The sequence below is a fragment of the Clostridium sp. 1001271B_151109_B4 genome, assembly GCF_015670405.1.
Lineage (GTDB): Bacteria > Bacillota > Clostridia > Clostridiales > Clostridiaceae > Clostridium.
Window position 1 is genome coordinate 1 of sequence record NZ_JADPBQ010000010.1, and the last position, 57,671, is coordinate 57,671.

Here is a 57,671-nt window from a genome sequence, read left to right on the forward strand (position 1 = left end):
GAGGTCTGTTATATCAAAATGTTGTTAACAACATTTTGATATAACAGACCTCTATACTAAGTTAATCATTATACTATTGACTAGATAGGCTATGGATTGTATAATAATGACTCGTCCCTATAAAATCTCACTTTTTAAAATAACATAATACAAATAAACTATTATTAAAGTAATAATAGTCAAATCTAAAAATTATCCACAGGTACGTAAAAACAATTCACAAAAAAGCATTTTTATATGTGAATTATTAACCTCTAATATTATCTCATTATATTTTTTAAAATTTATCCACACCAATGTTGTTTTTATCCACATATTTAATCCCATATTTGTTGATATTGTTCTTATTTTTGGAATTAATCCAAAATTTTGAATCATGTGTAGTTTAAATATATTCTTAGATAAAACATTTATAAATTAACATTATACAGATATAACCTTTGCTTTTATCCGATTCCATGATAAATATGTATTAACTTGTGCCTTTATATTAATAGAAGTATTAGTTCTTTTTATAAAAAAGCCCACTCTTTTATAATCTATATTGTTTTTATATTCAAAAGCTCTCCAACTCAAATAATGATCTAGATACTTACTTGCTACTCCATTAAATTTCTTAAACCACAACTTAGTTTTATTAGAATACATTTTATCTATATTAGTAATTTTACTTTTATTTAATTTCACCTTATTAATTTCATTAAATGCTTTGGCAAAAGTTTTAAGTCTACCATCTATATACCCTACCACATAAGCATTTCTATCTAAGTTTGGTATAATATTATTTCTTATTCCTTGAAATCCTAAGAAATACCTTGCTGCAATTATAGGAAGAATCTCTTTAGAATCATTGATGGCATTAACAACTATAATTTTATCCCGCTTTTCCCCATGATATTTTCTATCTCCCTTAAAATTTTCAAGGGTAACCATCTTTGTAAGTTCAACATATGAACTAATCTTTTCAATATAATTTCTCTCTTTCAAATCATTTAAAAATCTATGTCTCCAGAAAAAAGCTGTCACTAAAGTAATATTCATTTTTGCTGCACATTCTCTTAAAGTTGATCCTTTAATTAGAAGTCCAAAATACGCTTCCCAATTGTCTTTAAATTTTTTAGAACATCTAAATGGATTATTACTATCATTAATAAATGTTTTCCCACATTCTTCATTCTTACATTTATATCTTTGAATTCTATTGTAAAATCCAAATTTAATAACTTTATCACACTCGCAGTGAGGGCATTTATTATTTCTGCTTCTGTCATCTTCTACATTATTAAAGGCACAATTTTTATTATTTTTTATCTCTATGCTTTCTTTACTATTCATTAATATTTTATAGATATTGTTCATAATACATCACCAGTTGTGAGTATTAACATTTTTATATATGCTAAGCATTATTTTTATAATCTTTTTATATTTCACAAAATTTTTGTGATAAATCACAATTTTTTATAAATATATATAATTTACAGTTATATACTTATAGTCAATTTTCTTTATTATCTACTGAAAGTTAATAATATTAGCTTAAAGTATTATGAGTCTGTTATATCAAAATGTTGTTAACAACATTTTGATATAACAGACTCATATACAGCCAAATGCAATACTCCTAACACTTAACTTGAACTAATAAAAAATGCCTCTAGGACTAATCCAAATATCAGATTTTCCTTAGAGGCACTCTTACTATTATATACCTTGATATATTTATCTAATCTAATTCAGCTTTTCCTGTATATAATTGATAGTATCTTCCACCTTGTTCTAATAAAGAATCGTGATCTCCTCTTTCAATTATTTCACCACGTTCAAGAACCATGATTGCTTTAGAATTTTTAATAGTAGAAAGTCTATGCGCAATTACGAAAACAGTTCTTCCTTCCATAAGCTTATCCATACCCTCAGCGATAAGTTTTTCTGTTCTAGTGTCAATTGAACTTGTTGCTTCGTCCATTATTAAAACTGGAGGATTAGCAATTGCAGCTCTTGCAATTGCAAGTAATTGTCTTTGTCCTTGAGATAAACCTTCTCCATCACCAGTAATTACTGTATCATATCCATGTGGTAAATGCTTAATAAATGCATGAGCATTTGCAAGTTTAGCAGCTGCTTTAACTTCTTCGTCAGTTGCATGTAAATTACCATATCTGATATTATCAGCAATTGTTCCAGTAAATAAGTGAGTATCTTGAAGCACTATTCCAAGTGATCTTCTTAAATCATCTTTCTTAATATCCTTAACATCAATTCCATCATAAGTTATTGTTCCAGAATTGATTTCATAGAATCTATTAATTAGGTTAGTAATTGTTGTCTTACCAGCACCAGTTGAACCAACGAAAGCAATCTTTTGACCTGGTTTAGCAAATAAACTTATATCCTTTAATACAATTTTTTCTTCATTATATCCAAAGATTACATTCTTAAATCTAACATCACCAGTAAGCTCTCTTAATATAGGCTCATCAGTTAATTCTACTGCTGTTTCTAATCTTGAACTTGATATATTATCAATACTAGAAACTGTTGCAGCCATTTCTAATGTTGATTCAACATCTCCAATGTTATTCATTTTAGCAGCAACTTCAGCTGGAATTTTCCAAGCCCAGTGTCCTGTATATTTTTCAGTTTCAACTAAAGTTCCGTCTTCCTTAACTTCAACTCTAGCTAAAGTGACCTTACCGTCATCAACTTCAACTTCTTCATCTAAAGCTGTAAATATTCTTTCAGCACCAGCAAGAGCTGCTAATATCACATTTACTTGTTGAGATACTTGGGCTATTGGATTTGAAACTTGTTTTGTATATTGTAAATATGAAACTAATGAACCAATATCAAAAGCACCTGCAATTGTCATTAATCCACCAACACAACAAGTTACAGCATAATTCATATGAGAAAGGTTTCCTAACATTGGCATCATGTATCCACCAAATGTTTGAGCTCCAGTTGAAGCTACTCTTAACTCTTCATTATGCTTTTTAAAATCTTCAATTGCCTCTTCTTCATGACAGAATACTTTAATAACTTTTTGTCCTTCTATCATTTCTTCAACATAACCATTTAATTTACCAATATTCTTTTGTTGTAATCCAAAGTAATATTTACTCTTAGCACCAACCTTACTTATAACAAATATCATTACTGCTAAGAATGTTATTGTTATTAATATTAAGACTGGACTTAAAACAGCCATCATTACTATTGTTCCAATGAATGTAAGTCCTGAAGATAAAATATTTGTTAAACTGTTATTTAAAGCTTCACCAATATTATCTATATCATTAGTGTATAAACTCATTAAGTCACCATGAGTATTTCTATCAAAGTACTTAATTGGTAGTTCTTGCATCTTATTAAATAAATCTGTTCTTATATTACTAATAGTATTTTGAGCTACATGAACCATAATTCTTGAATATCCATAAGAAGCAATGGCACCAACTCCAAATATAGTTCCTAGTAATACTAACATCTTAGCTAGTCCAGAAAAATTACCTGGTAATATATAATTATTTACTAATGGTTTTAAGAAATATGATCCTGCAACCATTGCAAATGAATTTATTACTATTAATATCATAACTAAAGCTAGTAATGCTTTATATCTTCCAACATAATGCATTAAAGTTTTTATTGTTTTACCCATATTCTTAGGCTTTGGAGGTCCTGGTTTTTTGCCACCTTTTCCTGGAGCGCCTTGTGATGCTTGTGCTTGATTTACATCATTTTCTTGCTTAGACATTTCACTCTTATTCTTACTCACGTAAACCCACCCCTTCCTGTTGAGATTTGTATACATCTTTATAAATTTCACTATTTTCCATTAACTCTTCATGAGTTCCAATTGCACTTATCTTACCATCATCCATAACGATAATCTTATCAGCAGTAGCAACTGAATTAACTCTTTGGGCAATTATAATCTTTGTAGTATCTTTTAAGTCATTAGCAAATGCAGCTCTAATCTTAGCATCAGTAGCCGTATCAACAGCACTTGTACTATCATCTAATATTAATACCTTAGGTTGTTTTAATATTGCTCTAGCTATACAAAGTCTTTGCTTTTGTCCTCCAGATACATTAACCCCACCTTGTTCTATATGCATGTCATATTTTCCTGGAAGGATATTAATAAATTCATCAGCACATGCTGATGTTGCTGCAGCTTCGATCTCAGCATCTGTAGCATTTTCATTACCCCACATAAGGTTTTCTTTAATAGTTCCAGAGAATAATGTGTTCTTTTGAAGTACCATTGAAACTTCATTTCTTAAAGTTTCAATGTGATAATCTTTAACATTAACTCCTCCAACATAAACCTCACCTTCGCTTGCATCATAAAGTCTTGGAATAAGTTGAACTAAGCTTGACTTACCTGAACCTGTACTACCAATAATACCAACTGTTTCACCAGATTTAATCTTAATATTAATTCCTTCTAAGTTGTTTTCATCACTGTCATCTTCATACTTGAAGTTAACATTTCTGAATTCAATTTCTCCACTCTTAACTTCAGTTACAGGTGAAATTGGATCCTTAATATCTGACTCTTCTTCTAAAACTTCAATAATACGTGTTGCAGATGCAACTGCTCTTGAAAGCATCATAAGAACCATAGAAAGCATCATAAGAGACATTAATATTTGGAAAGAATAAGTCATGAAGCTTGTAAGCTTACCAACAGTTAATGTTCCTGCATAAACCATATTTCCACCAAACCAAAGAATACCTATAATACTAGCAAATACAACAGCTTGCATAATTGGCATATTTAAAACAACTATACCAAAAGCACCTTCAGAAGCTTGTAATAAATCATCATTGCTCTTCTTGAATTTTTCTTTTTCCTTGTTACGTCTTACAAAAGATTTAACAACTCTGATACCAATTAAGTTTTCTTGTACTGTAGTATTTAAGTTATCAATTTTCTTTTGCATAGCTTCAAATCTTGGCCTAACATTTTTGATAATTAATCCAATTGAAATTATAAGAACTGGCATAGATACTAAGAAAATCATTGCTAATTGTGGACTAATTGTAACAGATAAGATACATGCAACAATAAGCATCATAGGAGCTCTAACTAAAAGCTTAATCCCCATTGTTAATGAATTTTGTATCATTGTAATATCAGTAGTCAATCTTGTAATTAAAGATGCAGTACTGAATTTTTCAATATTCTTGAAAGAATAAGTTTGTATTTTTTCATACTCAGCTTGTCTAAGTTCTGCACCAAACCCTTGTCCTGCTATAGCTGAAAATCTTGATAATCCAAGACCAAAGCATAAAGAAATAGCTGCCATTGCAAGCATTAATAATCCCATTTTTATTGTATAACCTGTATCTCCAGCAGAAATCCCAACGTCTACTATTTGTGCCATTACTAGTGGGATTAATAATTCAAAAGTAGCTTCTAATGCTGCACATAAAACACCTAATATTAATGGTGTCTTATATTTTTTCATATAAGGAGCTAATTTTTTAATCATATATTTCACCTCTTTATAATAATTTTTTAATTTTTATATAAACACTATTTGCTGATTATGCATTAACTCTTTTATTGCACTAACTTAAAATCAGCATTGATGTTATTAACAATTGAAAATATAGCTATCCCTAAACATAATCAATAATTTAACAATGCATAGTTAGCTATATATATACTTAAAAATAAGAGGATTTTACTCCTCCATATTCTTTAATGCCCTATATAATAAATCTTTCAACATTTTTACTTCTTTATCTGTCATTCCTTTAACTAGTTGCTTTTCAATATTGTTTGCACCAAAATTAAAGCTTTTACATATAACTTCTTTCCCTTTTTCAGTTACATGAAGACATTTATATCTAGCATCCTGTTCACTTGGAACTCTTGCTATCATTTCTTTTTCCTCTAATCTTTTCACTATGCCTGTTACAGTTGGATTTGTTAATTTCAAACATCTTTCAATATCCTTTTGAAATACATCTCTTTGACTTTCATTTTTATTTATAAAACATATAATTTCATGTTGTACTCCTGTTAGATTGAAGTCCGCAAGGTTTTTATTAATTTTATTGATAATTCTTCCATTTAAAAATTTAATCATTAATCCAACATGCTCTTTAGGATCAAAGTTATGCATTTTTTTATCCTCCTCAATACATAGCATACTATGTATTTTATCACTACTACTTTTTATAGTCAATCTAATAAGGTGTATAAATATCACAAATAAGGGTGCCTATTACCAATGTAATTGATTACCGCTGTATTTCTTTTTAATTTTGAGATTAATACTTGAATTTATATCCCTATAAATCTCATAGTTAAAATATAACTAAACTATTTTATTTATTCTTATTCCCTCATCCCCAAAAATTTAAAGATCATTAGTTATTATTAAAAGTAATTGACCAAAATTTAAAGGCCTATAAAAAAATCCACTCTGTGGACTATGAGTTTTGCTACCCTCATAAGGTTATCTCCTGATTTTGATTTGTTATAATTTGCCAAAGCATAAAAAAAGACGGGCAAAATCTATAAACCTATAGACTTCCCCGCCTTTTCACATTTTAAAACTATCATTAATTTTAAAAATATATTCAATTAATAAAATTACTTTTCTACAACTTCTTTAGCTTTAACAGGTTGTACAATTTCCTTGTTGATTCCAACAAGTTTCATAATTTGTTCAGATCTTTCCTTAGTTGATCCCTTAATTACTGAATATTTAACATTTTCAGCATCTAAGAATCCTAAGATAGCCTTATCCACCATTTGTGCAACTTCTTCATCTTGCCATCTAACTCCATCTTTCTTATAACCAAACTCTCTTGGTACAAAGAAAATGTGATCATATTGTGGTAGATCTCTGATTGCTAAGCTATATAAATCATTTAAGATTTCAATTTCCTTCTTAGTTCTCGTCTTATCTCCAAGCATTAATCTTCCATATATATAAGGTACAAAAGTAGCATAGTCAGTTATTGCATAATCATGTGAATCTAAGCTCTTTTCTAAATGTAATTGACCTAAATAAATTCCATATTGCTCTGAAATTGATTCAATCATTCCCTTATCTCTTAAATAATCAGTACTATATTCTGTAGCAACTCCTACATTTATATCTCTGATTTTTAAATCTACATATAGTTGTTGAATTAATGTTGTTTTTCCACATCTTGGTCCACCTAGTATAGCAATTCTTACTGGCATCGGCAATTCCTCCAAATATTTATATAAAATTTCATTTTTTTATTCGTATCCTTGAGAAATTTAATTATACCATAACTATCATATTTTTCAACGACAATTTTTGCTATTTTATGATATACCTACATGTAGATTATACCATTCTATAATTTATATGTAGGCAAGTTTATAAATTACATTTTCTTTTGCTGATCTTATAAAATTTACATTGGGTAACTTTTAATTACCTCAACGTTTCCTTTTACAATATATTTTCCTAAAGTAGCTGGAATTAAGTAACTATCCCCCATTTTGATTTCTTCTGAGAATCCTTCACCTTCAATAGTCCCATTACCTTCAACACATGTTAAAATAAAGAACTTTTCTTCATTACTGCAATCAACCCATTCACTTTCAACATTTATTTTCTTCATTCCAAAATACTCATTTTCACAAAAATCAACCTTAGAGAATCCATCAAATTTAACAATTTCATTATTAGATAAATTTGCTGCTTCTAACTCAAAGTTAATTACATCAAGAGATTTTTCAACATGAATTTCCCTTGGTCTTCCATAATCATAAACTCTATATGTTACATCTGAATTTTGTTGAATTTCAGCAATTATTAATCCTTCACAAATAGCATGAACTAGTCCACTATTAATTAAGAAACAATCGCCCTTTTTAACATCAACAACATTTAAATAATCTTCACATTTCCCTTCTTCAATTGCCTTAGCAAATACAGCTTTATCACAGTTTTTTGTTCCAACAATTAATTTAGCTCCTGGCTTAGCTTCAACAACATACCAAGCTTCAGTTTTACCAAATTGATTTTCAACTCTCTTAGCATATTCATCACCAGGGTGTACTTGTACAGAAAGCTTTTCCCTTGAGTTAATTAATTTAACTAATAGCGGAAATTTTTTTGTGCTAACCTTAGTACCAACTAATAAATGTCCAAATTCTTCAATTATTTCAGTAAATGACTTTCCTTTTAATCCACCATTTGCAACTATTCCTGTTCCATTTGGATGGCAAGCAATATCCCAGCTTTCACCAATATCACCTTCTGGTAAATTTGCTCTAAATTCTTCTAAATCTCTTCCGCCCCATATTTTATCATAATAAAGGTTCTCAAATCTTATTGGATACATCACTTTACTCTCCTTTTATATCAAAATTCCATTGCAAACACTTTGTTTTCAATTCATTCCCATTCTATCCTATACTTACAATAAAAACAATTGCATTTATTTACTATTAAGTGACTATTTTTCAGGTTTTATTTAATATTTTTTAGATAAATAAAGTCAATTGCTAAATTTGCCCTTCTCCAAGCTTTCCTCTTATATCCAAGTATATTTATCACCTGTCCATCAAATAATATTAATATGGTTAGGAATATATTTTCTTAGGTTATCGAAAATATAAACTGAATTCTTAGCTTAAGGTGAAGCTTTAACTTAATCTTAAGTAGAGTTCGTTTATCTAGTGGCGTTCCCGTTGTTATCTTCCAGCCAAAAATTTTGGAGTATTACAACAGCTAGCCATCAGATAAACTAAACCTTATCCAAATAAAATTCGAGGAGGGATAATCTTGAAGGATAAGTCTAATGTTTATTTGCCACACGTAAGAAGCTACTATGATCCTGCCAGCGAATCATTAGTAAATAACTCGTCAATAAAATCAGATACAGATACCTCAAAATCTGAAGCTGATCCAATTGTAGTTAACAATATCGCTTATAGCGAATTTGACTATATTGGCGATATTTACGACGATTCTGATATCTAACTTAGAACTACTTGCCATTTAAGCTAGATATTAATTAAAAGGAGATATGTCATGGCTAAAACTAATGATAAGAAAAAAAGAGTTAGAGGGACTATACCTTCTAGCAATACCGAACTTCCTAATCCTCTAAATAGTTTTAACAGTCCTCTTGGAAGCTTGAATAATAAGAGCAAAGAAACTATTCAACAACAAAACGGCAAACAAAACTCTTTGTTTTAGTTAGCACCTCAAAGGAAAAGCAGATACAAAATAATCTTACTATTTTGTACCTGCTTCTTTAAGTGATATTCTAAATCTTTGATTTAGTTAGTAAAACTTGCTTGAAACTCCAAATTTATAATTTGGTTAGTTGAAAGGTATACTTTAGTGTACTCCTCGACTTTAGTAAATGGAGTTTCCTTTTTCATTAACTATAGGTTGATAGTATAAAAATAACAAAAAAACTTAGATACAAATTCATATATTTAATTTGCATCTAAGCTCATACTTACATTTTCAATCTATATTCATTATTGTAGTAGTCCTCTACTTTTATAAACAACTCATAAGCTATCCAACTTACTAAAGCTAAAATAGATATAATAATTCCCAACATCAAACCTGGTACCTTATACTTAAACTCTATAACATGCTCACCTTCGCTGAATTCTTCTGTATCAACATCTACACCAATTAATCCATCTAATATCCTTGCATACTCAACATTCTTACCATCAATTTTTACTGTCCATCCTTCATCATAAGGTATAGAAGTGTATAGCAAAGTCTTATCCTCAGTAACATTTATATTACCTTTAACATAACCATCCCTATAATCAGTATCACTAATAATATTTTCCTTTAAATTATTATAAACTTCTTCAAATTCATCAACATCACAAGAATAAATTTGCAATTCCTTTAAATATAGTTTATTTGTATTTAAATTAATCTCTATTCTTATATCTTCACCCTTATTAAATTCCCCGATATACTCCACATTATAATTTCTACTATCAAATGCAGTAAATTTTCTAACTCCATTAATAGAAACTCTTACTTGATTGCTACTAGCAGTTCCACTTTCATATGCATTAGATTTTAAAAACATATAAACTGGATTATTATCTTCCGCCTCAACTACAAATGTAATGCTTGCTTCCTTTTGATTATCCATTCTTTTATAACATACTTCGCCATCATTTATAGTTGAAATTAAATTTTCAGATGTTATTTCCTTTATGCTTAACGATTTATTAATAACCTTTTTCTCATTTACCATTGAACTTAAAATGCTATTATTCAATTCAAATGTATTAACTTCTGTAGTAGCTACATTCTTCAAACTATCATTAACCATGAATGCTATAGGTAAAGCAAGTGGATTTTCATAAACTATATAATCTCCCTCTTCTAAAAACTTCTTATAATATCTATTTTCTGTATAGTGATTATCAGAAAAGTTTTCAGATTTTTTTGATACTATTTGATATTTAACTCCTAATAATGAATCTATACTAATAAGACTTCCTCTATTATATTTCTCGAAAATACTACTTGTCTTAAACCCCATATTAGTCATAAACTTTCTTGTATTTCTATCATTTGCTGAACTTGAATGAGTAATACCATAATAATTTAATAGCATTGGATCATCATACGTATTAGCAAAAACTTCTTCCATTCTATAAAAGTTATCCATATTATCTTTTAATTCATCAACTATTGGTTGCATTTCATTAATATAATTATATATACGTACTCTTGATACATAGCTTTTCAACTTTAAACAGCTATATGCATTAATAATTAATTCTATAAAAACAATAGCCATAATTAATATATTTATGATTTGTCTTACTTTTCTTCTTTTTAAGTACCTTAGCCTTTTTCTATTATTATCAACTTTTCCACACTGACTATCACTTATAGATTTATTGATATACCTAACTTCACCTTCAGCACATCTATTAAATTTAACTATTTTATATAGCCATGGATATAATGATAGACTAAAATTCCACTTCTCATACTTATTAAGATTAATCCAATTAGCTAACTTAATCAAAATTATATAGACTACAAAAAATAAAAATGTTAATAATATGTTCCATTGAGATAACCCTTCATAATCACCATATAAAATATATCCTGTACATACCGTACCTAATAAAATTATTATAGCTATTTTTAACTTCGATATATTTTCACCACTTATAAACTCCTTATAAGCTAAAACAATTCCTAAAAACGATATTAAAAAGGAAAATCTATATGCAAATCCTACTGGATAATCAAACCCATGCCATATTAATACCAACATACTAATAAAAATACTTAATAAAAGTACAAACATAAATATTCCAGATAAAATTCTCTCCTTCCTACTTATGTTCTTATTTAAAAAATATAATATCCCTAATACAGTTATAATAACTCCACAATATATATTAGCGTAATTTCCCATTATTTGTCCCAAACTATAGTTTCCAATAAAAAGCTGGGCAATTACTTCATCTAAACTCATCATTAATTTAGGTGATTCTTGAAAAATCCTAAACTTTGCTTTTCCTGAACCTAATGATAATACCGTTGGAATAAGTATAAATGCTGATAATGCAACTGATAATACAGATGCACCTATAAAATTTCTTAGCTTTATTAAAGCAACCTTATCTAGCTTTATTAATTTAACCTTATTATTTAATATTAATTTATAGATAAAGTACAATCCTGAAAAAATACATATCATATATCCAATATAATAATTCGAAACTATTGCTATAAATAATGATATTACATATAGCTTATACTTATTTTCATTTATAAGCTTGTCTATTCCTAACATAACTAAAGGTAATAAAACAACTCCATCTAACCACATTATATTAAGTTGAAAGTTAATATTATATGCCATGAAAGAATAACATAAAGAAAACATAATTACATTTATATCTTTTTTCTTAAAGTTTTCAATTAAATATATTGTAAATGTTAATGAAGCCAAACCTATCTTTATTAATGTTATAACTACTATAGCCTCTGCAATATAAGCCTTTGGAAACAATCCTATAATTAAATTTAAAGGACTTGCCATATAATAAGCAAAAAGCCCTACAGTATTTCCCCCTAAACTCTTACTAAAACTATAAAATAGATTTGCCTCACCTTTTAATACATCTTTTATATGACCTAAAAATCCAACATATTGTGAGTACATATCACTATTTACTATAGTCTTATCTCCTACTGGGTATATACCTATTAGAACATAAATTACTACCATTAACATAATAGGAACAATAAATGAGAATATATAAATATAATTTTCTTTAAGCTTTAATTTTAACTTCTTCATCCACTTCAATTTCCTTGTTATCTAGTATTTTTTCTTCTTTTACTATATATAATGGCCTTTGCTTTGTTTCTAAATATACTTTTCCTAAATACTGTCCAAGTATTCCAAAAATAAATAACTGAACTCCGCTTATTAATACTGTAAATACTATTAAAATTAAACTTGTTGATATATTTACATCCATCATCAAGTACTTAATAATTAATGATACTCCTAACACTGTTCCTATTAAGCATAGCAACGCCCCTATTACTGTTAAAATAATTAAGGGAACAGTAGAAAATCCTATTATTCCATCTATTGAATAAGTAAATAATTTGAATAATGACCATTTACTTTTACCTGCAACTCTATTAACATTTTCATGTCCTATCCATTTAACATTAAATCCAACCCATTGAAATATTCCCTTTGTAAATCTACTTTTTTCTTCTATTGAAAGTACAGCTTCAAGGAATTTTCTATTCATCATTCTATAATCTTCCTCACCTTGCATAAAATCAAGTTCTGTAATCTTACTTGCAAGTTTAAAAAAGATTTTTGAAAAAAAATATCTTATTTTACTTTCACCTTTTCTATCTATCCTATAAGCTACTACACTATCATATCCTTCTTTTGTTATTCCATAATACATATCCTTTATTAATCTTGGTGGATGTTGTAAATCTGCATCTATTATAACTACATATTCACCACTTGCAGCTTTCAAGCCAGCATATATAGCTGCTTCCTTACCAAAATTCCTTGAAAATGATATATATTTCACTTTACTGTCCAATTTTGAATAACCTTTTATTATTTCTAATGTTTTGTCTTTTGACCCATCATCTATAAATATTATTTCAAACTTTACCTTTTTCATTTCAGAGGTAACTTTCGTAATCTCGATATAAAAGCTTTTTAATACATCTTCTTCGTTATAGCATGGCACTACAACAGTTATTGTATCCATGAGATTAATACCTCCTTTTACTTGCTTATTGCTTTATTTACTTCAGACCTTAGTTCATCTATACCTTTAAATATAAATACTTTACTAAAGATAAAATTAATTACTGCTACTAAAATTCCTATAATCAGTTTGCCTACAATATCATTCATTAAAAGTAAATCTACAAATAAAAATAGTAATAATATTTCTGCTAAACCTGAAGCTAATCTGCAGTTCATAAATCTTATGAATTCTTCTATTATTACATCCTTATTTATATCAGAACTATTGAATACAAAAAATTTATTAGTTATATATGCAAATACAACAGATATTATCCAAGCAATTGCGTTGCTTATAAGATAATTTATATTTATAATATTTGAAAATAAATAATATGCTATTAAATTAACTATTGTTGTTAGTATTCCGAATATTACATATAAAATTGTTTCTTTATTTATTAGCCTTTTTATATTATTCATTTTTCCTCCTTATCTATAATTGCTAAATAATTATATATCTATTTACAATTATTTACAATTAATCAATTAGTAGTACTACTTTTTATTAATTTTGAAATACTGATAAAGAAAAACTATTTATATTTACTTATGTAACCGTCATTAAGGTGTTTTTATATTATTATATTAGGGAGATTGTTTATTAGGGAGATTGTTCGCTTTGTTAATTTATAAGAAAGGTGTTTTCATAATGATAAGCTTATTTATTAATGACCATAAAGTAATATTGGATTATTTAAATAAGGCATTCACATTTAAAATAAATAATATACCTAATATATTTTTAATAAAAATTTGTTTATGTTAGTTAGCGCTTATTTAAATCTTATACTTTTTTACCATAAAATTTATATCATTTAATTACTATTTAGTATTACTAGTCGAAATCGATATCAATAATTCTTAGAATGATTTTTAACATTTAATGTAATTATTAATAGACTTTTACATTTCTTTAGAATATAATTTTAGTAGTAATTACTTTATATATGAAAAGGGTGATAAAATGAAGATTTCTATTTTATGTAGATATCCAGTGATCCATGAAGGTATTAAATCGATATTAAAAACTAAATATGAAGACATCACAAGCTTTACTTCTATAGAAGATTGCTTAAAAACATTAGATTCTACAGAAAATCAAAGCTTAATTAATACCGAAGATACAATCTTAATAGTTACATTATTTAAGGAAGATTTAAAAATAATAGATAACATTTTAGCTATTAAGGATAATTACTCCAAACTAAAACTATTAATTATAGATTTTACCGAAAGTAAGGACATGTTCTTTAAAGTATCAAAGTTAAATGTTGAAGGGTATATGTTGGGGACATTTGCTCAGGAAGACATCAATTATGCTTTACATAAGATTTCAACTGGAACTAAATTTTACGATCGTGAATTATTATATAGACTTGTTGAAGATGAGCCTGCTGCAACAATTACTAGCAGGAATAATTTAGGTTCTCCTCTTACAAGAAGAGAATTGGAAATACTTTCTCAACTATCAAACGGATTAAGTAATTTTGAGATAGCTAAAAATCTTACTATTAGTGAAAATACTGTTAAGAAGCATATAAGTAATATATTTATTAAGATTAATGTTAAAGATAGAACTCAAGCAATCATTTATGCTTATGAATCTGGTTTAATTGCTAAACCATTATTCTTATAAAAGACATTTGCTCTTAAGAACACAGATATAAATTAATAAAAGACTATTTAGGTGTTCTTAAACAAATTTAAAGGTATTTCCTTTAAACTTTAACTTAGCGTTTGCATATATTTATATAAATAAGTAGTGATAAGTCTTTCATGTAGTTTTATTACTGCTTATTTTTTATACTTGTTTGCATATTAAAAAGGACTTTGAAGCTATTATTATCGTATTAAAAGATAGTCCTTTATCCCCTATGACTTGTTTTTCAAGTGCATCATACATAATTTTGTTATCTCCTGATAAATTTCTTTATCATTTTAATTGCAGTATGTTTAAATGAAAATATCCGAAATTATGCTTAATATTATTTTCAGTAATATTAAAATACACCTTGAACCATCATGTTCATTCATAAAGCTTTTCTTCACAATACATTTTTACATCCAAAGAATCGATATTTTCTCAATATTATAAAATAAAGATACGCTATACCTATCCTTGAACTAATAGCTCAAAATCCTTCAAAGAGATAACACTATATAAAATTTTAAAAACAGTAGTGAGGCATAACAAACATATTATGATCAACTTCCATTTCAATATTTAATAAGCCCTTAGCATCACGCTTATTAAATATTAATAAATTTTATTCTTTGTTACCTCTTATTATTGTTTTATCCTTTTTAAACTTAATTTATTCATATTTTTTTAGAATTTTTCACAAAAAGTTAAAAGTTTTGTTTATGGTTGTATATCTTTTCTCTTCTAGGTAAGACTTCGTAAAGACTTAGCTAGGCCTAGAGTTAAGAATTTTATTTTATAGGAGTTACTAAATGTTAAAATATAATTTTAATTTAGAAAAGCTAAAAAAGTTATTTAAACTTAAAAGAAATGATAAAAAAGATGGGTTTACTTTAGTTGAACTTGTTGCTGTTATGGCTATTATTGCAATTCTTGCTGCTGCATTTATTCCAAAGTTCGGAAATTACCTTACTGAAGCTAAAAAGGTTGGTATTTTAAATGAAGCTAAATCCATCGTTACTGCTTACGAATCTGTTAAACACAAAGGTAAGTTTGACGAATCTTCTATTGGTTCATCATTTGAAGGTACCAATTTACCATTAGAAACCGGTACTTTAACAAAATTAAGCACTGCTACTGTAGAACAATGTAATCAAATTATAGATACTGAAACTTATGAATTTACTATAAATAATGATAATACTTTATCTATTTATAAAGATGGGGCAGTAATAGGTAAGCCTATATCCATTGGATCATCTAGTAATGATTCTAATGATTAATATTGTATTTATATCAAAATCATATTTATAACTTTTGAAATGCTTTAACCTAAGATAATATTATTCTAATTTAAGCTTATACAAATTTAAGCTTATGCAGACGCTTAAATTATTCATAATAGAAGAAATATCATTTATTTATAATACAACTACTTTCTTAATTAGATTTTTATTATTAGATTTAATTTTTGTAATATTTCACAACTCCTCAATAATTGTGTAAAATAACAAATTAATTTAATAAACAATTATTTAAAAACAATAATAACTTGTTCAACATATATTATAAAATCTAAACAGCAATTTATGTAATAATCATTAATGTAATATTATAATTTTAAATGGACTAATACATATATTAATTTATAGACTAATTTTTATAAAAATTTTTTTTGCAGAATATATATTTCTGCTATTTTCAAAAATTATTAATATTTCCTAAAGTGATCAATAACTTTTTAGAAAATTGTATTTTCTAAAGAATACAAAAGCTGTGTCTAATCTACTGCAACATTAATTTTTTTAATATGCATTGTAGCTTTGACACAGCTAACTTAAAATGTATTTATATCATAAATTATAAACTAAAGAATTCTGTAAATGCCTTAACAGTATAATAGTTATCCTTAACACTTGCTAACTCTCTTATTGAGTGCATTCCAAGTACCGGTGCTCCCATATCAATTACAGGAATAGTTAAGTTTGCAGCTGTTACAGGCCCTATTGTAGTTCCACCTCTAACATCTGATCTATTAACAAACTTTTGGAATGGAACTCCTGCAGCTTCACAAACACTCGCAAATACAGCTCCATTAAAACTATCAGTACTATAGCTTCCTGATGCAGCTATTTTTAATACTGGTCCACCCTCAAGAACTGGTCTATTTGTAGGATCATGTTTATCCCCTAAGTTAGGATGAACAGCATGTGCTAAATCTGCAGATATCATTATAGATTTAGCTAAAGTTCTATAGTATCCTTCTCTGTCTTTTCCTAATCCAAGTGTAATTCTTTCTAATATATTATTTAATAATGTAGAATCAGCACCTTCAGCTGTTAAACTTCCTATTTCTTCATTATCTATGCAAATCATAACCTTAGTTGCAGCATTTTCTCTGCTATTAATTAATGCCTTAACTCCAGCAAATACCATCCATAAATCATCAAATCTTCCTGAAGAGATAAGTTCTTCATTCATTCCTATTAATGATCCTTTTTCATATTCATATAATCCAAGTTCAAAGTTTAGTATATCCTCTTTATTAACTTGTAGTTCATTAGCAAGAATATTCATTAAGTAATCTTCTTTTTCTAATTTATCATTTATAAGTCCTAATAAAGGTAAAGTATCAACTTGCTTATTGATTTTATATCCTTCATTAACCTCTCTATTCATGTGAATTGCTAAGCTTGGAATTATTAATAATGGCTTATTAATGTTAACTAGTCTTATTTCTGGCTTTAATGGAGAAGCTCCCTTTAATGCCACCTTACCAGCTATTCCTAAAGGTCTATCATACCAAGTATGAAGTATTGGTCCTCCATAAACTTCAGTATTTAACTTAACATATTTACCTTCACTAATCATTTGTGGATTTGGTTTTATTCTAAATCCTGGTACATCTGTATGTGCTCCAATAAGTCTTAATCCAGTTTCTTCTATATCTCCAGTACCTACTTCAAAAGCAATTAATGCTGAATCATTTTTTACAACATAATATTTACCTTTTGGTTGTAAGTTCCATTTATCTTCTTCTTTTATTTCTACAAATCCATTTGTATCTAATATTTTTTGAGTAGCCTTAACTCCATGACAAGCACTTGGGCTATCATATAAGAAGTCTATTAATTCTAATGCTAGATTCTTTTCCATAGTCATTTGCTCCTTTACTTGTTGTATATGTTTTACTATACTTCATTTGCTATTTTTTCTCAACTCATTTAACTTAATATGAATCCTTTATTTAAAGAAAATTAATAACTCACTTTCATATATAAATCCATTTAACTAGATTAAAATTTTAAAATTTACTTAAAAGTAAACCACTATTTACTCACGTTAATTATAGTAATTTTATTGATTAAATTGATATTTGTATGTTCATTTAATATTACTCTGCTTCTGTTATACCAAAATGTTGTTAACAACATTTTGATATAACAGAAGTATATATTAATATTTTTAGTAATCTAAGATCCTATAATAAATTTTAAATATGCTAATTTATAATAATATTATTATTTTTCTATAACCAATTTACATACTTTTTACAACAATATTTTGGTATAACAAATCTTCATGCCTTTACCAACAACATTTTGATATAACAGTCCTCTATAGTACTATTTAATACTTTAATAAGGTAATCTTAATTCATAACTACCACTGATTGTCATCCTTCCAACATGTAATTTATTCCCCTCTAAACTTGTAATTATCCATAGTTGACTTTTATATTATATTAAATTAGCATAATATAATAAGGCGTATAAATGGAAATAATATGTTTTATAAAAATAAATATTTTATTATATAAATTTATAAAAATAACTATGGGAGGATTCTTATGTTATCAAATTTTTTAGTAAAAAGATTTGTTAAAAATTCTGAAAATGTATCAGATGTTAAAGTTAGAGAATCTTACGCTAATCTTGCTGGTATTATTGGAATACTAACCAACTCACTTCTTTTTTTAATTAAGTTATCTGTTGGTTTACTTTCTAACTCAGTTTCAATTTTAGCTGATGCATTTAATAACTTATCAGATGCAGCTTCTTCAATAATAACTATTGTAGGCTTTAAAATGGCAAATAAACCTGCAGATGCTGAGCATCCATTTGGCCATGGTCGTATCGAATATATAACTGCAATGATAGTTTCATTTATGGTTATGCTTGTAGGATTACAATTTGTAAAGAGCTCATTTCAAAAGATAATTAACCCTACTCCAGTAACCTTTGAAATGATACCATTTTTATTATTACTTATTTCAATTGGCTTTAAGTTCTGGCTATCTAAATTTAATAAATCTATAGGTAACAAAATAAATTCATCAACTTTAAAAGCAACTGCAACTGATGCTATGGGTGATGTTTTTACTTCAAGTACTGTTGTTATTTCTTTTTTAATATCAAAGTTTACAACACTTCCTATTGATGGATATATAGGTATAATTGTTGCTTTAGCTATAGTTTATTCAGGATTTTCGCTTATTAAAGAAACACTTAGTCCACTTTTAGGTGAACCACCAGATCCTGCTTTAGTAAGTAATATTACAGATATGGTTATGTCTTATGATAATATTACTGGAATCCATGATTTAATTGTTCATAATTATGGTCCTGGAAGAATTATGGCTTCAATTCATGCTGAAATTCCTAGTAATATTGATATTATGGAAATTCATCATATTATTGATACTGCTGAAAGAGAAATTTCTAAAAAGCTTAATATTTATTTAGTAATGCATATGGATCCTATTTGTGTTGATACTGAAGAAATAATTGAAGCTAGAGAAATGATTGAAAAAATACTTCACAAGTATGATGAAGTAAAGTCTTTTCATGATTTTAGGGTTGTAGGTGATCATGATAAAAAGAATCTTGTATTTGATATAGAAGTATGTCCAACAAAACTTACTCATTCAGAAGATCATACTAAATTATTATCTAAAATAGAAGCTGATGTTAAAGCTGAATCTCCTGAATATCGTTGCGTTATTACTATTGATTTAGCCCTATAACATGATAACTTGATATATAATTTGTATTTTTTGTATTTTATCACAATATAAAATCCTGTTATCGCATGTTATAATTTAATTATCTTTTGATGTTAGTTAAAATTTTTATTCATATACTGTTTGTAGTTATTTAATTACGACAGTCCCATTTTTGCTTATAATAAGAATGTACTAAAATACGATTTCGTTACATATACTTCATATAAGCATAAATTATTATAATTTACTCATATTGATTAAATTATAAATTCCTCAAAAATAGACGGAGAAATCTATTATTAGATTTCTCCGTTTATTTTTTATTTTTAAATGATAATACTTTAAAATTATATTACGAATTTAATACAAAATCATATATAATAAAACTCATATTCCAATTATATTAAATTTATAAGATCAAGTAAATTTTATTAAGAAGTTGAATCCTACTTTAAAACATAAAAAGTAGGATTAATTTTTACGTTATTTATCGCAATTTTCATCTCTATTCTAATTTTTATCGCCATTCTAATTTTTATCCCTATTATAATTTTTTATCTCTAATATTGCATTTTATCTATTTATATATTATTTTTTGTATTTTTATCCAATTTATTAATTGACTAAATATTGATATAATCAATATGTAAAGCATTTAATTTTTTGGCTCTTATTTCTCTGAGCTATAGATATATAAATGGAGAAGTCTAAAGCTGTCCTTCTCCATTTATTATTCTTAGCTAATAATCAATTTATAGTTATACTCTTAACTTTTCAAATTATAATATAATTTATCTTCAACTAATTGATGATATAACATCTCATCTTCTGGTTTTCTTTCTGAATACCATTTAATTAAGTCATTGATAACATCATATATTCCACTATTAATTAGTTTACTTAACTTTTTAAGAACCATTAATTCTTCTATTGTTACTATCTTACTCTCTTCATATTCCTTAAGCTTTTCCTTTAAAAATACATACTCACACTTACTAACTCCTAAAGCTTCCCCCTGCATTGCAATATTGAAAGATTCTTCATACTTCGGATTCTTATATAAATCATTTTTATATAAATAAAATGCTAGCTGTCCATAGCATTCTAGATTTCCAAGCTCTATTCCCTCCTGATATAAATTTATTATTTCATCACTACTCATTTCAATTAAATTATTCTCTGCTAAATAACCTCTAATAAAGTTTGCAACACCTTTATCTATTTCTTCGATTTCATTTATTAATTCATACCCTTTTTCCTTGTTTTCTTCAACGCCTATTCCTTTAAAGCAGTAATATGCAAGTCTTTCTTTACCCTTTAAAGCATCTAAATCAATTAATTTAAATACATAGTAAATTGCTTTAATATCACTTCTTCTACCACCTATTCCTTTTTCATATATTTGTATAAGATTTTCAATTCCTTCAATTCCATTTTTATTAGCAGCCTTTTCATACCATTTAATAGCTAAATCTATATTTCTTGATAAAAATATTCCTCTCTTATACCAATCTCCAAGCTTAATCATTGCCTTAATACAACTTCTCTCTGCTGCAATATTATAATAACTATAGGCTTTCTCATAATCCTGTGGTACCCCTATCCCTTTTTCATATATATAACCTAACTTAAAGATTGATTCCTTAAGATCATTTTCTACTCCAAAATTAATATATTTAACTATTTCTGATTTATTTACTTTTTTACCTTCATTCACCTCATTAATCATAATTGACGCTAAATAATCTGCAGCATATGGTGAATTTAATTCATATGCTTCCTTTAATAACTTCTTAACTATATCAGTGGTTTTATCTCCAAATTTATTTAATCTTAAGTATGCAACTGCAAGTACGTACATAGCATGTGGCTCTTTTTTAGCAGCGGCAATACTAACATATTCTATTGCTCTTTCTAAATCCTTCTCAACACCTTCACCATTGTAATACATTATTCCAAGCCTTTGAGTACACTTTAAATTTCCCTCTTCATGACCTTCTTCATATGCACTAATAGCTTGATTAATTAATCCCTGTTCTTCATATAACTTACCAATTTTAAAATAAATACTTTTATCTCCAAATTCTATAGCTTTGTTATAAAGTTCTATAGCAGTATAAACATCTTTTTTAACATATAATCCCTTTAAATACATCTCTGCCAATGATTCTATACAATTAGTATCTAACGCTAGATATCCTTTAGATAAATAATAAAATGCTTTCTTATAATCTGCCTCTAGGTATATCCCCTCTAAATATGATCTTCCAACAATATAATATGCATCTTCATAGTCATTTTCAGCAGCTCTTTCTACCCAATAATAAGCACTTACTAAATTTTCTTCACAGCCCTCACCATTCTTATACATTAAAGATAATGCATATTGTGATGCAGGGAAATTATTTTCAGCAGCTTTTTTATGCCACTTAAATGCACTATCTACATCTTTATCTACACCAAGTCCATTATAATAACATCTTCCAAGCTGATAATATGCAGCGGCATAATCATTTTCAGCACTTTTTTGGAACCAAATAAAAGCCTTATAATAATCTTTTGGTACTCCATTACCTTCAGAATATAATACACCTATAGAATATTGTGCAAAGGCATTACCCTTACTAGCTGCTTTATAATACCATTGATATGCCATTTCGTAATTCCTAGCTATTCCAATTCCTCTATCATAAAATAATCCTAAATAACTTTCAGCATACTCATCATTCATTTTTGCTGCATCAAGAAAATACTTATATGCAGTTTTATAATCTCTCTTTACTCCCCTTCCAAAGTAGTATTTTTCCCCAGCCTCAACTAACTCCTGAGAAGCTTCTTCTGCTTCTGTTTTATCTAAAATATTACTTCCTATTTTTTTCTTATTTTCTAAAGCAGTCTTGTCCTTTTCTAGATATTTCTTAAATATTTCTTTTTCTGATTCAAATAAATCACTTATAAATAAAGAATAATTCTCGTTACCATAATTAATTACAAACCAGACAAGCACTTCATATAACAGTTTCATTTCAAGAATCTCTTGATCATTTTCATAATCGTGCTTATTACTTTTAACCTTTTTACTCCACAATATTATTTTTTCTAATATTTCATCAGGAATAACATCTATTTCTTTTAATATATCTAACCTTTTTAGCCACCCTATATTTTCATCATATAATATATTATTTTGTTTACATATATAATAAATAATATCATCAATTACAGCATCCACATCTTTATTTATCATCTCTGGACTAGTTTGTCCTTTTAATTCATTTAAATCTTCATATATATCTCTAAACTCCAACTTTAGAAAATCATAACTAAAGATTTTGTCCATATATCCTCCAATGTTATTACTCCTACTAATAGTTTATTATATGGATAATAGGTTTATTAGTAGTATTTTTTAATAAATAAAAAAATACTAGCTATATCAAAGAAAAGTTCATTACTGAAAACTTACTTTGATATAGCTAGTTTAATTAAACTATAATACTTTTGATAAAAAGTCTATTGTTCTTGAGTTTTTTGGATGTGAGAAAATCTCTTCGGGAGTTCCTTGTTCTACTATATTTCCTGCATCCATAAATAAAATTCTATCTCCAACTTCTCTTGCAAATCCCATTTCATGAGTAACAACTACCATTGTCATTCCATCCTTTGCAAGATCTTTCATAACACTTAATACCTCACCAACCATTTCTGGGTCTAATGCAGATGTTGGTTCATCAAATAGCATAACATCTGGTTCCATAGCTAATGCCCTTGCTATTGCTATTCTTTGTTTTTGTCCACCTGAAAGTGATGATGGATAAGCTTTTGCCTTATCAGTTAGTCCAACTCTTTCTAATAGTTCAAATGCCTTCTTTTCTGCTTCTGACTTACTAATTCCTTTAACTTTAACAGGTGCTATAGTTAAATTCTCTAACACAGTCTTATGTGGGAAAAGATTAAATTGTTGGAATACCATTCCCATCTTTTCTCTAATCTTATTTATATCAACCTTTTTATCAGTTATACTTTTTCCTTCAAATACTATTTCTCCTGATGTAGGTTCTTCTAATAGGTTTAAACATCTTAAAAATGTACTTTTTCCTGATCCTGATGGTCCTATTACAACTACAACCTCACCTTTTTTTATATGCTCATCTATTCCCTTTAAAACATCATTTTTTCCAAAACTTTTATGAAGATTATTAACGTGAATCACTTTTTTTCATTCTCCTTTCTATAAGAGATATAACTCTACCTAATGTGAATGTCATAACGAAGTAGAATCCTGCTGCTACTATGTATGGCTCTAATCCAAGATATGTAGAACCTACAACAACCTTTCCTGCAAACATTAATTCATTAACACCAATGATTGAAGCCATTGATGATTCCTTAATTATTGCAACAAATTCATTACCTATAGCAGGTAAGATATTTTTAACAGCCTGTGGTATTACAATTAACATCATTGCTGTACTCTTTTTCATTCCTAAACTTCTTGCAGCTTCCATCTGCCCCTTGTCCACTGCTTCTATACCAGCTCTTACTATTTCTGATACATATGCTGCTGAATTTAATGCAATTGCTATAATTGCTGATGCAAATGGACTTAAATCTATTCCAAAAAACATCTTAGACCCTGCATACATAATTAGGATTTGTAATAGCATTGGTGTTCCTCTAATTATTTCAATATAAACAACCGCTATTATTTTTAAAGGCTTTATCTTCCAAATATGAAAATTTGATGTCTTCATAAAGAATAATAAAGATCCAAATAGCGCTCCAAAGAACACTGTAATTAATGAAATTAATAATGTATATTTAACACCTTCAAAATAGTAAGGTAAATAATTCGGCACGAAGCTAAAATCAAAATTCATTTCTTATCCTCCTCAATTTTAAATGTAATCACTTAAGTTACATAAATATTTATCTTTTTAATATAATAAACTTATTAAATATCTAAAAATATAACTCTTAATTATTTAATACTTACTTTTGCAAATAAATTTTTACCTTTTAAAATTTCTGTATTACTATAAACTCTCCATAAAATCTTCATAGTAATATACTAAATAAAATTTACTATTTAGCAGTCTAGAGAATATAGTTATATACTCCAAACTGCTATAACTAAATTCTATCCTTATTATTCAGTAACTCCAGCGCTTGCTGCTAACTTATTTGCATTTAATATATACTCGTCCATTTTTCCTGATTCATTTAATTCATTTATAACTTCATTTATTTTAGCTAATAATTCTGGATTGTTTTTAGCCACACCTACTGCATTACCACCAGATTTATCTTCATAAGTAGGTTCCCCTACTGATAAATCTGGATTACTGTTAACCGCCATTTCAGCAACTGGTTTTTCCATTATTATTGCATCAACTTTTCCTGATTTTAATTCTAAAATTAAATTATTAACATTAGCTAGTAATTGTAAATCAGCATTTGGAATTTCTGATTTTGCTATTTTCTCTTGAGTTGATCCTAATTGAGCCCCAACCTTTGCACCTTCTAAATCAGCAAATGTTTTATACTTGTCCGCATCTTCAGCTCTTACTAATATTCCATGTTTTGAGTTATAATATATATCCGAAAAATCTACAACTTTAGCTCTTTCTTCAGTTGGATTCATTCCTGAAATTACAACATCAATTTTCCCTGCTGGTAATGCTGATACTAATGCATCAAAGTCCATCTCTTGAATTACTAATTCAACTCCTATTGCTTCAGCTATCTCATTAGCAATATCTACATCAAATCCCCCAACAACATCTTTTCCATTTTCATCTATGTAGTGGAATTCATATGGTGCATAATCAGCACTCATTCCTACAACTAATTTACCTTTTTCTTGTATTGTTTCTAATAAATCAGTACTATTCTCATCTGATGCTTTGCTGCTTGATGCCCCACATCCAACAAAGCCCATAGTCATTACACCTAACATTGCCGCAGCTATTACCTTTTTCATTAATCCTTTTTTCATATCTAAATCCCCCTCGGTTTATTCATTGTTAATATTATTCTTGTCCTCGGTATAATTATACATCTTAATATTATATTTATGCAATACTATTTTTGATTTTTTTATGAATTTTTATATTTATGCATAATTATTATACTTTTAATGAATATTTACGTATCTTTTTGAATTTTATAATTATTTCATACATTTTTAAAGCAGCTTTTATGCATATATATTTATATTTTTATTTTAAAATAGCAATAAATAATATTTAAATTAAATTATTTTATTAAATTTGTCTATTTTTATGTCCATCATGAATAAAATATTATGAATAACTTAATTTTATTAGGAGTGAAATTAATGACAATACAAAAAGAGAGACATCTCTTTCCTGGTGGAAACACCTCTAAAGGCTTCTATTCATTTTATAGATATGTACTTTCTCAAGATGATGCAAAACGTATACTTTGTATAAAGGGTGGCCCAGGTACTGGAAAATCTCAACTTATGAAAAAAATTGCTGCTTATTTCAGCAAAAAAGGATATACAATAGAATACCATCATTGTTCTTCAGATCCGAATTCTTTAGATGGAGTTTTAATTAAAGAATTAAACATAGCTTTATTAGATGGTACATCTCCTCACATTGTTGATCCAATAAATCCCGGAGCTGTAGATGAAATACTCAATATGGGTGATGCCTTAGATATGGATGTGCTTTCTAAAAATAAAAAGGAAATTATCTCTTTAAATAAGGAAATTGGTAAGAACTTTAAAAGAGCTTATAGATATTTAGGATCTGCTAAATGTATTCATGATGATTGGAGTAGCCTAAATTACGAATCTTTAGATTCTAATAAAATTTCTAATATTATTGAAAACCTAAAAAATAATATCTTTAAGTCTGATAAAATTGGATATGGTGGCGAACGTCATCTTTTCGCAACTGCAATTACCCCTGATGGAATAATCACTTATGCTGATCAGCTTAGTAGCGAATTTAAGAAAAAATATGTATTAACAGGCGGACCAGGCTTTGGTAAAACTGATATTTTGAAATTTATAGGAAGTAGTGGGCAAAAAAAGGGCTTCTTTGTTGAATACATGCATGATCCTTTTGTTCCCGAAAGAATTGAGCACATTTTTATTCCTGAAGTATCAACCTGCATTATAAGTAATAATGAAATTAACCAAGCTAATTACACTGGTATTGAATATAATTTATTCGACTATACTAAATCTAATTTATCACCTTCAAAAATTGATGATATAAAATATAATAGTGATCTATTCTATCAATTAGTTAATAAGAGTATTTCTTTAATTCATAATGCTCATATATTGCATGATGAATTAGAAAGTTATTATATTAAGGCAATGGATTTTTCTGTTGCTAATGATATTTATGATAATGTTATTAAGAAATTAAGTAAATACGAATAAAAAAAATAGGCTATATCCTTTTTTTAGGATATAGCCCCATTTACTTTCTAATCTAAATTTATTTTTTTACTTAATAGTTATTTATATAATTTATTTTCATAGATTTAATATAATACAAATCTCCTTATGCTAATAAATCCATAATTCCTACTATTCCTTTATCCCTATATGAATCTGTTATATCAAATTGTTGTTAACAACAATTTGATATAACAGAGCTGTATAGTATTTAACTATTACACTCTTATCTTATCTCTCACTATAAATTTCATCTTATACATTCTATAAAATAATAAACTTTCAAACTTTAGAGCATCATAATTAAACCACCATATAATTAAAATAGCAGCCTATTAATCAGTATAATATACAATAAAAACTCTTCATTATTTTTTAATTATATACCAATACTTTATTCTTAAAATTAAGTTTAATTTTACACTTCTAATTCCTTTAACTTTATTGAGCTCCATGTAATATATGTATTTATTTCTGTGCTTAAATTAATATTTAATTCTATTCTTTCTTCAATTGATATATCACTTTTATATTCGATATTATTTTTATATTCAAAAGCCCTCAAACTTAAGTAATCACTTAAATATTTGCTCGCAATACCTCTAAATTTTTTTAGCCACGATTTAACTTTAATAGAATACTTTCTATGAATGTTTTTTTCAATCTCCTGATTTAGCTCATTCCTATTTACTTCTATGAATAATTTACAAAAGTAATCAAGTCTTGCGTCTATCATTCCAACTATATAAGCATCCTCATCTATACGTTCTATTAATCTTTTCTTTATTTCTCTAAATCCAAAGCACCTTCTACCAGCTATAACTGAAATTATATCAACAGAATCATTTACACCATTAATGGTTATAATTTTATCTCGCCCTTTAGTATTTATATTTCTACTCCCTTTAAAATTCTCAGTTGTTACTAACTTAGTAAACTCTACATAAGAATCTATTCTTTCAATATGATTTTTCACCCTTAAATCATGTAAAAATCTATGTCTCCAAAAAAATGCTGTTACTAAAGTAATATTTAATTCTTTGGCACATTCCCTTAATGTTAGTCCCTTAATAAAAACCTCATAATATTTACCCCAATTCTCCTTAAATTTTTTAGAGCACCTAAAAGGAGTATTACTCTCCTTAGTAAAAGTTTTTTCACATTTACTATTCTTGCATTTATATCTTTGAATCCCTTTATAACTTCCAAATTTAATAAATTCATTACATTCGCAATATGGGCACTTTTCACTTTTATCCTCAATTTTATTTGAGTTCACTTTCTTTATAAGTTTATTATTTCTTCTCTGATTTATAATTAATTTTTTATATGCATTTCTCATAATTCATCACCAGTTATGATTATTAACATATGACTTCAATTCTAAACCACATTATTATAAACTTTGCTGATTTAATAAAAGCTTTAATATTAAAAACGGATGGTTACTTTTAAACCATCCGTTTTTATTAATATCATATATTTATTTTCTCAAATCTTCATTTTTAACTATAACATCATATCCTGTGTAAGCTAATGCTAACGCTGCTACTAATAATCTATCATGGGCCTTATCTGTAGTTGTAGTATCAGCCATTTTTGTTGTATGTCCTGGTAACGGACAATCTGTCAATCCTATATATGGATGAATTGTTGGCGCTACATGACTTACATTACCTATATCACTTGATGCCAAGCTCTTTTGTGGAGCATTTATTTCTGTAATTCCTAATTCCCTTAAGTTTTCATTAAACATTTCTGATAATGTTTCATTAGTTTTTAAATTATCATATGGTAATTCATATCTATCCATTTCTAAAGTTGCACCAGTCATTAATGCTGCACCTTCAGCAATTTTTTTAACTTTTTCTAAAACATCATAAACTTTCTCTTTAGTTTCTGCTCTTAAATAGAATTGTGCTACTGCTTCATCTGGAACTATATTTGCAGCAACTCCACCTTTAACGATTATTCCATGCATTTTTACATCTGGAGTTACATGTTGACGAAGTGCATCTATTCCATTGAATAATTGAATAACGCTATTTAATGCATTTATTCCCTTCTCTGGGCAAGCAGCCGCATGAGCTGTTTTACCTCTGTATGTAAATTGAATTGCATATAATGCATTACTTGATCCGCTTGCTCTTGTTTCTCCTGCTGGGTGTACTATCATGGCTGCATCTAATTCATCAAATGCTCCAGCTTCTGTTAAAATAACTTTTCCACCATTTGTTTCTTCTGCTGGTGTTCCGTAAACTATAACTTTACCACCAATTTCAGATAAAACTTTACTTAATGCAACTCCGGCTCCAGAAGACATAGCTCCTATCATGTTATGTCCACATCCATGACCTATTTCAGGAAGCGCATCATATTCACATAGATATCCTACTGTTTTTCCTGGTTTTCCACCATCAAAAGTAGCTTTAAATGCTGTATTCATTCCAGCATAAGGACATTCTATTTCAAATCCATGCTCTTTTAAGAATTTAGTTAACACCTCAACAGCCTTGTACTCTTCATTTCCTAACTCTGGATTATTATATATATAATCACTTATTTCTGCTAATCTTGCTTTAATTAATTGACCTTCATTATATATTCTTTCCTTCATTTATTCTTCCTCCCTTGTAAATTAAACTAAAAAATAATCCAAATAATTAAGAGTTAGTAATTTTAAGTTAGTAGCTAAGGATAAACCCCTTAAAGAATCTTTTAAAAATATATTTTTAAATAACATATTTTTAAAATTCATCTGAACTGAATTTATTCCTAACCTTCTAACTACAAACTCCTAACTCCTAATTAATAACTAAACTAAGCCCATCCCATCATCATTGCACAAGTTACAAATATAATTCCAAGTGCAAATAATATTATTTGTAATGGCATAATCCATTTAACCCATTTTGAATATGGTATTCCTGCCATTCCTAAGCATGCCATTAATACTCCTGATGTTGGGAAGATAGCATTTGAGAATCCATCTCCTAATTGGAATATTAAAACTGTTGTTTGTCTTGATATATCAAGTAAATCACCAAGTGGTGCCAATATTGGCATAGTTAATGCTGCTTGCCCTGAACCTGAAATAACAAAGAAGTTTATAAACATTTGAACTGGTAACATTACACATGCAGCTAATAATGATGGTAATTTACCTATGAATGATGATAAACCATATAGTATTGTATCTATAATTTGAGCATTTTCAGCAACTATAACTATAGCTCTTGCAAATCCAATTACCATAGCAGCTCCAATCATATCCTTAGCTCCTGCTATAAATGCCTCTGCCATTTCATCTGCTTTTAATCCACCAACTATTCCTGCAAATATTCCTGTTATTAAGAATACAGCTGCTATTTCCGGAATCCAGAATCCTTGCTTTAGAACTCCCCATATAATAACTGCTAAACAAACACCAATAGATGCAATGATAATTTTATGTGCAACTGTAAATTTAATTTCTTCACTTGTAGTTTCACTTAATTTTTTACGTTTTTCTTCATCTAATTTGTACATTGGGCTAAATTCTGGATTTTTCTTAATTTTTCTTGCATAAATCATTAAGAATATAACACCTACAGCTGTTGTTATAACCCATAAAATAGTACGGTATTGTAATCCTGAAAATAATGGAATTTCAGCTATTGATTGTGCTATACCTACTGTAAATGGGTTAAGCATAGCTGTTGCAAACCCTACGATACATCCTAAGTAACTTACCCCTACTGCTAATATACTATCAAATCCAAGTGCTAACATTAAAGGAATCAAAATTGTTATAAATGGTATAGCCTCTTCAGTCATACCAAAAGTTGCTCCTCCAAGAGAGAACAATGTAAATATAATAGGAATTATTAATAATTCATTACCTTTGAAAACACTAACAACCTTAGCAATAGCTGAATCTATTGCTTTTGTTCTAGTTATTAAACTAAATGCCCCACCAACAACGAATAAGAATGCTATAATTTCTGCTGATTGCTCTAATCCACTTATCGGTGCTTGCATTACCGAAAATAATCCTTGTGCTTCATTTTCAACATATTGGAATGAACCATTTAATACTACAGTTCTACTTTGTCCATTTACTTCTGTAACTACTCTTTCATATGCTCCACCTGGAACTATGTATGTTGCTATTGCCATTAATATTATTATTGAAAAAATAATAACTAATGTATGTGGAACTTTTATTCCACCACTAAACTTTTTCCAAAACCCTTTTCTTTCGTTTTCTACTACATTTTGCATTAGTTTAAAATCCCCCTGAATTTATTCTATGACATTCTAGTTGAAGGAGATAACTTTTTAAAAGCTCTATGCTAATAAGTGATAGTTCTTCACAGTTTAATTAAAACAAAAAAGTCTTGAGTTTATCACTCAAGACTATATTACTAACAAAAACTAATAAAATTTAAATCTTATCTTTTGTAAAAATATAACCATAATAGTGATAGCTCCTCACAAAGCAAACTGTGACAGTGTTATGTATCTTCTACATAACCCCAATGTTATAGCCTCAAAGCATTAACTATACATTTCGGCGAAATTTCCTTTCTGTTTACATCACTGTGCTTACCTCCGTAAACATACTCTTAAATATCGCAACCTCTACCTACTTCATATCTATTTGTCATTTATAATATACATTTTTTTATGCATATTGTAAAGTCAATTTTGTATAAATATAAATTTTTCCTCTTAATTCTTCAAAATACTACATTAATAATATACTTATATTATTACTAAATTAATTTGCCCTTATCTTTGTTTACATACAATTTCAATACTTATCTACAGCAGCATTTAACATTAATTTATATCCATAATGATATGTATGTGAATATTCAAAAGCTTCTCCACCTTCCAATATTCCTATTTGTTCTATGTGAAGAATAGGTGATTCACACTCTAATTCTAATAGTTCCATTAATTCTTCACTAGATATTAATGCCTCAACTACACGTTGCGCTGTAGATATTTTATATCCACACTTCTCCAAATATTTATATAATGAATCACAATCCGTTTTCTTTAAATTAGGGAACATCTTTACAGGCATATAAGTTATCATATAGGAAACCGGAGCTCCTTCAGCATACCTTACTCTTTTAACTTCCCAAACATTTTCCCCTAAGTCTAAATTTAATTTATCTTTTATATTTTTATCAGCTTCAACTATAGATAAACTAATTAATTTAGTTATTACACTATATCCCTTATTAATCATTTCCTTAGTATAGCTTTGAATATTACTAATATTATCAGAAATTCTATTAGCTAAAACAATGCTACCTATACCTCTTTTTCTTGTTATATAGCCTTCTTTAACCAAATTATTGTAAGCAGATCTTACTGTCATTCTTGTAACATTAAATTTTTCACATAATTTATTTTCTGATGGTAATAATTCACCTTGTTTTATTTCACCAGAATCAATTAATTCTTTTAAATACTTTTCTATCTTAACATATATTGGCTCACCCATTCCTTAAACTCCTTTGTATACTACTACAAATATAAGATGTATGTATAAATAATCATATTATATATACTTTATTATATCATATTCACATATTTAAATTTTTTCATATTTCTTTATTTATAACAAATTAACGATATAGCTTTAAGAAGTATTTTCTTAATCCATACCGTTAAATGTGTAAGATATATAATATAAAAATGGTTTGTTTATTTATTTTCTAGCTTTACTAATCTTTCATATACTTCTATAAATTCTTCAGCTAGTTGCTGAAAATTCATAGCATTCATTAAATGATCTTGTGCATGAATTAATAATACATTTAACTCCACGCTATTTCCTGAAGCTTCTTCAGTAATAAGCTTAGTTTGGAATGCATGAGCTTTATGCATTTCTTCTCTTGATTTATTTATTAACTCTCTTGCTTCTTCAAATTCACCAGCTTTAGCTTTACTTAATGCATCATATGCTAATCCTTTAGCTTCTCCTGCATTAGCTATAAGACCAAATGATATTTCCATTAATTCTTCTTTCATTTTCATATCCCCCTAAATATTACTGTAATTAGTAAGTTCTATATTATTTATTCTTAAATATTCTTTTACTTTTTCTGATGTTAAAATACTATATTCTTTCATTCTTTGCATTGCATAAGATGTTGAGTTAACTAAATACTCATCTATAAATGCTGGATGACACATAATATCTATCACATCATGCTTTTTAATTTCATCCATATATTTTTCAAAGTAATCTTCTGTTACATTTTCATTATAAAAGCTTTCAGTCATTGGTATAACTTCATCATAATCTAGTTGTGATTCAAATCCACCCCTTATAGGAAGTTTATACTTTTTAACTATTTTCTCTATAACAGGTTTTAAACTTGATAATGTATGAACATGATGATGCGAATCTAAGTGATCAACCTTCACTCCACTATTGATAACTTTATTTATTTGGCTACAAAATTCTTCATATACTTCATCTAAATCAAACTTTTCTTCAACAAGTTCATTAGTTATTCTTCTATAAAAGTTACCATTTTCATCTACTATTGTCTTATGATAATTTAAAACAGGTCTATTTAAGCTTAAGGTCATATGAACCCCACAACCTAAACCTTTATTTTCTTTTAATAACTCAACAGCATGATCAAAAGCTGGCATCCCTGCCATTATAGTAGTTGACCTTACTATTCCATTTTTATATGCTGATATTATTCCATAATTAACTGCTTCACTTAATCCAAAATCATCTGCATTTACTATTAATTTAGTCATATTAACACCTCTTCTATTTGAATTGTGGTAAATATTCTTTGTGTGCTTCCATCATTTCATCTAGAATAGTTTTAGCTAAATCATCTGATGGGATTAATGGATTTATACATAATGCTTGTAATGCTGCATTATAATCACCTTCAACAGCTGCTTTTGCTGCTAATATTTCAAATGCTTTTATTTCACTAACTAATCCACTTACTGCAACTGGTAAATATCCTACTGATAATGGTTTTGGGCCTTCCTTAGTTATTACACAGCTCATTTCTGCTGCCGAATCTTCCCTAAAGTCTCTTATTGCACCATTGTTTAATGTATTTACAACTTGAATATCCTTCTTATCATTGTAAATTGAATTTATTAAGTTACAAGCTGCATCACTATAGTATGCTCCACCTCTTTTTTCTAATTGTGGTGGTTTAACAGCTAAGTTTTCATCTTTATATAATTCAAATAAGTCGTCTTCTAGAGCTTTAACCGTTTCTCCTCTAGTTTTTCCATCCTTAAAGCCTTCTAATTCTTCTTCTAACATTTCTTTATGTTTGTAATAGTATTTATGGTATGGACAAGGAATAACTCCTAGTGCTCTAACAAAATCAGCATTTAAAGGAATGTCCTTTATATTTTGCATTGTTAATGATGAAGTAACAAACTTTTCAATTGCTTCTTTTGTTATATCTTTACCATCTAATCTTACGTTTAATGCATAGACCATATGATTAAGTCCAGCAAAGTCCATTTCTATTCTATCTTTTTCAACTTTTAATATGTCTGCCATACCATTTTTTACACCTATTGGAACATTACATAATCCAATGTATCTTCTAAAGTTTGTATATTTAAATACTGCTTCTGAAATTACTCCTGTTGGATTTGTAAAGTTAACAAGCCATGCATTTGGGCAAAGTTCTTCGATATCCTTAATTATATCTAATACTACTGGAACTGTTCTAAGTGCTTTAAATAATCCACCAGCTCCATTAGTTTCTTGACCTATAACTCCATGTGAAAGTGGAATTCTTTCATCTTTAATTCTTGCATCTAATAATCCAACTCTCAATTGAGTAGTTACGAAATCAGCATCCTTTAGAGCTTCTCTTCTATCTAAAGTTAGATGAACCTCCATGTCTACTCCTGCTTTTTTAACCATTCTTTTTGCAAGATTCCCAACTATCTCTAACTTATGTTTTCCTTCTTCTATATCAACTAACCATAATTCCTTAACAGGTAATTCCTTATGTCTTTTTATAAATCCTTCAACTAATTCTGGAGTATAGCTTGATCCTCCACCTATTGTAACTATTTTAATACCATTTTTCATATTATCCACCATCCTAACATTTATATTTATAAACTTGCTTTGATTAATCTGTATGTATTGCATTTTATTTTAATAGTTCTTATTTCTTATAATCTTATTTAAGATAGCATTTTATATGCTGATTTTTACTCACTTTGTAAATGAATACAAAACAAAATATAAAATGTTTTAATTTTTAGTTTTGGAATAAAGTCGGCATTTATGTCGACTTTATTCCTCTATTAACCATAAACTAATATATTTATTTTTTTATATCAATTAAGCTACTTGATTCATTTCCATTTTTCTAGCATCCATCTTTTCTGCCATAGCCACGAATGGTAAGTATATTAAGATCGAAACTGCTATATTAACTATACATAAAACTGCTCCTGACCAATGTCCTGTTGCCATAAATCCACCAAGTATTGGAGGTGTAGTCCAAGGCATAGTTGCCATTATTATTGGATGAACTAATCCAAATGAAATTGATAAATATGATATTATTGTTGTAACGATTGGTGCTATTACAAATGGTATTCCAAATATAGGGTTTAATACTATTGGTAATCCAAATATTACTGGTTCACTAATATTGAAAATTGATGGTGCTAATCCTAAAGCAAGCATATCTCTTCTTCTCTTACCTGCAATTGCTATAGCAAGTAACAATCCTATTATCACTCCTGATCCTCCCATAAATACGAAAGCATCAAAGAATGGTCCTGCTAATACATGTAATTCATCTAATGGAGCTCCATTTTGAATCATTTCTGCATTTTGTGCTCCTAAGTTAGTTAACATTGTTCCTGTGAAAGGTAATGCAATGTTTGCACCATGTAAACCAACAAACCATAACCCATGAATAAAGAATGCTATTAATATAGCTGATGGTAATGTATCTGTTATATTACTTAATGGAATTCCTAAGTATTTGTTTATTAAATCTGTTAAGAATTGGCCATCTGCTGCTAATCTTATTAGTAATCCTGCAACTGCAAATATAACTACTGTTAACATACCTGGAATTAATTTTGCAAATGATCTTGATACTGCTGGTGGAACCCCATCAGGCATCTTAACTACTAATTGCTTTAATTTACCTAATCTAATGAATACTTCTGTTGATAAAATCCCTATTATAATTGCTGTAAATAATGCTCCTGTTCCTAAGTATGCAACTCCAACAAATCCCCAACCTTCTACTACTGGTTGTCCATCAATTGCAATCTTTGCAACTTGAGGAATTAAAAGAATAAATATTGATGTTGCTATCATTGCTGATTGAAGACCATTTTCTTCATATGATTTAGCTAAGTTATATGCAACACCTATTACTAAAAGTAAAGCCATAATAGCTAATGTTCCAAACCATATATCTCCGTTTAATGATTTTATTTGTTGCCCAAATGTATTATCTGCTAAAAAGTTACTTAATGCCTTTATTGGTGCGTTATTTATAAGTGTTGCTAACGAACCTATTATTGTTAACGGTATCATTGAAACGAAAGCATCTCTTACTGATACTAAATGCCTTTGTGCTCCCATCTTTGCTGCATATGGCGTTATATACTTATCCATAAAAGCCATAAACTTTTCCATATCATTCCCCTACCTTTATCTTGATATTTTTTAATTTCTCATTAATTATCAATATCTATTTCTTTAAGTCTTATCAATATCTTATTTCTTTAACTCTAATGCTCTTTCTAAAACAGCCTTACCATTACATCTTCCATAATCCATCATATTAATAACTTCTACTGGAATTCCAAGTGGGTCTGCTAAAGCTTTTGCCTTACTTAAAATGTATCTAACTTGTGGTCCTAATAATAAAACATCACACTTTTCAATTTCACTTTGTAGATTTACTTCTGATATTGCCCAGATTTCACATTCTACTCCCTTTTCCTTTGCAGCCTCTTGCATTTTTGTTACTAATAAACTTGTTGACATACCTGCTGAGCAAGCTAACATAATTTTTATCATAATATATACCTCCAAACATTTATTTAATTCATGTATTCGTTTACTTACCTTATGTATACATTGTATATCCATTGTATATACATTTCAAGTGTTTTTTTAAATATTTTTTATTTTTTTTATTTTTATGTTTATTATGTACTACTAATGGCTATTTTATTAAAAATAGCCCCTTTTCAATATCATTTATTCATTCTAACACATATTATTTTCCACCACTGTCCTAAAAATCTTATTATCCAAATGTATAGACATTTGTTTTTCCTATATACATTTTGTTTTTACTTATAAAAAAGTCTCCAAAGCCAATCCATTCACCGGATTTAACTTTGGAGACATTAATATTTATTTAAAATTAATTACCTTTAATCTATGTAGAGCTCTAGTTGCCATAATGTATTTTACTAAATCATCTGTATTATCATCAAAATTAACTATTATAACTCCATCAAATTCAAGTCCTTTTGCATAATAAGAAGGAACTATAACTTTTCCACCTCTATAAATAATATCTTCTCTATCAAAAGCTAAAAGCTTAGTAAACTTTTTAAGCTCTGGTGCTATTTTCTTAAGGTGTTCTTTATCTTTAGTTATAATTGCAATATTATCATAATTTTCATCATCATAATCTTCTAATGTTTCTAAAATAGTGTCAATTAAATCATCTTTATCCTTAACATCAACTTCTTCAACATCATACTTACCTTTTCTAACAAAAGGAACTATTGCATCTTCATTTAATAATTTACTTGCATACTCCATGATTTGGAATGTAGATCTATAACTCTTATTTAAAGCATAGTTCTTAACAAATCCACCAAATAAAGCCTTTAATCTAAGCATTGCTGGTGTTTCTTCTACTTTAATTAATCTTTGATTTGCATCTCCAACTATAGTGTAGCTTCTGCAACCTGTTAATTCTTTTAATACAATAAATTGGAGCATACTATAATCTTGTGCTTCATCAATTACTATATGCTTAATTTCTTGACTAACCTTTTTACCATCAAGCTTAATCATTAAATAAAGTATTGCTGGTAAATCTAAATATGATAAGTTTTGTGTTTTAGTGAATTCTTTATAAATATCCACAATACTTTCATTATCTATCCATTTAGCTAAATTATTTTTTTGAATCATAAGTTCTCTAACAATTTCTCTAACTCTTATTTTTCTTTGGAACTCTATATTGTTTTGCTCAATTACTAATTGTTCTTCTGAAAGAGATTCTAGTTTTTCTTTTACTTCATGATTTAAGCTTCTTACTAATTCATCTCTCTTATCTTTAAGCTTTGAAGTAATAATTCTCTTTATCTTTTGACTTCTTCTAAATAAAGGCATGTATTTATAATGCTTTTCAAATAACTCATTAATTTCTTCTATTGAAACTACTTCTTCATCAAAGAATTTAACTGGTTCAAAATTAAAGTAATTAGCTTCTAATTCTTCACACTTTTTATCTAAAACAGCTATGAAGTCTTCTCCACCCTTATACTTTATTTCATTTATAATTTCTTCATTTCCATTTAATACTTCTTCTAAATAAGCTGTTATATCAATTACGGGTTCATTTAATCCAATTTCATTTATTGCAAAGCTAGCAAATGTTTGTTGATTAACATTACTTTCTCCTAAAGTAGGAAGGACATCCCCTATATAATCAATAAATATATCATTAGGTCCTAATATTAATACTTTATCTCCTAACTGCTCTCTGAAATTATATAAAAGATATGCAACTCTATGAAGCGCTATTGTTGTTTTTCCTGAGCCTGCAACTCCATTAACAACTACGACCTTCATTCTTTCTTCTCTTATAATTTCATCTTGCTCTTTTTGGATAGTCATAACTATATCCTTAAGCTTTTCTCCAGCATTTGAAGATAAAATCATTTGTAAAATATCATCTTTAACATCTACATCAGAATCAAAGCAACCTTCAAGCTTACCTTTTTTAACAAGTATTTGTCTTCTACCTAATATATCAACTGGAACTTCGCCCTCTGGAGATTTATAACTAGTCTTTCCTAATGTTCCTTTATAGAATAATGAAGCAACTGGTGCTCTCCAGTCAACTATTGCTGCATCAAAACTTCCTTCTGGAGTTAATCCATATCTTCCAACATAGATTTCTTCAGCATATCCATTATCCTCAAAATTAACTTTACCAAAGTAAGGAGATTCTTTTAGCTTTGTAAATTCAGCTAATTTTCTATCTATAGTTCTATACATTTCTTCTTTGACATATCTCTCATGGTCAAAGTATTCCATTACTTTATCTTCATCGTCTCTATATTCTTCAATAAATTTCTTTCTGTACTCTAATATGTAGTCTGCAACATCTTTTCTTTTTTGTATGTAATTTAATATTTCCTTACTTAATAAATTAAGAGTATATTCTAAGTTCTGTTCTTCTTGTAAAAATTCAAATTTATTCAAAGCTCCACGCACCTTTCAGCTAATTACTAATTAGTAGTTTTGAGTTTATAGTCCTTTATATAATTAGTAGTTTTGAGTTTGTAGTTAATAGTTTGGATTAAAATTCCTTGAGAAGCTTCTTAAGTATATATTTTCAAAATTCAGCCTAACTGAATTTATTCCTAAACTCATAACTTATAACTATTAAAAGTTTCTAACTATTTTTAAAGGCAGTTAAGGAGTTAAGCTGTAAATAATAGCTTAACCCCTTATTAATTATACTTATTTATAATTTGTCTTTTAGTTTATTTTCTGAGTTTTAATATACTTTTGAAGCCTTATCCTAGTCTTCTTTAGTTTCTTCCTCAGAAACTTTTTCTTTGTCCATATCTAATATAACTTCAACATCAGAAGACGATTGTTTTATTATATCTTCTTCCTTTTCAACAGCTTCAATAACTTCTTTTGCTACTTTAGCATCTTGTAATTCTTCTGAAATCTCTTCTGAAACTTCAGTTGCCTTTTCCTTGTTATTTTCAAGCTCTCTACTTTTCTTTTCTTCTTCTCTTTTTTCCTTTAATTCTGGATATTTTTCATATACAAACTTAAAGAATTCATCTCCAAAAATAGTTTCTTTTTCTAATAAGTATTCAGAAATCTTATCTAATAGGTCTCTATTTTCTCTTAATATTTCTCTTGCCTTTTGGTGACACTGTCTAATTATAGTTAAAACTTCCTTATCTACTAAAGTTGAAGTTTCTTCACTACAATTTCTAACAGCTCTACCATCTAAGTATCTGTTTTGAACTGATTCTAAAGCCATCATATCAAAGTTATCAGTCATACCATAAATAGTAACCATATTTCTTGCTGTTTGAGTTGCTCTTTCAATATCGTTTGAAGCTCCTGTAGATACAAGATTAAATACTTCTTCTTCTGCAGCTCTACCACCAAGCATAACCATTATTTGATTCATTAATTCTTCTTTAGAAACAAGGTATTTTTCCTCTTCTGGAAGTTGCATAGTATATCCTAATGCACCCATTGTTCTAGGAACTATTGTAATTTTATGAACTGGATCTGTACCTTCTAAAAGTCCAGCAACTAATGCATGCCCTACTTCATGGAAAGCAACAACTTCTCTTTCTTTCTTAGAAAGAATTCTATCTTTCTTTTCTTTACCAGCAATTATAACTTCAACTGCTTCTTCTAAATCTTCTTGAATAACTGTTTCTCTTCCACTTCTAACTGCTCTTAAAGCTGCTTCATTTACTATATTAGCAAGATCTGCACCTACAGCACCTGGAGTTCCCTTTGCAACTGATTCTAAGTTAACTTCTGGTGACATTTTAACATCTTTAGAGTGAACATTTAATATTGCAATTCTTCCTTTTAAGTCAGGTCTATCAACAATAACTCTTCTATCAAATCTACCTGGTCTTAAAAGTGCCTTATCTAATATTTCAGGTCTATTAGTTGCACCTAAAATAACTATTCCTTTTGATGTATCAAATCCATCCATTTCAGTAAGTAATTGATTTAAAGTTTGCTCTCTTTCATCATTACTTTGCATTTGATTATCTCTACTCTTACCTATAGAATCAATTTCATCTATAAATATTATACAAGGAGCCATTTTTTCTGCTTCTTTAAATAAGTCTCTTACCTTTGCTGCACCCATACCAACAAACATTTCAACGAAAGTTGAACCTGAAACTGAAAGGAATGGAACCTTTGCTTCACCAGCAACAGCTTTTGCTATAAGAGTTTTACCTGTCCCTGGAGGCCCCACTAAAAGAGCACCCTTAGGTAATTTAGCACCTATTTCTGTATATCTCTTCGGGTTATGAAGGAAATCTATTATTTCTGTTAATGATTCCTTAGCTTCATCTTGCCCTGCAACATCTTCAAAACTTACTTTTATATCTTTTTCAACATATACTTTGGCATTGCTTTTACCCATGCCACCCATGCCCATTGGACCTCCGCCCATTTTTTTAGCCATTTTATTAAATACAAATCTAACTACGAAGAACATTATTACTAATGGAAGTACATTTAATATAATAAAGTCCATCCATACAGATTGTTGCTTTGTTATTTGAGGATAATATTGTACATCATTATCTATTAATAATTGTATTAAATCTGGATTATCCGCATTTCCTGTATAAAGAACTTTCCCTTTCATATCACTTGAATCTTGAGGTGTTATTACAAGTGCCGTCCCATCTACAGTAACTTCTTTAACTTCCTTATCTTTAACCATTTGAACAAATTCATTATATGAAATTTCCTTTGTAGTTAACATCTCCTTAGCTGTTGAAAATGAATATAAAAACAAGAAAGCTACTACAACATAAATTAATAAGAACTTATTATTGTTATTCTTCTTCTTTTCTCCATTTTTTCTATTGTTTAAATTATTATTCATACTTTCTTTATTTCTCCTATTTAACTCTTAATCTCTTTTTAAAGCTCTTATTCTATTTTTCCAAAATCTTTCCATGGATATACTTTTATCTGAGCTTTACCTTTTATTTCACTAGCATCAATATATGGATCATTCCAATACCTAGAATCTAAAGACCAATATCTATTATCTCCTAAAAAGAAATACTTACCTTCTGGCACTTCAAATTCACCCGTATAATTATCTGCGGTTCCTATATAATTTTCTTTAAGCGTTTCGCCATTTACACTTACAACTCCATCTTTTATAACAACCTTATCTCCTGGTAATCCTATTAGTCTTTTAATCATATCTTCATTTTTTTCTTCTGAATGAAAAACTACTATATCTCCACGTTTGAGTTTCTCTGGATTGTAAACTCTGCTAACAAATAATCTGTCTCCAACATTTAATGTCGGAACCATAGATTCTGATGGAATTTTAACTTTAAAAATTAGAAACCTATTAATTAAAAATGCTAATATTACTGCTACTACTATTGGTACAATCCAATCATTAAAAAAGTTTGTTTTTTTTAGTTCTTGGCTCACTCTTTCCACATACCTTTCATTAAAGCATTTATATTGCTTTTTCGCTTCTTAGTTGCTTCTTCATTTACTTTAAATGAAGTATCATCAATCTTAATTATTACATCGCCTTCACTAGGTCTAGTATCAAACAAATTTATATCTATTAAGATTATACCCTGTTTTTCATCTTCTAAAACAACAGAATTTTCTTCTATTCTGTCTACTATAAATTTCTTTTTCTCCATACTAACACTCTCTATTTATTCCCCTTTGCTTAAGATGTAAAGTTAATAACAAGTAAGTATATTATATACTTTAATTTTTTTCTATTGAAACTTACCATAATTTCAATAACTGCCTATAAGTATACCACATTTCATTAATAACTAATAGTATTACTCTCCATTATATATCTTTATTATGTCAATTTTGTTACAAAAGGTTTAATGTTGTATTAAATTATTAACTATTAATACCTTTCAAATATTTATAATGCTGATTCAAAATATTTATATGCTCAAATATAGTAAGAATTTTTAATTTATAAAATAAAAGGTATAATAATTAGTAAGATTAGTACTTAAGAGAGTTAAAGTGACAATCTTTTCAAGTGACAAGTTTGAAGTTATCAAATAAACTCAGCTTAGTCTGAATTTAAAAATAAAATAACCTGAATCAACATAGCTAATTCAGGTTATCATTAAAAGAAACTCCAGAAAGAACTTCCACATCAACTATTAACTTTCATAAAATTCTCACTTGTTACTTGCTAAACTTCAAGCTCTAAAAGTTCCTCATAACTTTGTCTTTTAGATACAAGTCTTGCAACACCATCTTTAATAAATACCACTGGTGCTTTAGGATTTTTATTATAATTGCTAGACATTGAAAATCCATATGCTCCTGTTGAAAATACAGCTAATATATCTCCTATCTCTGGCTTTTGTATACAAATATCTTCAATAAATATATCTCCTGACTCACAGCATTTCCCCGCTATTGCAACTCTAGTATTAACTTTTTCATCAATTTTATTAGCTATAGCCATTTCATACTTAGCTCCATATAATGCAGGTCTTATATTATCAGTCATTCCTCCATCTACAGAAACATAAGTCCTAACACCTTCAATATTTTTAATTGCACCAATTGTATAAAGTGTTGTACCTGAATTTCCAACGATTGACCTTCCTGGTTCTATAGTTAATATTGGTCTTTCCATATTTAATTTTGAACAAACTTCATCAACTTTATTTAATATTACCTCACAGTACTCCTTTGGTTCTCTTGGTTTATCTTCATCAGTATAATGTATACCGAATCCACCACCTAAATCTAATTCAGGTATTGTATGTCCTGTTTGGTCCTTAATTTCTTTCATAAAATTCATCATTACTTCAACAGCATCTTTATAAGGTTCTGTTTCGAAAATTTGAGATCCTATATGGCAATGTAAACCCCTTAAATTTAGATTTTCACAATCTAAAGCAATTTTTACTGCATTCATAATAGTTTCTCCAACAGGTGCAAATCCAAACTTTGAATCTATTTGTCCTGTTTTGATATAATCATGTGTGTGAGCTTCTATTCCTGGTGTTAATCTTAAATAAATATCTTGTTTTACATTGTTTTTTCCAGCTTCTTCATTTAGCATTTTCATTTCATCTAAATTATCTACCACGAATCTTCCAACGCCAAGTTTAACCCCTAATTCAATTTCACCTTTGCTTTTGTTATTTCCATGAAAATATACTTTATTTAAAGGGAATCCAGCCTTATATGCTGTAAATAATTCTCCTCCTGATACTACATCTAAATAAAGACCCTGCTCATTTACAAGCTTACACATTGCCTTTGTTAAAAAAGCCTTTCCTGCGTAGGCAACTCTATTATTATTTTCTTTACACTTAAAATTATCATAATAACTTTTACATGTGCTAATTAATAAATTTTCATCCATTACGTATAGTGGTGATCCAAATTCTTTAACTAAATCACTACAACTAATCCCCCCTATACACAATTCATTACTTTTAATTTCCATTGCCCCAAATAATTTCATTGTTATACCTCCAAAATATTATTAATTAGGAGTTAGATAGTATAGACGTCATTAATAGGTTATTCACTAAAACTACTTTTGTTATCCATATTCACAAACTACCAATTTATAAAAAATAATAATAAAAACTACCCCTATAGAAAACCTATTGAGGTAGTTTACTTATTAAAATGCAATTTTTATTCAAAAAATAAGTTCAATCATACAATTGAATAATTGCACCTTTTTAGCACTCCACTTTCGTGACAGTTATACATATATTATATGCATACCCAGAAATAACTTTTTACATAAGATATCCCTTCGGCCATCATACCTTTCATAAATTATCTTAGCCCGTCAGCTCCAATTTACTACTCTTTATAAACAGCACCTCTAACATAGGTATTCTATTAAATTTTAACACTTAAATTTTCTCTTAATAATTAAACTCACTTTTCTCTCTTATTCTGAAAAGTTTCGTTCATATATCATATGTACATCGTTATTAATATGATACCATATTAATTTAATTATTCAACCATATTTTATTTTTTATTCCATTTTAACTATTTGCTTCTATATTTATCCATAAGATTACTCATAGTATCACCATTTGATGGAGGTGTATAAGTTATCGCATTGGCTCCTGCTTCTATTGTTTTTCTTATTGTCTCTTCGTTTGGTCCTCCTGTAGCTATAACAGGAAAATCTGGGAACTCGTCCTTTATCTTTTTAACTATCTCTGGAGTGTTTTTTCCACCCGAAACATTTAATATAGTTGCACCTGCTTCTATTCTTTCTCTTATATTCTCATGAATAGATACAACAGTTACTATTAATGGTATATCTATAGTTTCTTTAATTCTTGAAACAACCTCATTTGATGTAGGTGAGTTAACAACTACTCCCATTGCCCCTTTAAACTCAGCATCTAATGCTAAATTAACAACTCTTTTACCTTGAGTTATTCCTCCTCCAACTCCACAAAAAACTGGAACATCCGCAGCCATTACTAAAGCTGATGTTATTAACGGTTGAGGAGTAAATGGATATACAGCTATAATAGCATCTGCATTTGTATTCCTAATAATTGCAACATCAGTTGTAAATAATAAAGATTTTATTCTTTTACCAAATATTTTTATCCCTGAACAATCTCTTATACATGAAGGCACTTCAATAACATGACTTCTTAATATACCTTTTATCTCAGGTACAGTTTTATGCTTTTTAATCTCCATCTTAACACTCCTATTACTAATTTTATAAATATAATTATACTAGTTTAATTCAAGATTTAAAGAACTTTAAAAGAACTTTAAAAGAAATTGAATCAAAAGTTAACACTTTATATAAAAAACAAAAAAATTGATAAAATATTAATAAATATGCAATATAGAGTTTTATATTAGAAGTAACTTCTTCTCCTAACGTCAAATGCTTACATTGTATTTAATTTCTATTTCACATAATATTGTTATGAAAAACATTAAATACAAAAACAATAGTGTATGATTCATTAATTATTAATATATCCTAATTAATATGCCCTAAATAAACCAATTAATTTACCTAAAATGACGCAGTCTTCAACTTATACACATCCCATTTTTTTAAAGAAACTCCTCAAAAGTTTAATCCTTAACTTGTCACTTACTTCCCTTGTCTCTTACTAAAGTATTATTTGAACTGGTTCATTTATCTCAATTCCATCTTCAGTAACTATGCAATTATATGCAAAAATATCTACACCATTTTCTTTTGCGAATCTAAGCGCCTTACCAAACTCTTCATCCCTTTCATCATTTGGTGAGAACTTATCAACATCTTTTAATTGAATTAAAAACATTGCTCCAGCGCCATATCCTTGCTTTTTAGCTTCTACTAATTCTAATAAATGCTTTGCCCCTCTTTCTGTTGGAGCATCTGGAAATCTTGCATATCCTTTATCTTCTAAAGTTACTCCCTTTACTTCTAAAAAATATTCTTTCCCTTGCTCATTTGAAATTTTAAAATCAAACCTACTTTTTCCAAATGTTTTTTCCCTTAAAATTTTAGTATATTGACTAAGTTCTTTTACCTTACCATTTTTTAATGCTTCTTCAACCACTTTATTTGGTATTTGTGAATCTATACTTATTAATTTATCTTCCTTATATACTGCCATTAAATCATAGGGGGTCTTCCTAGTGGGATTTGATTCTTCTCTTAAGAAAACGTTGCATCCTGGTATAAGAAGTTCTCTACATCTTCCTGTATTCGGTACATGTACAGTAAGTTCCTCTCCATTTAATCTAACTATTGCATTAAACCTATTTGGTCTACTTATAAATTCTGCTGTTACTATTTTTTTATTATATTTCATGTTTTCTCCTCAAATTCTCACAAATTATGTCTTTTTTCTGTTATTATTTAAGATTTATTATATCTCTTAATAATAGTTATCCACAACCTATAATTATATATTCATTTGTTTTTATACGAATAATTACTTAAATATCGAGTTATCCACAGTTTTTGTCCACAAATCTGTTGATATTGTTGATAACTTTTTAAAAGAATGCTTGTTCGATTTTTTTTATTCTACAAACTGCTTGTTTTTTTTACATTACCCCCTATATAGTTATTTATTTTTGTAGTACCCTAATATATTGTGTCAATACTTCAGAAAAAGTTTTCAACAAATTTTAATACTTATCCACATTTTGTGGATAACTTTTTTTCTTATATACTATTCGTAATCTACATATTAATCATTTTTAACATATCAATTGTTTATATACGTATAAAATAAGCTGTAGATTGCATTAAAATATCTCTACATAATACAATCTACAGCTTTAATTGAATTAAATCATTTTCTTTTCCTTAAATAATGTAGCTAAATATTGAATAATAAATATTGCTGGTCCTAAAATTATAGTAATTATTGGCCAAATAATATGACTTTGAGATTTTTCTTTAGCTAACTTATATGAACAATATACCGCAGCTATTAATAATGCATATGAAAATATGTATGACATTCTGCCTTCCCCCTACTGTTTAATAATTATTATTTTACAAAAAAAATATCTAACCCTCAATGTATTTTTCTATAAAAATATTAAATATCCTAAAAATACAAATCCTAATTGCTTAGTATCCGCTGTTGCATTTTATTCTTTTATTATTTATATTTATTGTCTAATACAACTTTTTATTTTTTTTAAAATTTTTTCTAAAAAAATTCTTTACAGTCGTTTTTCACTATGATATTATTACTAATGTAATCGAATAACGAGCGTGTTACTGGTAATGCAGGCAAGGCTTAAGTATGTATAAATTATTATTTTATCTCAAATAATACTTATGGGATAATTATATAATTTGTAGATATTTGGGCCTTTTTTTATTGTCTGATTACAGCATTACATTAAGTCCCATGCTATTATATTTAACTTATTAATAAAAAACTATAGATTTTAGGAGGAATAATAAAATGATGCAATTTCTACAAAGAATTGGTAAAGCTATAATGCTTCCAATTGCAGCTCTTCCAATTGCAGGTATCTTACTTGGTATAGGTGGTGCTTTCTTAGGTATAGCAACTTTACAAGATGCTCCTGCAATATACAAAGGATTAATTGCTTTTGTTAATATTCCAGCAGTTACTGCTATATTAACAGTTATGCAAGATATAGGTAACATTGTTTTTGGTAACTTACCAATATTATTTGCTGTTGGTGTTGCTGTTGGTTTAGCTAAAAAAGATAAAGGTACTGCTGCTTTAGCTGCTGTATTTGGTTTCTTAGTAATGAACCAAGTTATATCTACACTTTTAGCTTTAGGTGTTACTCAATTAGGTGTTGTTACTGCTGATTCAGTTGGTAACTATGGTACTTATGTTACTACTAATGTTGGTATATTCACATTAAACATGTCAGTATTCGGTGGTGTAATTACTGGTTTAGTTACTGCTTTATTACACAATAAATTCCATACAATTCAATTACCAGCTATTATAGGATTCTTCTCAGGATCAAGATTCGTTCCTATAGTTACTGCTGTTACTATGGCATTTGTTGGTGCAATATTAGCATTCGTTTGGCCAGTTGTTCAAGATGGTATCAGTGTATTATCTACATTAGTTAAAAATGCTGGTGTAATCGGAACATTCTTCTATGGATTAATAGAAAGAGCTTTAATACCATTTGGATTACATCACGTGTTCTATACTCCATTCTGGTATAGTTCATTAGTTGAAGGTAACGTTCTAGTTAACGGATCAATCCAAACTGTTGCTGGTGCAAATACAGCATACTTCGTACAATTATCAAGTATGTCAAGCTTAGTTGGTGCTTCTGCTTCAACAATGAGTGAGGTTATAAGTGGAACAACTAGATTCATGGCTGGTAAATTCCCATTCATGATGTTCGGTCTTCCTGGTGCTGCACTTGCTATGTACAAAGCTGCTAAGCCAAACAAAAAGAAAATTGTTGGTTCATTATTAGCTACAGCTGCTTTAACATCATTCTTAACTGGTATTACTGAACCATTAGAATTTACATTCTTATTCGTTGCTCCAGCATTATATGTTGTACACTGTGTATTCGCTGGATTATCATTCATGTTAATGGATTTACTAAACGTATTTATAGGTATGACATTCTCTGGTGGTGTAATTGACTACTCATTATTTGGTTTACTTCCAGCTGGTGCTGGTGTTCCAACTAATTGGTACTGGGTACTTGTTGTTGGTGTTGTATATGCTGTACTTTACTACTTCGTATTCTACTTCTTAATTACTAAGTTAAACTTAAAAACTCCAGGTAGAGAAGATGATAACGAAGAAACTAAATTATTCACAAAAGCTGATTACCAAAAAGAAAAAGGTAATGGTGCTGCTGCTGCTCCTGCAAAAACTTCTGCTAAAGGTGAAATAGCTGAAAAAGCTCCTCTAGTATTAGAAGCTTTAGGTGGAGAAGCAAACATAGTATCTGTTGATGCTTGTATTACAAGATTAAGAGTTGAAGTTAAAGATAAAGCAAATGTTGATAAGGATCAATTAAAATCTCTTGGAGCTGCTGGTGTTGTTGAAGTTGGAAACGGAATTCAAGCAATATTCGGTGCAAAAGCTGATGCTTATAAAAATGCTATTAACGAAATTCTAGGAGAATAATATTAAATATCAATAATTTAAGTGTGTTTTAAAATATTCGGATTAAAAAAAGTGGCGAAAGCCACTTTTTTTTATTTATAAATATAATCTCTAGTCATTGGCAATTCGTTGTTAACACCTTTTACAAATAATATTTGGTGTAAATCTATTATTCCATTATTAAATACAGCTGCACATGCATATAAGTACATTCTCCACATTCTAATAAATTCATCATCAAACATCGTCTTAATTTTATCTATATTATCATCAAAGTTTTTAGCCCACATTAATAATGTCTTTTTATAATGTAATCTTAAACTTTCAACATCTATTGTATGGTATTTATAATCACCTGATATATTTATAATTTCTCTAAAACTCGGTAGAACTCCACCCGGGAATATATACTTTTTAATCCATGCATCTCCCTCTGACTCTTGAATACCACTTATATAATGTAATAGGAACACGCCGCCTTTCTTTAATACAGAATCTACATTTTTAAAGAATAAATCATAATTAGGTCTTCCAACATGCTCTAACATTCCCACACTAACTACTCTATCAAATGAAAGATTACTTTTTGATAACTCTCTATAATCCATTATCTTTACATCTATATAATCTTGAAGATTTTCCTTCTCTATTCTTTCTTTAAATGCCTTGTATTGTTCTTCACTTAAAGTAATTCCCAATCCTTTTATCTTATAAAGTTTAGCTGCTTCAATTAATAATCCGCCCCAGCCACAACCTATATCAAGTAATGATAATCCTTCTGATAAGTTTAACTTCTTTAATATATGATGGATTTTGTTCATTTGAGCATCATGTAAAGTATCATCGCATTTATTAAAATACGCACAAGAATAGCTTAATGTATCATCTAACCATATCTTATAAAAATCATTTCCTATATCGTAATGAGATGTAACTTCTTCTTTTTGTTTTTTCATAGAAGTTGATCCACCAAATATCTTTGTTAATGCTCCAAAGTTAGTTGAAAATTCATCTATACATTTAAGTAATTCATCAAATACAGTAAATAAGTCCCCTTCTACTTCTATATCGCCCTTCATGTAGGCTTCACCAAATGCTAATGTAGTGCTTGTTAATATATCCTTCTTTTTTAATGGTTTATGAAGTATAATCTTAAACTTTGGATTATCTTCGCCTACTTTAACTTCATCTCCATCCCAAAATTCTACATTGAAAGAAACACCTTTAAATTTACCTAAAAATGTTTTTAAAAAACTTTTTTCTAAATCCATAAGTAACTCCTATTCTATTTATTCTATTTATTTTATTTAATATAGATAAGACCTTGCTGTTAATACTTTTTTATTAGGGCGCTATTGATAATAAAAAAACTATTAACAGCAAAGAATTTGAATCTAAAACCGACTCATATTTAAATTATTCCAAAACAGATAAATTTTATTCAAAAAGTTAAGCAGTAAGTTGACTTACTGCTTGTTTAAACTAATTTTTAATTAGACATTCATCATTTTCTTTTTTTCTTTCTCTTCCTTATTCTTTTGTTTCTTTTCCATATTTTCTTCCCATAATGGTTCTGCTCTCTTAGCCCATGTTAATCCATAATCTATAGTCTTTTTACATAAATCATCTACATTTTCTGGATCTATAAATTCAGTAGATTTAGCACCTGAATTTTTAACCATCTCTGCTATCTTAGGTGCATTATCTAATATTGGACATGGTCTAAATTGATTTTGGTTGAAAGGTTGATTTTTTTGATATTCCATAAATAATGGTTGACCTAAAGCTTCAATTAAAGATACATCTTTTATATTTGCATTTGAATAATGGCAGAATACACAAGGCTCTACATCACCATTTGCATTTATATGACAGTATCTTCTTCCACCTGCAACACATCCTCCAACATATTCTGCATCATGCCAAAAATCCATATTGAATATAGCTTTAGTATTACGCCAACCCCTTATAGTTCTATATAACTTTTCTCTTTGATCTGGATTTGCCATTAATGATGTATCTGTTTTACATCCTATTGGCATAAATGTGAAATACCAAGAGAAATATGCTCCTTTATCTATCATTAAATCAATAAATTCTTCTGAAAGGACACTATCGCAATTTGCTGTTGTAAAACAAGTTGAGAATCCAAATGGAATTCTATTAGCTTTCATAAGATCCATGGCTCTCATTATATCCTTCCAAGATCCATCTCCTCTTCTTCCATCTGTAGCATCATCAAATCCTTCAACACTAATTGTCGGTACTAAGTTACCAACTTCAATTAAATCATCACAGAATTTTTGATCTATTAATGTACCATTTGTAAAGAACATAAATACACAATCATTATGTTTTTTAGCAAGCTTTAATATATCATTCTTTCTTACTAATGGCTCTCCTCCAGTCATTATATAGAAGTATATACCTAGCTCTTTACCTTCTGTAAATAACTTGTCTAGTTGTTCATAGCTTAAATTTAAAGCCTTATTATAATCCGCTGCCCAACATCCTATACAATGTTTATTGCAAGCTGTAGTTGGATCTACTAATATTGTAAATGGTATTTCATGACCATACTTATCTTTATTTCTTTGTATTTCAGCCCAACCTCTAATAGCTGCATTTAATAGGAAATTAGTAAATACTGTTTGAACTATGTTTGGATTTACATTATTGATTATGTTACACATTAGTTTAGTCCAGTTATTTTCTGGATCCTTTAAATATCCTTCAATCATGTCATATTGCTCAACATATATTTTTTCTGTATCAAATCTTCTAATCCATTCCATTATTTTAGGTAAATTCTTTTCTGGATCTTTCTTTAAATACCCTAAAACTTGTTTTAATGCAAATTGTTGAATTTTATATTTTGGACTTAACATTTAAATATCTCTCCCCTTCAAATAATATTAAAATAATTACATATAATTTTTATACCAATAGCTAAAAGAATAATTCCCCCACAAATATCTATTTGTTTTTTATATTTGTTACCCATACAGTATCCAACCCATAACCCAATAGCAACTAATATGCTTGTTACTATAAATAAAATTAATATATTACTTATAATTTCTGTTCTTAATAAGCCAAATCCTATTCCTAAAATAAATGCATCTATACTTGTAGCTAGTGCCAATCCTACACTGCCTTTATACCCAAAAAACTCCTCTCTCCTTTCATTATATTTATTATCCTTAAATGCATTTCGAAAAAATTTTATACCTAAATAAAATAATATAATCGCTGAAAACCATTGATTTATTGATATAATTTTTTCATTATTTATATTTAACATAGGGTATAATGCAATAATCATTCCAGCCGCCAACATAATTGTTTGAATTACTCCAAATATTATCCCAACTAATATTGCTGTTGATTTTTTTAAATTACCCTGTGTAGATCCCTTACATACTGCTATAGTAAATGCATCTAATGATAGTCCTACAGAAACTATAATGACTTCCCATAATCCCATTCATCTAATTCCCTCCTCATATTTCTTATTTTAGACTTATCATCCAAATAAAGGAATCTATAATATCGCTCATTTGTATTTATAAATAAACAATAATAATAATTTGTAATTTTTGATATACAAACATTACAAAATGTATATTAAAAAAGCATATTAAAAATTAATAGACCACTCAGTGCATTAACTATACCTGAGCGGTCCATCTCTTAAAATTACATTATTCATTTAAATCATTGACTATATCATCTAATGAATTTGTTACTAATACTTTATACTTATTAGATAATTCCTTTGCTGAAATACTTATTCCCTCTTCTATCCATCTTTTAATTATAAATGTTAACCCTCGTGAATAGTATTCTGCAATATCATCTACCGGAAATTTTTCATTTTTTTCATTATTGGTTCCATATTGCTCAAACAACTTTTTAAACATTTTAACTAAATTATTATTAATAATTTCTTCAAAAGAATTTTGTCCTGTTACTTTAACTGCTTGTAAGTAAAAGCTCTTATTATTTTCTATTCTTGAAAACATATAATGTATAGCTTCATAAGGCATTTTGCTTTCTATTAACATTTCGCTTCCTTTAAATATATCCTCATAGCAAATTTCCTCTAAAACTTCATACTTATCTGCATAATGATTATAAAATGTTGGTCTTATAAATCCCGCACCATCAGTTATCATCTTAATGGTTATCTTATCAAAATTATGCTTCAGTATTAAATTTTTAAAACTCTCTTGCAATGCTGTATGCACATCTTTTCTATTATTCATAATTCACCTACAAACTGCCTTATATTTAAAGTAAATAACTTCATTTCACAAATTTGAAATCATAATTTTCTAATTAAAGATAAGATTATACAGATTGAATTATACCATATTTTGTAATATTATACTATCTATTTAACCTGTTTCTATCTTTATTATATAAACTACTATAATAATATAAAAAAACTCCTAATATTATTACTATTTATTAATATTGATTATCCTTATCTTTTATAAATATAAAAATGAACATAATATTACTACTATGTTCATTTTTATATTTGCTATATATTTTTTTATTTTCTTTTTACAATCATATATTTTTTATCAGCTTCTATACATATATCAATTAAAGAAGTTTTATCACCAATATATCTATTAAAATATCTACATTAACAATTCATTCCTTGATAAGCTCAATCATTACTTCTATTCCTTGCCTATTAAAATATCTACATTAACAATTCATCCCCTATATGATGCCCTAAATTATCATTAACATATTTAAGATTATTTAAATCAAGTGAAATTATTATATTATTTCAAGCATTGGATTGCTATTTTTTTTATATCTGGTAAGCATTCATCAAAAAACATCTTATATGCTTCACAGAAATAATTAATCCCTTCTTCCTCACAAAACTGTTCTCTATGTCTGCGACATCCACCTCTACAAATCCTAAAATAATCACATCTTTTACATCTTTCTGCATGATTATAAGATTGCTCAACAAACTTTATTATTCCCCGTTTATAATTAATGTCATCAAAATCATTAATGAGGAAATTTCCTAATTTATACGAATCCAAGGCATAAAAATCACAAGGGTACACACTACCATCAGCCTCCACTATAGTTTGGAAACTACAACTTCCTCTCTGTTCACATGATTCTATTTGGGCCCCAATAAGAATTCCTATATAATTTTCAAACTGTCTTATATATGGTTGAGTACCTTGATACAAGTCCCTTTTCCACAACTTAAACAACTCTATCAAAAACTTACCGTATACTTTTGGTGTAAGCGAATATTCTTTTTTTACTTTATTTACTCCTATTGGATCTAAGCAAGCAATATACTGTTGCCATATAAATCCTTGCTTTTTATAAAATTCATAAATCTTGTGAATTTCTTGAGCTGTACTGCTGTTAACTACTGTTAAAATATTAAATTCTATATTTGCATTTTTAAGCAAATTAGCTGCATTCATTGCATTTTCAAAAGTTCCTAGTCCAGAATAATCCTTCCTATATAAATCATGTGTTGATTTAATTCCATCAATAGATAATCCTACAAGAAACTTATTTTTAGATAAAAAGTCACACCACTCCTTGTTCAATAAATACCCATTCGTCTGAATGGAATGACTGATTTCTATATTATTTACATTATAGCGCTTCTCGTATTCTAACCATTTTTCAAAGAAAGAAATTCCCGCTAATGTTGGTTCTCCTCCTTGAAATAAATATTTACAATGGCCAGTTGCAAAAGATAATGTTTTTTGTACTACCTTATCAATTACTTCATCATCCATAATTTTCAAGCATGGAGATTCTCTATTTTGTATTTCATCTGAATAAAAACAATAATCACACCTTATGTTACATAATCCTGATGCTGGCTTAATCATAACCGTAATATTGGGCATCTTTCTCTCCTTCCGCTTTTTCTATTTTTTATTAATTAATTATTCTAAAATTCAATTATAAAACTTATACATAATAATTTAGATCACAAAACTTACACTTAACTAAATTAGTACAAATAAATTTTCAATATATCACCATTAGCATACTTGTCGCTTTAAAATTAATAAAGGATGATGAATAAATATAGGTCTTTGTCATAATACAATTGTTCAAATATATTAAAACTACACCTAAATATTTGATCTTAAACGTTCATTTTCTTTCTCAACATCTAATTTCATCAGCATAATTGCAATAATAATATTGATACCCATAGGTATCCAAAGATACATAATATAAAGCATATTAATACATGATTGACTTTGAACTGCTAAAGAACCATCAAATCCACTATATGCAAGTAACCATCCTGCAATGGCAGTTCCAATTCCGCCTCCAATTTTCAATCCGAAAGAAGTACAAGAATACATAGAGCCATCTATTCTCTTATGTGTTTTCAGATATGTATACTCTGAACATTGTACAATAAGTGAATTTAAACCTCCCTGAAAAGCACTCATACCAAAGGCAGCAACTCCCGTAAATAATAACATCAATGGTAAGCTGCCAATATATCCTGCTACTACAACAAGTATACGCCCAATAGCCGCAATTATATATCCCGTTGCATTTACCTTGTACTGCCCCTTCATTTTTGCTACAATCATAGGCGTAATTGATAAACCAATGATAATAGGAATATTAATTGCCCAAGAGAATACACCAAATAATTTTTCACTTCCCAAAACATATGTCATATAGTAAATACCCATATTAATCATTGCATTATAGATTTGTCGTAATATATCAACAACTAAAATAATAATATAATATTTATTTGAGACTAATAATTTAACAATTTCGATAAAACTATAATGTTCTTCTGACTTTTGAAGAGTTGTATCGTAAAGTTCTTCAGCAGGTAATTCTTTTACTGAAAAAACAGAAATTGTGTTTACAATTAATCCAACAATTGCATAAATAATGGCAACTGTTCTCCATCCAATGGCACCTCCGCCAAATACCTCTACCATACTAACTGTAATCGTTTGAATTATAAGGCTTGTAGCAAATGCAAATATAAATCTTATAGAGCCCATTTCTACTCTTTCTTTACTATTTCTAGTTATAAAAGCTGTCAACGTAGAATATGCAATATTATTTGCCGTATAAAATACTGCATGCAATAGGATATATGAAATAAAGAACCAAGCATATTTTGCAAACTCTCCTAATTCAACTGGAATTGCAAAAAGAGCAACTAACATAATTGCGCATCCAATAAATGCGCCTAACATCCACGGCCTTGCTTTTCCAAACTTAGTGTTTGTCCTATCAATCATAACTCCAAAAAATAAATCAGTTATTCCATCAAATAGTTTTGAAACAGCAATTAAACTACCAATAATACCAGCATTTAACCCAATACTATTAGTCAGATAAATCATAACAAAAGATGATACAAAAGCAAAAACTAAATTTCCTGCAATGTCTCCTGAACCATATCCAACCTTATTGTACCATTTTAAATATCTTTTCTCGCTCATTTTCTCTTCCCCTCTCACTTTTCTCTTCACCCTTAATTCTTTTGTCTTACTGCACTCTTCATTGGTAATCCTGTATCATAATCTAATTGTCTAGGCTCATACTCT

The 57,671-nt window shown here is 28.2% G+C and carries 45 protein-coding genes and 2 riboswitches (1 of these 47 running past the window's edge); of the genes, 7 read left to right on the forward strand and 38 right to left on the reverse strand.

Translation table 11 applies throughout. The annotated features are described in order from the left end of the window. Positions 1-423: 423 nt before the first annotated feature. The 6 genes from I4V63_RS08325 to I4V63_RS08350 form a co-directional block, all read right to left on the reverse strand. Positions 424-1,359 carry an IS1 family transposase gene (locus tag I4V63_RS08325; protein WP_196000836.1) on the reverse strand — a complete coding sequence of 312 codons (936 nt, stop codon included), beginning with the start codon at positions 1,357-1,359 and terminating at the stop codon, positions 424-426. A 367-nt stretch (positions 1,360-1,726) separates the two neighbouring features. Continuing rightward, positions 1,727-3,664 (reverse strand): ABC transporter ATP-binding protein, encoded by a 1,938-nt coding sequence (locus tag I4V63_RS08330; RefSeq protein ID WP_243280480.1) that lies wholly within the window; start codon positions 3,662-3,664, stop codon positions 1,727-1,729. Between the two features lie 109 nt (positions 3,665-3,773). Beyond that, entirely contained in the window at positions 3,774-5,507 is a 1,734-nt protein-coding gene (locus I4V63_RS08335; RefSeq protein ID WP_196000837.1) for an ABC transporter ATP-binding protein, read from the reverse strand. 195 nt (positions 5,508-5,702) lie between these two features. Then, positions 5,703-6,146 carry a MarR family transcriptional regulator gene (locus tag I4V63_RS08340; RefSeq protein ID WP_196000838.1) on the reverse strand — a complete coding sequence of 148 codons (444 nt, stop codon included), beginning with the start codon at positions 6,144-6,146 and terminating at the stop codon, positions 5,703-5,705. Between the two features lie 473 nt (positions 6,147-6,619). Next, complete coding sequence (locus tag I4V63_RS08345) at positions 6,620-7,219, reverse strand: ATP-binding protein (RefSeq protein WP_196000839.1); 600 nt, start codon at positions 7,217-7,219, stop codon at positions 6,620-6,622. A gap of 200 nt (positions 7,220-7,419) precedes the next feature. Then, positions 7,420-8,355: a type I phosphomannose isomerase catalytic subunit gene (locus I4V63_RS08350; RefSeq protein WP_196000840.1), complete on the reverse strand. Its 936-nt coding sequence runs from the start codon at positions 8,353-8,355 to the stop codon at positions 7,420-7,422. A gap of 443 nt (positions 8,356-8,798) precedes the next feature. Between I4V63_RS08350 and I4V63_RS08355 the strand changes: the two genes are divergently transcribed. Continuing rightward, positions 8,799-8,996, forward strand: a complete 198-nt coding sequence (locus I4V63_RS08355; protein WP_196000841.1) for a hypothetical protein — start codon at positions 8,799-8,801, stop codon at positions 8,994-8,996. Positions 8,997-9,047: 51 nt separating this feature from the next. Next, positions 9,048-9,215 carry a hypothetical protein gene (locus I4V63_RS08360; RefSeq protein WP_196000842.1) on the forward strand — a complete coding sequence of 56 codons (168 nt, stop codon included), beginning with the start codon at positions 9,048-9,050 and terminating at the stop codon, positions 9,213-9,215. A gap of 268 nt (positions 9,216-9,483) precedes the next feature. On the opposite strand, the gene I4V63_RS08365 is transcribed toward I4V63_RS08360, so the two are convergent. Genes I4V63_RS08365 through I4V63_RS08375 form a run of 3 tightly spaced genes read right to left on the reverse strand, consistent with a single transcriptional unit; the run spans position 9,484 to position 13,749 of the window. Continuing rightward, positions 9,484-12,333, reverse strand: a complete 2,850-nt coding sequence (locus I4V63_RS08365; protein WP_196000843.1) for a YfhO family protein — start codon at positions 12,331-12,333, stop codon at positions 9,484-9,486. After that, positions 12,308-13,285 (reverse strand): glycosyltransferase family 2 protein, encoded by a 978-nt coding sequence (locus I4V63_RS08370; protein ID WP_196000844.1) that lies wholly within the window; start codon positions 13,283-13,285, stop codon positions 12,308-12,310. The genes I4V63_RS08365 and I4V63_RS08370 overlap by 26 nt, the downstream gene beginning before the upstream one ends. A gap of 17 nt (positions 13,286-13,302) precedes the next feature. After that, on the reverse strand, positions 13,303-13,749 hold the full coding sequence (locus I4V63_RS08375) for a GtrA family protein (protein WP_196000845.1): 447 nt from the start codon (positions 13,747-13,749) through the stop codon (positions 13,303-13,305). A gap of 544 nt (positions 13,750-14,293) precedes the next feature. Here I4V63_RS08375 and I4V63_RS08380 point away from each other — a divergent pair. Both I4V63_RS08380 and I4V63_RS08385 read left to right on the forward strand, forming a co-directional pair. Next, positions 14,294-14,965 carry a response regulator transcription factor gene (locus tag I4V63_RS08380; protein WP_196000846.1) on the forward strand — a complete coding sequence of 224 codons (672 nt, stop codon included), beginning with the start codon at positions 14,294-14,296 and terminating at the stop codon, positions 14,963-14,965. A gap of 818 nt (positions 14,966-15,783) precedes the next feature. After that, positions 15,784-16,254 carry a prepilin-type N-terminal cleavage/methylation domain-containing protein gene (locus tag I4V63_RS08385; protein WP_196000847.1) on the forward strand — a complete coding sequence of 157 codons (471 nt, stop codon included), beginning with the start codon at positions 15,784-15,786 and terminating at the stop codon, positions 16,252-16,254. Between the two features lie 577 nt (positions 16,255-16,831). Here the strand turns inward: I4V63_RS08385 and I4V63_RS08390 are convergent. Further along, the gene (locus I4V63_RS08390; RefSeq protein ID WP_196000848.1) at positions 16,832-18,127 is read right to left on the reverse strand and encodes a M18 family aminopeptidase; all 1,296 of its coding nucleotides are present in this window, start codon (positions 18,125-18,127) and stop codon (positions 16,832-16,834) included. Between the two features lie 694 nt (positions 18,128-18,821). Between I4V63_RS08390 and I4V63_RS08395 the strand changes: the two genes are divergently transcribed. Then, on the forward strand, positions 18,822-19,997 hold the full coding sequence (locus I4V63_RS08395; protein ID WP_196000849.1) for a cation diffusion facilitator family transporter: 1,176 nt from the start codon (positions 18,822-18,824) through the stop codon (positions 19,995-19,997). A gap of 745 nt (positions 19,998-20,742) precedes the next feature. Here I4V63_RS08395 and I4V63_RS08400 read toward each other — a convergent pair. From I4V63_RS08400 to I4V63_RS08415, 4 genes are all read right to left on the reverse strand, one after another. After that, entirely contained in the window at positions 20,743-23,316 is a 2,574-nt protein-coding gene (locus I4V63_RS08400) for an SEL1-like repeat protein (RefSeq protein WP_196000850.1), read from the reverse strand. Positions 23,317-23,466: 150 nt separating this feature from the next. Beyond that, a complete protein-coding gene (locus tag I4V63_RS08405) occupies positions 23,467-24,189 on the reverse strand; it encodes an amino acid ABC transporter ATP-binding protein (RefSeq protein WP_196000851.1) in 723 nt (240 codons plus the stop codon). Continuing rightward, positions 24,176-24,856 carry an amino acid ABC transporter permease gene (locus tag I4V63_RS08410; RefSeq protein ID WP_196000852.1) on the reverse strand — a complete coding sequence of 227 codons (681 nt, stop codon included), beginning with the start codon at positions 24,854-24,856 and terminating at the stop codon, positions 24,176-24,178. The genes I4V63_RS08405 and I4V63_RS08410 overlap by 14 nt, the downstream gene beginning before the upstream one ends. Before the next feature lie 269 nt (positions 24,857-25,125). Beyond that, a complete protein-coding gene (locus tag I4V63_RS08415; RefSeq protein ID WP_196000853.1) occupies positions 25,126-25,974 on the reverse strand; it encodes a transporter substrate-binding domain-containing protein in 849 nt (282 codons plus the stop codon). A 342-nt stretch (positions 25,975-26,316) separates the two neighbouring features. Here I4V63_RS08415 and I4V63_RS08420 point away from each other — a divergent pair, with 342 nt between their 5' ends. After that, positions 26,317-27,399 carry a PRK06851 family protein gene (locus I4V63_RS08420; protein ID WP_196000854.1) on the forward strand — a complete coding sequence of 361 codons (1,083 nt, stop codon included), beginning with the start codon at positions 26,317-26,319 and terminating at the stop codon, positions 27,397-27,399. Between the two features lie 436 nt (positions 27,400-27,835). On the opposite strand, the gene I4V63_RS08425 is transcribed toward I4V63_RS08420, so the two are convergent. The 17 genes from I4V63_RS08425 to I4V63_RS08505 form a co-directional block, all read right to left on the reverse strand. Beyond that, on the reverse strand, positions 27,836-28,759 hold the full coding sequence (locus I4V63_RS08425) for an IS1 family transposase (RefSeq protein ID WP_196000855.1): 924 nt from the start codon (positions 28,757-28,759) through the stop codon (positions 27,836-27,838). A 141-nt stretch (positions 28,760-28,900) separates the two neighbouring features. Continuing rightward, positions 28,901-30,034: a M20 family metallopeptidase gene (locus I4V63_RS08430; RefSeq protein ID WP_196000856.1), complete on the reverse strand. Its 1,134-nt coding sequence runs from the start codon at positions 30,032-30,034 to the stop codon at positions 28,901-28,903. Between the two features lie 203 nt (positions 30,035-30,237). Next, on the reverse strand, positions 30,238-31,680 hold the full coding sequence (locus I4V63_RS08435) for a YfcC family protein (protein WP_196000857.1): 1,443 nt from the start codon (positions 31,678-31,680) through the stop codon (positions 30,238-30,240). A gap of 195 nt (positions 31,681-31,875) precedes the next feature. Beyond that, a riboswitch (Lysine riboswitch) is annotated at positions 31,876-32,051 on the reverse strand. A gap of 161 nt (positions 32,052-32,212) precedes the next feature. Further along, positions 32,213-32,917, reverse strand: coding sequence for a GntR family transcriptional regulator (locus I4V63_RS08440; protein ID WP_196000858.1), 705 nt, complete (start codon positions 32,915-32,917; stop codon positions 32,213-32,215). 203 nt (positions 32,918-33,120) lie between these two features. Then, the gene (locus I4V63_RS08445) at positions 33,121-33,447 is read right to left on the reverse strand and encodes a PTS lactose/cellobiose transporter subunit IIA (protein WP_196000859.1); all 327 of its coding nucleotides are present in this window, start codon (positions 33,445-33,447) and stop codon (positions 33,121-33,123) included. Between the two features lie 12 nt (positions 33,448-33,459). Continuing rightward, the gene (gene chbG / locus I4V63_RS08450) at positions 33,460-34,194 is read right to left on the reverse strand and encodes a chitin disaccharide deacetylase (protein ID WP_196000860.1); all 735 of its coding nucleotides are present in this window, start codon (positions 34,192-34,194) and stop codon (positions 33,460-33,462) included. A 13-nt stretch (positions 34,195-34,207) separates the two neighbouring features. Beyond that, positions 34,208-35,515 carry a 6-phospho-beta-glucosidase gene (locus tag I4V63_RS08455; protein WP_196000861.1) on the reverse strand — a complete coding sequence of 436 codons (1,308 nt, stop codon included), beginning with the start codon at positions 35,513-35,515 and terminating at the stop codon, positions 34,208-34,210. Positions 35,516-35,773: 258 nt separating this feature from the next. Then, the gene (locus tag I4V63_RS08460) at positions 35,774-37,096 is read right to left on the reverse strand and encodes a PTS transporter subunit EIIC (protein ID WP_196000862.1); all 1,323 of its coding nucleotides are present in this window, start codon (positions 37,094-37,096) and stop codon (positions 35,774-35,776) included. Between the two features lie 81 nt (positions 37,097-37,177). Beyond that, positions 37,178-37,483, reverse strand: coding sequence for a PTS sugar transporter subunit IIB (locus tag I4V63_RS08465; protein WP_207746532.1), 306 nt, complete (start codon positions 37,481-37,483; stop codon positions 37,178-37,180). Positions 37,484-37,825: 342 nt separating this feature from the next. Beyond that, complete coding sequence (locus tag I4V63_RS08470) at positions 37,826-39,919, reverse strand: UvrD-helicase domain-containing protein (protein ID WP_196000863.1); 2,094 nt, start codon at positions 39,917-39,919, stop codon at positions 37,826-37,828. Between the two features lie 322 nt (positions 39,920-40,241). Then, on the reverse strand, positions 40,242-42,332 hold the full coding sequence (ftsH, locus tag I4V63_RS08475; RefSeq protein ID WP_196000864.1) for an ATP-dependent zinc metalloprotease FtsH: 2,091 nt from the start codon (positions 42,330-42,332) through the stop codon (positions 40,242-40,244). Between the two features lie 47 nt (positions 42,333-42,379). Next, complete coding sequence (gene lepB, locus I4V63_RS08480) at positions 42,380-42,910, reverse strand: signal peptidase I (protein ID WP_196000865.1); 531 nt, start codon at positions 42,908-42,910, stop codon at positions 42,380-42,382. Beyond that, positions 42,898-43,125: a DUF3006 domain-containing protein gene (locus I4V63_RS08485; RefSeq protein ID WP_196000866.1), complete on the reverse strand. Its 228-nt coding sequence runs from the start codon at positions 43,123-43,125 to the stop codon at positions 42,898-42,900. Before I4V63_RS08485 ends, lepB begins: the two co-directional genes overlap by 13 nt. Before the next feature lie 524 nt (positions 43,126-43,649). Beyond that, positions 43,650-44,942: a diaminopimelate decarboxylase gene (lysA, locus tag I4V63_RS08490; RefSeq protein WP_196000867.1), complete on the reverse strand. Its 1,293-nt coding sequence runs from the start codon at positions 44,940-44,942 to the stop codon at positions 43,650-43,652. Between the two features lie 219 nt (positions 44,943-45,161). Next, a riboswitch (Lysine riboswitch) is annotated at positions 45,162-45,328 on the reverse strand. A 162-nt stretch (positions 45,329-45,490) separates the two neighbouring features. Next, positions 45,491-46,165 carry a hydrolase gene (locus tag I4V63_RS08495; protein ID WP_196000868.1) on the reverse strand — a complete coding sequence of 225 codons (675 nt, stop codon included), beginning with the start codon at positions 46,163-46,165 and terminating at the stop codon, positions 45,491-45,493. Between the two features lie 431 nt (positions 46,166-46,596). Then, positions 46,597-47,289 (reverse strand): DNA/RNA nuclease SfsA, encoded by a 693-nt coding sequence (gene sfsA, locus I4V63_RS08500; protein ID WP_196000869.1) that lies wholly within the window; start codon positions 47,287-47,289, stop codon positions 46,597-46,599. A 484-nt stretch (positions 47,290-47,773) separates the two neighbouring features. Beyond that, entirely contained in the window at positions 47,774-47,950 is a 177-nt protein-coding gene (locus I4V63_RS08505) for a hypothetical protein (RefSeq protein WP_196000870.1), read from the reverse strand. Positions 47,951-48,405: 455 nt separating this feature from the next. Between I4V63_RS08505 and I4V63_RS08510 the strand changes: the two genes are divergently transcribed. Continuing rightward, entirely contained in the window at positions 48,406-50,085 is a 1,680-nt protein-coding gene (locus tag I4V63_RS08510) for a PTS transporter subunit EIIC (RefSeq protein WP_196000871.1), read from the forward strand. Between the two features lie 71 nt (positions 50,086-50,156). Here the strand turns inward: I4V63_RS08510 and I4V63_RS08515 are convergent, their stop codons facing one another. The 7 genes from I4V63_RS08515 to I4V63_RS08550 form a co-directional block, all read right to left on the reverse strand. Continuing rightward, the gene (locus I4V63_RS08515; protein ID WP_196000872.1) at positions 50,157-51,335 is read right to left on the reverse strand and encodes a cyclopropane-fatty-acyl-phospholipid synthase family protein; all 1,179 of its coding nucleotides are present in this window, start codon (positions 51,333-51,335) and stop codon (positions 50,157-50,159) included. A 222-nt stretch (positions 51,336-51,557) separates the two neighbouring features. After that, the gene (locus I4V63_RS08520; protein ID WP_196000873.1) at positions 51,558-52,952 is read right to left on the reverse strand and encodes a radical SAM protein; all 1,395 of its coding nucleotides are present in this window, start codon (positions 52,950-52,952) and stop codon (positions 51,558-51,560) included. A gap of 17 nt (positions 52,953-52,969) precedes the next feature. After that, positions 52,970-53,551 (reverse strand): manganese efflux pump, encoded by a 582-nt coding sequence (locus I4V63_RS08525; protein ID WP_196000874.1) that lies wholly within the window; start codon positions 53,549-53,551, stop codon positions 52,970-52,972. 217 nt (positions 53,552-53,768) lie between these two features. Beyond that, complete coding sequence (locus I4V63_RS08530; protein ID WP_196000875.1) at positions 53,769-54,332, reverse strand: TetR/AcrR family transcriptional regulator C-terminal domain-containing protein; 564 nt, start codon at positions 54,330-54,332, stop codon at positions 53,769-53,771. A gap of 534 nt (positions 54,333-54,866) precedes the next feature. Next, positions 54,867-55,979, reverse strand: coding sequence for an anaerobic sulfatase maturase (locus tag I4V63_RS08540; RefSeq protein WP_196000876.1), 1,113 nt, complete (start codon positions 55,977-55,979; stop codon positions 54,867-54,869). A 231-nt stretch (positions 55,980-56,210) separates the two neighbouring features. Beyond that, on the reverse strand, positions 56,211-57,566 hold the full coding sequence (locus I4V63_RS08545) for a glycoside-pentoside-hexuronide (GPH):cation symporter (protein WP_196000877.1): 1,356 nt from the start codon (positions 57,564-57,566) through the stop codon (positions 56,211-56,213). Positions 57,567-57,598: 32 nt separating this feature from the next. After that, positions 57,599-57,671, reverse strand: the 3' end of a protein-coding gene (locus tag I4V63_RS08550; RefSeq protein ID WP_196000878.1) for a sulfatase-like hydrolase/transferase. Its footprint extends 1,415 nt past the window's final position; the window shows 73 of its 1,488 coding nt (coding positions 1,416-1,488); its start codon lies beyond the right edge, outside the window; it ends in the stop codon at positions 57,599-57,601.

Coding starts and splice junctions, on each gene's coding strand:
- I4V63_RS08510 (WP_196000871.1), top strand. CDS start 48,406: ATGATGCAATTTCTACAAAGAATTGGTAAAGCTATAATGCTTCCAATT.
- I4V63_RS08545 (WP_196000877.1), bottom strand. CDS start 57,566: ATGAGCGAGAAAAGATATTTAAAATGGTACAATAAGGTTGGATATGGT.
- I4V63_RS08435 (WP_196000857.1), bottom strand. CDS start 31,680: ATGCAAAATGTAGTAGAAAACGAAAGAAAAGGGTTTTGGAAAAAGTTT.
- I4V63_RS08365 (WP_196000843.1), bottom strand. CDS start 12,333: ATGAAGAAGTTAAAATTAAAGCTTAAAGAAAATTATATTTATATATTC.
- I4V63_RS08335 (WP_196000837.1), bottom strand. CDS start 5,507: ATGATTAAAAAATTAGCTCCTTATATGAAAAAATATAAGACACCATTA.
- I4V63_RS08420 (WP_196000854.1), top strand. CDS start 26,317: ATGACAATACAAAAAGAGAGACATCTCTTTCCTGGTGGAAACACCTCT.
- I4V63_RS08410 (WP_196000852.1), bottom strand. CDS start 24,856: ATGAATTTTGATTTTAGCTTCGTGCCGAATTATTTACCTTACTATTTT.
- I4V63_RS08460 (WP_196000862.1), bottom strand. CDS start 37,096: ATGGAAAAGTTTATGGCTTTTATGGATAAGTATATAACGCCATATGCA.
- I4V63_RS08520 (WP_196000873.1), bottom strand. CDS start 52,952: ATGTTAAGTCCAAAATATAAAATTCAACAATTTGCATTAAAACAAGTT.
- I4V63_RS08340 (WP_196000838.1), bottom strand. CDS start 6,146: ATGCATAACTTTGATCCTAAAGAGCATGTTGGATTAATGATTAAATTT.
- I4V63_RS08325 (WP_196000836.1), bottom strand. CDS start 1,359: ATGAACAATATCTATAAAATATTAATGAATAGTAAAGAAAGCATAGAG.
- ftsH (WP_196000864.1), bottom strand. CDS start 42,332: ATGAATAATAATTTAAACAATAGAAAAAATGGAGAAAAGAAGAAGAAT.
- I4V63_RS08425 (WP_196000855.1), bottom strand. CDS start 28,759: ATGAGAAATGCATATAAAAAATTAATTATAAATCAGAGAAGAAATAAT.
- sfsA (WP_196000869.1), bottom strand. CDS start 47,289: ATGAAATATAATAAAAAAATAGTAACAGCAGAATTTATAAGTAGACCA.
- I4V63_RS08540 (WP_196000876.1), bottom strand. CDS start 55,979: ATGCCCAATATTACGGTTATGATTAAGCCAGCATCAGGATTATGTAAC.
- I4V63_RS08515 (WP_196000872.1), bottom strand. CDS start 51,335: ATGGATTTAGAAAAAAGTTTTTTAAAAACATTTTTAGGTAAATTTAAA.
- chbG (WP_196000860.1), bottom strand. CDS start 34,194: ATGACTAAATTAATAGTAAATGCAGATGATTTTGGATTAAGTGAAGCA.
- I4V63_RS08380 (WP_196000846.1), top strand. CDS start 14,294: ATGAAGATTTCTATTTTATGTAGATATCCAGTGATCCATGAAGGTATT.
- I4V63_RS08375 (WP_196000845.1), bottom strand. CDS start 13,749: ATGAATAATATAAAAAGGCTAATAAATAAAGAAACAATTTTATATGTA.
- lysA (WP_196000867.1), bottom strand. CDS start 44,942: ATGAAATTATTTGGGGCAATGGAAATTAAAAGTAATGAATTGTGTATA.
- I4V63_RS08455 (WP_196000861.1), bottom strand. CDS start 35,515: ATGAAAAATGGTATTAAAATAGTTACAATAGGTGGAGGATCAAGCTAT.
- I4V63_RS08440 (WP_196000858.1), bottom strand. CDS start 32,917: ATGGGTGAGCCAATATATGTTAAGATAGAAAAGTATTTAAAAGAATTA.
- I4V63_RS08400 (WP_196000850.1), bottom strand. CDS start 23,316: ATGGACAAAATCTTTAGTTATGATTTTCTAAAGTTGGAGTTTAGAGAT.
- I4V63_RS08390 (WP_196000848.1), bottom strand. CDS start 18,127: ATGGAAAAGAATCTAGCATTAGAATTAATAGACTTCTTATATGATAGC.
- I4V63_RS08530 (WP_196000875.1), bottom strand. CDS start 54,332: ATGAATAATAGAAAAGATGTGCATACAGCATTGCAAGAGAGTTTTAAA.
- I4V63_RS08360 (WP_196000842.1), top strand. CDS start 9,048: ATGGCTAAAACTAATGATAAGAAAAAAAGAGTTAGAGGGACTATACCT.
- I4V63_RS08430 (WP_196000856.1), bottom strand. CDS start 30,034: ATGAAGGAAAGAATATATAATGAAGGTCAATTAATTAAAGCAAGATTA.
- I4V63_RS08370 (WP_196000844.1), bottom strand. CDS start 13,285: ATGGATACAATAACTGTTGTAGTGCCATGCTATAACGAAGAAGATGTA.
- I4V63_RS08485 (WP_196000866.1), bottom strand. CDS start 43,125: ATGGAGAAAAAGAAATTTATAGTAGACAGAATAGAAGAAAATTCTGTT.
- I4V63_RS08525 (WP_196000874.1), bottom strand. CDS start 53,551: ATGGGATTATGGGAAGTCATTATAGTTTCTGTAGGACTATCATTAGAT.
- I4V63_RS08330 (WP_243280480.1), bottom strand. CDS start 3,664: ATGGGTAAAACAATAAAAACTTTAATGCATTATGTTGGAAGATATAAA.
- I4V63_RS08505 (WP_196000870.1), bottom strand. CDS start 47,950: ATGTCATACATATTTTCATATGCATTATTAATAGCTGCGGTATATTGT.
- I4V63_RS08415 (WP_196000853.1), bottom strand. CDS start 25,974: ATGAAAAAAGGATTAATGAAAAAGGTAATAGCTGCGGCAATGTTAGGT.
- I4V63_RS08345 (WP_196000839.1), bottom strand. CDS start 7,219: ATGCCAGTAAGAATTGCTATACTAGGTGGACCAAGATGTGGAAAAACA.
- I4V63_RS08495 (WP_196000868.1), bottom strand. CDS start 46,165: ATGGAGATTAAAAAGCATAAAACTGTACCTGAGATAAAAGGTATATTA.
- I4V63_RS08395 (WP_196000849.1), top strand. CDS start 18,822: ATGTTATCAAATTTTTTAGTAAAAAGATTTGTTAAAAATTCTGAAAAT.
- I4V63_RS08350 (WP_196000840.1), bottom strand. CDS start 8,355: ATGTATCCAATAAGATTTGAGAACCTTTATTATGATAAAATATGGGGC.
- I4V63_RS08385 (WP_196000847.1), top strand. CDS start 15,784: ATGTTAAAATATAATTTTAATTTAGAAAAGCTAAAAAAGTTATTTAAA.
- I4V63_RS08445 (WP_196000859.1), bottom strand. CDS start 33,447: ATGAAAGAAGAATTAATGGAAATATCATTTGGTCTTATAGCTAATGCA.
- I4V63_RS08465 (WP_207746532.1), bottom strand. CDS start 37,483: ATGATAAAAATTATGTTAGCTTGCTCAGCAGGTATGTCAACAAGTTTA.